General features: G+C 52.3%; 62 protein-coding genes and 5 tRNA genes (2 of these 67 running past the window's edge). 5 read left to right on the top strand and 62 right to left on the bottom strand.

The window, feature by feature from the left end; all coding sequences use genetic code 11:
- The 4 genes from BR04_RS07700 to BR04_RS07685 form a co-directional block, all read left to right on the top strand.
- Positions 1–2010 carry the 3' portion of a phytase gene (locus BR04_RS07700; protein ID WP_496355418.1) on the top strand. Its footprint begins 531 nt before the window's first position, so 2010 of the gene's 2541 nt are visible here — the last part of the coding sequence; its start codon lies beyond the left edge, outside the window; the stop codon is at positions 2008–2010.
- A 244-nt stretch (positions 2011–2254) separates the two neighbouring features.
- Complete coding sequence (locus tag BR04_RS07695) at positions 2255–3802, top strand: alkaline phosphatase (protein WP_496355417.1); 1548 nt, start codon at positions 2255–2257, stop codon at positions 3800–3802.
- A gap of 97 nt (positions 3803–3899) precedes the next feature.
- On the top strand, positions 3900–5117 hold the full coding sequence (locus BR04_RS07690) for a YibE/F family protein (protein ID WP_496355416.1): 1218 nt from the start codon (positions 3900–3902) through the stop codon (positions 5115–5117).
- Positions 5118–5441: 324 nt separating this feature from the next.
- Positions 5442–6581 carry a mechanosensitive ion channel family protein gene (locus BR04_RS07685; RefSeq protein WP_496355415.1) on the top strand — a complete coding sequence of 380 codons (1140 nt, stop codon included), beginning with the start codon at positions 5442–5444 and terminating at the stop codon, positions 6579–6581.
- A 303-nt stretch (positions 6582–6884) separates the two neighbouring features.
- Here the strand turns inward: BR04_RS07685 and BR04_RS07680 are convergent, their stop codons facing one another.
- The 62 genes from BR04_RS07680 to BR04_RS07375 form a co-directional block, all read right to left on the bottom strand.
- Entirely contained in the window at positions 6885–9086 is a 2202-nt protein-coding gene (locus BR04_RS07680) for a hypothetical protein (RefSeq protein WP_496355414.1), read from the bottom strand.
- A gap of 18 nt (positions 9087–9104) precedes the next feature.
- Entirely contained in the window at positions 9105–9617 is a 513-nt protein-coding gene (locus BR04_RS07675) for a hypothetical protein (RefSeq protein WP_496355413.1), read from the bottom strand.
- A gap of 7 nt (positions 9618–9624) precedes the next feature.
- Entirely contained in the window at positions 9625–10608 is a 984-nt protein-coding gene (locus BR04_RS07670) for a hypothetical protein (protein ID WP_496355412.1), read from the bottom strand.
- Positions 10605–13523: a hypothetical protein gene (locus tag BR04_RS07665; RefSeq protein WP_496355411.1), complete on the bottom strand. Its 2919-nt coding sequence runs from the start codon at positions 13521–13523 to the stop codon at positions 10605–10607. The genes BR04_RS07670 and BR04_RS07665 overlap by 4 nt, the downstream gene beginning before the upstream one ends.
- 14 nt (positions 13524–13537) lie before the next feature.
- On the bottom strand, positions 13538–16555 hold the full coding sequence (locus BR04_RS07660; RefSeq protein WP_496355410.1) for a hypothetical protein: 3018 nt from the start codon (positions 16553–16555) through the stop codon (positions 13538–13540).
- Positions 16556–16561: 6 nt separating this feature from the next.
- Positions 16562–17236, bottom strand: coding sequence for a hypothetical protein (locus tag BR04_RS07655; RefSeq protein WP_496355409.1), 675 nt, complete (start codon positions 17234–17236; stop codon positions 16562–16564).
- 333 nt (positions 17237–17569) lie between these two features.
- The gene (locus BR04_RS07650; RefSeq protein WP_496355408.1) at positions 17570–17782 is read right to left on the bottom strand and encodes a YgaP family membrane protein; all 213 of its coding nucleotides are present in this window, start codon (positions 17780–17782) and stop codon (positions 17570–17572) included.
- A gap of 21 nt (positions 17783–17803) precedes the next feature.
- Positions 17804–18775 carry a biotin synthase BioB gene (bioB, locus tag BR04_RS07645; RefSeq protein ID WP_496355407.1) on the bottom strand — a complete coding sequence of 324 codons (972 nt, stop codon included), beginning with the start codon at positions 18773–18775 and terminating at the stop codon, positions 17804–17806.
- Positions 18776–18805: 30 nt separating this feature from the next.
- On the bottom strand, positions 18806–19414 hold the full coding sequence (locus tag BR04_RS07640) for a hypothetical protein (RefSeq protein WP_496355406.1): 609 nt from the start codon (positions 19412–19414) through the stop codon (positions 18806–18808).
- Positions 19415–19542: 128 nt separating this feature from the next.
- Entirely contained in the window at positions 19543–21315 is a 1773-nt protein-coding gene (locus tag BR04_RS07635) for a sensor histidine kinase (protein WP_496355405.1), read from the bottom strand.
- 3 nt (positions 21316–21318) lie between these two features.
- Positions 21319–22017, bottom strand: coding sequence for a response regulator (locus BR04_RS07630; protein ID WP_496355404.1), 699 nt, complete (start codon positions 22015–22017; stop codon positions 21319–21321).
- A gap of 13 nt (positions 22018–22030) precedes the next feature.
- Positions 22031–22693 (bottom strand): phosphate signaling complex protein PhoU, encoded by a 663-nt coding sequence (phoU, locus tag BR04_RS07625; protein WP_496355403.1) that lies wholly within the window; start codon positions 22691–22693, stop codon positions 22031–22033.
- A gap of 19 nt (positions 22694–22712) precedes the next feature.
- Entirely contained in the window at positions 22713–23474 is a 762-nt protein-coding gene (pstB, locus tag BR04_RS07620) for a phosphate ABC transporter ATP-binding protein PstB (protein WP_496355402.1), read from the bottom strand.
- Between the two features lie 38 nt (positions 23475–23512).
- Positions 23513–24316 carry a phosphate ABC transporter permease PstA gene (pstA, locus tag BR04_RS07615; RefSeq protein ID WP_496355401.1) on the bottom strand — a complete coding sequence of 268 codons (804 nt, stop codon included), beginning with the start codon at positions 24314–24316 and terminating at the stop codon, positions 23513–23515.
- A 140-nt stretch (positions 24317–24456) separates the two neighbouring features.
- A complete protein-coding gene (gene pstC, locus BR04_RS07610; RefSeq protein ID WP_496355400.1) occupies positions 24457–25350 on the bottom strand; it encodes a phosphate ABC transporter permease subunit PstC in 894 nt (297 codons plus the stop codon).
- 91 nt (positions 25351–25441) lie between these two features.
- Positions 25442–26257 (bottom strand): phosphate ABC transporter substrate-binding protein, encoded by an 816-nt coding sequence (locus tag BR04_RS07605; RefSeq protein ID WP_496355399.1) that lies wholly within the window; start codon positions 26255–26257, stop codon positions 25442–25444.
- A 298-nt stretch (positions 26258–26555) separates the two neighbouring features.
- Complete coding sequence (rplQ, locus tag BR04_RS07600) at positions 26556–26936, bottom strand: 50S ribosomal protein L17 (protein ID WP_496355398.1); 381 nt, start codon at positions 26934–26936, stop codon at positions 26556–26558.
- An 11-nt stretch (positions 26937–26947) separates the two neighbouring features.
- Positions 26948–27976: a DNA-directed RNA polymerase subunit alpha gene (locus tag BR04_RS07595; protein ID WP_496355397.1), complete on the bottom strand. Its 1029-nt coding sequence runs from the start codon at positions 27974–27976 to the stop codon at positions 26948–26950.
- Between the two features lie 94 nt (positions 27977–28070).
- A complete protein-coding gene (gene rpsD, locus BR04_RS07590; RefSeq protein WP_496355396.1) occupies positions 28071–28697 on the bottom strand; it encodes a 30S ribosomal protein S4 in 627 nt (208 codons plus the stop codon).
- Positions 28698–28774: 77 nt separating this feature from the next.
- Entirely contained in the window at positions 28775–29167 is a 393-nt protein-coding gene (gene rpsK / locus BR04_RS07585) for a 30S ribosomal protein S11 (protein WP_496355395.1), read from the bottom strand.
- Between the two features lie 19 nt (positions 29168–29186).
- Positions 29187–29555 carry a 30S ribosomal protein S13 gene (gene rpsM, locus BR04_RS07580; RefSeq protein ID WP_496355394.1) on the bottom strand — a complete coding sequence of 123 codons (369 nt, stop codon included), beginning with the start codon at positions 29553–29555 and terminating at the stop codon, positions 29187–29189.
- Between the two features lie 11 nt (positions 29556–29566).
- Positions 29567–29680, bottom strand: a complete 114-nt coding sequence (gene rpmJ, locus BR04_RS07575; protein ID WP_496355393.1) for a 50S ribosomal protein L36 — start codon at positions 29678–29680, stop codon at positions 29567–29569.
- 28 nt (positions 29681–29708) lie between these two features.
- Positions 29709–29927 carry a translation initiation factor IF-1 gene (gene infA / locus BR04_RS07570; RefSeq protein WP_139448003.1) on the bottom strand — a complete coding sequence of 73 codons (219 nt, stop codon included), beginning with the start codon at positions 29925–29927 and terminating at the stop codon, positions 29709–29711.
- A gap of 124 nt (positions 29928–30051) precedes the next feature.
- Positions 30052–31371 carry a preprotein translocase subunit SecY gene (secY, locus tag BR04_RS07565; protein ID WP_496355392.1) on the bottom strand — a complete coding sequence of 440 codons (1320 nt, stop codon included), beginning with the start codon at positions 31369–31371 and terminating at the stop codon, positions 30052–30054.
- 8 nt (positions 31372–31379) lie between these two features.
- Positions 31380–31817 carry a 50S ribosomal protein L15 gene (rplO, locus tag BR04_RS07560; RefSeq protein WP_496355391.1) on the bottom strand — a complete coding sequence of 146 codons (438 nt, stop codon included), beginning with the start codon at positions 31815–31817 and terminating at the stop codon, positions 31380–31382.
- Positions 31818–31820: 3 nt separating this feature from the next.
- Positions 31821–32003 (bottom strand): 50S ribosomal protein L30, encoded by a 183-nt coding sequence (gene rpmD, locus BR04_RS07555; RefSeq protein ID WP_496355390.1) that lies wholly within the window; start codon positions 32001–32003, stop codon positions 31821–31823.
- A gap of 14 nt (positions 32004–32017) precedes the next feature.
- Complete coding sequence (gene rpsE, locus BR04_RS07550) at positions 32018–32515, bottom strand: 30S ribosomal protein S5 (protein WP_496355389.1); 498 nt, start codon at positions 32513–32515, stop codon at positions 32018–32020.
- 17 nt (positions 32516–32532) lie between these two features.
- The gene (gene rplR, locus BR04_RS07545; RefSeq protein WP_496355388.1) at positions 32533–32895 is read right to left on the bottom strand and encodes a 50S ribosomal protein L18; all 363 of its coding nucleotides are present in this window, start codon (positions 32893–32895) and stop codon (positions 32533–32535) included.
- Between the two features lie 67 nt (positions 32896–32962).
- On the bottom strand, positions 32963–33499 hold the full coding sequence (gene rplF / locus BR04_RS07540; RefSeq protein ID WP_496355387.1) for a 50S ribosomal protein L6: 537 nt from the start codon (positions 33497–33499) through the stop codon (positions 32963–32965).
- Positions 33500–33515: 16 nt separating this feature from the next.
- Positions 33516–33917: a 30S ribosomal protein S8 gene (gene rpsH / locus BR04_RS07535; RefSeq protein ID WP_496355386.1), complete on the bottom strand. Its 402-nt coding sequence runs from the start codon at positions 33915–33917 to the stop codon at positions 33516–33518.
- Positions 33918–33968: 51 nt separating this feature from the next.
- Positions 33969–34154, bottom strand: coding sequence for a type Z 30S ribosomal protein S14 (locus tag BR04_RS07530; RefSeq protein ID WP_496355385.1), 186 nt, complete (start codon positions 34152–34154; stop codon positions 33969–33971).
- A gap of 36 nt (positions 34155–34190) precedes the next feature.
- Complete coding sequence (rplE, locus tag BR04_RS07525; RefSeq protein WP_496355384.1) at positions 34191–34730, bottom strand: 50S ribosomal protein L5; 540 nt, start codon at positions 34728–34730, stop codon at positions 34191–34193.
- A gap of 38 nt (positions 34731–34768) precedes the next feature.
- Positions 34769–35095, bottom strand: a complete 327-nt coding sequence (gene rplX / locus BR04_RS07520) for a 50S ribosomal protein L24 (protein WP_496355383.1) — start codon at positions 35093–35095, stop codon at positions 34769–34771.
- Positions 35096–35126: 31 nt separating this feature from the next.
- Positions 35127–35495, bottom strand: coding sequence for a 50S ribosomal protein L14 (gene rplN, locus BR04_RS07515; RefSeq protein WP_496355382.1), 369 nt, complete (start codon positions 35493–35495; stop codon positions 35127–35129).
- A 17-nt stretch (positions 35496–35512) separates the two neighbouring features.
- Complete coding sequence (rpsQ, locus tag BR04_RS07510; RefSeq protein ID WP_496355381.1) at positions 35513–35770, bottom strand: 30S ribosomal protein S17; 258 nt, start codon at positions 35768–35770, stop codon at positions 35513–35515.
- The gene (rpmC, locus tag BR04_RS07505) at positions 35770–35973 is read right to left on the bottom strand and encodes a 50S ribosomal protein L29 (protein WP_496355380.1); all 204 of its coding nucleotides are present in this window, start codon (positions 35971–35973) and stop codon (positions 35770–35772) included. Before rpmC ends, rpsQ begins: the two co-directional genes overlap by 1 nt.
- Positions 35970–36386 (bottom strand): 50S ribosomal protein L16, encoded by a 417-nt coding sequence (gene rplP, locus BR04_RS07500; RefSeq protein ID WP_496355379.1) that lies wholly within the window; start codon positions 36384–36386, stop codon positions 35970–35972. Before rplP ends, rpmC begins: the two co-directional genes overlap by 4 nt.
- A 22-nt stretch (positions 36387–36408) precedes the next feature.
- Complete coding sequence (gene rpsC / locus BR04_RS07495) at positions 36409–37065, bottom strand: 30S ribosomal protein S3 (protein WP_496355378.1); 657 nt, start codon at positions 37063–37065, stop codon at positions 36409–36411.
- A gap of 14 nt (positions 37066–37079) precedes the next feature.
- Positions 37080–37415 carry a 50S ribosomal protein L22 gene (gene rplV, locus BR04_RS07490; RefSeq protein WP_496355377.1) on the bottom strand — a complete coding sequence of 112 codons (336 nt, stop codon included), beginning with the start codon at positions 37413–37415 and terminating at the stop codon, positions 37080–37082.
- 12 nt (positions 37416–37427) lie between these two features.
- Positions 37428–37709, bottom strand: a complete 282-nt coding sequence (rpsS, locus tag BR04_RS07485) for a 30S ribosomal protein S19 (RefSeq protein WP_496355376.1) — start codon at positions 37707–37709, stop codon at positions 37428–37430.
- Positions 37710–37755: 46 nt separating this feature from the next.
- A complete protein-coding gene (gene rplB, locus BR04_RS07480) occupies positions 37756–38580 on the bottom strand; it encodes a 50S ribosomal protein L2 (RefSeq protein ID WP_496355375.1) in 825 nt (274 codons plus the stop codon).
- 14 nt (positions 38581–38594) lie between these two features.
- Positions 38595–38882 (bottom strand): 50S ribosomal protein L23, encoded by a 288-nt coding sequence (rplW, locus tag BR04_RS07475; RefSeq protein WP_496355374.1) that lies wholly within the window; start codon positions 38880–38882, stop codon positions 38595–38597.
- Positions 38879–39502, bottom strand: a complete 624-nt coding sequence (rplD, locus tag BR04_RS07470; protein ID WP_496355373.1) for a 50S ribosomal protein L4 — start codon at positions 39500–39502, stop codon at positions 38879–38881. The genes rplW and rplD overlap by 4 nt, the downstream gene beginning before the upstream one ends.
- Positions 39503–39554: 52 nt before the next feature.
- Positions 39555–40187 (bottom strand): 50S ribosomal protein L3, encoded by a 633-nt coding sequence (gene rplC / locus BR04_RS07465; RefSeq protein ID WP_496355372.1) that lies wholly within the window; start codon positions 40185–40187, stop codon positions 39555–39557.
- Between the two features lie 15 nt (positions 40188–40202).
- On the bottom strand, positions 40203–40511 hold the full coding sequence (gene rpsJ, locus BR04_RS07460; protein WP_496355445.1) for a 30S ribosomal protein S10: 309 nt from the start codon (positions 40509–40511) through the stop codon (positions 40203–40205).
- Between the two features lie 196 nt (positions 40512–40707).
- The gene (gene rpsG / locus BR04_RS07455; protein ID WP_496355371.1) at positions 40708–41178 is read right to left on the bottom strand and encodes a 30S ribosomal protein S7; all 471 of its coding nucleotides are present in this window, start codon (positions 41176–41178) and stop codon (positions 40708–40710) included.
- Positions 41179–41199: 21 nt separating this feature from the next.
- On the bottom strand, positions 41200–41571 hold the full coding sequence (rpsL, locus tag BR04_RS07450; RefSeq protein ID WP_496355370.1) for a 30S ribosomal protein S12: 372 nt from the start codon (positions 41569–41571) through the stop codon (positions 41200–41202).
- Positions 41572–41657: 86 nt separating this feature from the next.
- On the bottom strand, positions 41658–46061 hold the full coding sequence (rpoC, locus tag BR04_RS07445; RefSeq protein WP_496355369.1) for a DNA-directed RNA polymerase subunit beta': 4404 nt from the start codon (positions 46059–46061) through the stop codon (positions 41658–41660).
- Positions 46062–46074: 13 nt separating this feature from the next.
- Complete coding sequence (rpoB, locus tag BR04_RS07440; RefSeq protein WP_496355368.1) at positions 46075–50175, bottom strand: DNA-directed RNA polymerase subunit beta; 4101 nt, start codon at positions 50173–50175, stop codon at positions 46075–46077.
- Between the two features lie 123 nt (positions 50176–50298).
- The gene (rplL, locus tag BR04_RS07435; RefSeq protein ID WP_496355367.1) at positions 50299–50679 is read right to left on the bottom strand and encodes a 50S ribosomal protein L7/L12; all 381 of its coding nucleotides are present in this window, start codon (positions 50677–50679) and stop codon (positions 50299–50301) included.
- 72 nt (positions 50680–50751) lie between these two features.
- Positions 50752–51273: a 50S ribosomal protein L10 gene (gene rplJ / locus BR04_RS07430; protein WP_496355366.1), complete on the bottom strand. Its 522-nt coding sequence runs from the start codon at positions 51271–51273 to the stop codon at positions 50752–50754.
- 213 nt (positions 51274–51486) lie between these two features.
- Positions 51487–52182: a 50S ribosomal protein L1 gene (gene rplA / locus BR04_RS07425; RefSeq protein WP_496355364.1), complete on the bottom strand. Its 696-nt coding sequence runs from the start codon at positions 52180–52182 to the stop codon at positions 51487–51489.
- A 20-nt stretch (positions 52183–52202) separates the two neighbouring features.
- Complete coding sequence (gene rplK / locus BR04_RS07420; RefSeq protein WP_496355363.1) at positions 52203–52625, bottom strand: 50S ribosomal protein L11; 423 nt, start codon at positions 52623–52625, stop codon at positions 52203–52205.
- Positions 52626–52647: 22 nt separating this feature from the next.
- Complete coding sequence (gene nusG, locus BR04_RS07415; RefSeq protein WP_496355362.1) at positions 52648–53178, bottom strand: transcription termination/antitermination protein NusG; 531 nt, start codon at positions 53176–53178, stop codon at positions 52648–52650.
- 16 nt (positions 53179–53194) lie between these two features.
- On the bottom strand, positions 53195–53584 hold the full coding sequence (gene secE, locus BR04_RS07410; RefSeq protein ID WP_496355361.1) for a preprotein translocase subunit SecE: 390 nt from the start codon (positions 53582–53584) through the stop codon (positions 53195–53197).
- Positions 53585–53643: 59 nt separating this feature from the next.
- A tRNA-Trp gene (locus BR04_RS07405) sits at positions 53644–53719 on the bottom strand.
- Positions 53720–53783: 64 nt separating this feature from the next.
- Positions 53784–53933, bottom strand: a complete 150-nt coding sequence (rpmG, locus tag BR04_RS07400) for a 50S ribosomal protein L33 (protein ID WP_320356390.1) — start codon at positions 53931–53933, stop codon at positions 53784–53786.
- Between the two features lie 14 nt (positions 53934–53947).
- Positions 53948–55141, bottom strand: coding sequence for an elongation factor Tu (gene tuf / locus BR04_RS07395; protein WP_496355360.1), 1194 nt, complete (start codon positions 55139–55141; stop codon positions 53948–53950).
- Positions 55142–55252: 111 nt separating this feature from the next.
- Positions 55253–55329, bottom strand: a tRNA-Thr gene (locus BR04_RS07390).
- 46 nt (positions 55330–55375) lie between these two features.
- Positions 55376–55451 (bottom strand) — tRNA-Gly (locus BR04_RS07385).
- Between the two features lie 108 nt (positions 55452–55559).
- Positions 55560–55644 (bottom strand) — tRNA-Tyr (locus BR04_RS07380).
- 7 nt (positions 55645–55651) lie between these two features.
- A tRNA-Thr gene (locus BR04_RS07375) sits at positions 55652–55728 on the bottom strand.
- 395 nt (positions 55729–56123) lie between these two features.
- Between BR04_RS07375 and BR04_RS07370 the strand changes: the two genes are divergently transcribed.
- Positions 56124–56844, top strand: partial view of a lytic transglycosylase domain-containing protein gene (locus BR04_RS07370; RefSeq protein ID WP_496355359.1) — the 5' portion only. 941 nt of this gene lie beyond the right edge of the window; only the first 721 of its 1662 coding nucleotides appear in the window; its start codon is at positions 56124–56126; its stop codon lies off the right edge, out of view.

Below are 56844 nucleotides of genomic sequence, written 5' to 3'. Positions count from 1 at the left end.
GTCTATTCTCCTGCGGTTCTGACCCAGAGTTCCTCCAACCCGGATTTCGCCACCCGCTTTCTGGGAAAAAACGGCATCAGTACAGCAGAAGCCTGGTGCAACGGGGATCTCATCGACATGGGGGATAACACGGAACGCCGCTATGATCCGGCCAAGGCTTCGGCCAATCTGCCGCCCAACGCCCGCGTTACTCCGGGCAGGGAAAACTTTGTGGAAGCGCCCTTTGTCCTCTTGAACGAGATGCTTGTCACGCCCCCTTCAGGAAGTGGTCTTCTGCCCTGGGTGGAACTGACGGGCAATCCCATGACCGCCGTTTCCGGTCTCCACCTGCTTGCCGTGTCCGGCAAGGCGGCGAATGCGGGAGAAATTCTTCAGGTGCTTTCCCTCGGTTCCTTTACCCTGGGCGGCAACGGACTGGCCCTCATCAAGGCCCAGGGTGCGGAAATGGCGGAGGTGCCGCCTGCCACCACAATGATCTCCCGCATGCCGGAAAGCGGTTTTTTCTCTACGGAAAGTTTTTCCGTACTCCTTGTGTACAGTCAGACCCCGCCCGCAACCGGCACGAAACTTGACATGGATGCCACAGGGTCCATCTCCGGCCTGCCCCAGGGAGCCAGCGTGCTGGATGCCGCAGGCTGGACGGGCAGCACAGGTGACCGGCTTTTCGGAGGTGCGGACATGGGTATCCAGGGTCGGGCTCCGGATGGGGCTTCCCGTTTCAGAAGCGCCCGTCAGTCCATGGACGGCAGTGTATGGGCCTGGGGTTTTCTTACGGGAGAGGGGGTTTACGACGCGAATCAGGCTTCGGCCAGCATGGTGGCCCGTGCGCGGATGACGGCGGGTGATATCAATTTTGCACCCAACACCGCCGTTCTTGTACGGCCCGTTCTGGAAACCGCGGTTCCGGAGTCCGGCGGCAGCGATGCCGATGACCCGGCCTTCTGGGTGCATCCCAAGGATCCGGAAAAAAGCCTTGTGATCTGTTCCCAGAAAAAGGCGGGCTACTCCATCTATACGGTGAAGGGCGAAACCCTTGCGAACGTGAACCCCGGCAATGTGCGCTACAACAATGTGGATGTGGCCTACGCCATCGGTGTCGGGCAGGAAACCCTGGATCTTGCCGTTTTCTCGGACAGAACCGGCGACAGACTGGCCATCTACGCCATCTCGGAATCCGCGCCCTATCTGAGAAACATCACGGATCCGGGGGCAGATGTTATTTTTGGGGGAGAGCCCTCCGAGGACACGCCCTACGGTCTGGCCCTGTACAAGAGTCGTGCAAGTGGAAAACTCTACGCCTTTGTCACCCAGGCGGCCACCTGGAAAGTCCGTCAGCTGGAGCTGATCCCCACGGCATCGGGCACCATCACCTGGAAGGCCGTTCGGGACATCGATCTCACCGGCGGCAAGGATGACGAGCAGGCCGAAGGTCTGACCGTGGATCAGGAGGCGGGTATTCTCTACATCTGCCAGGAAGAGGTGGGCGTATTCAAAACCGGTGCGGAACCCGACACCACCCTGCCCCTTACCCCTGTGGGGCTTGGCGGAAAGGACGGCCATCTCGTTCCGGACATCGAGGGGGTCGCCCTTTACTACGGTGCCAGCGGGGAAGGCTATCTGCTGGTTTCCAGCCAGGGTTCCAATTCCTTTGCCGTGTATGAGCGCAAGGAAAACAATGCCTTCATCGGCAGCTTTGTGGTGGTGGACAACGGAAGGGGGATTGACGGCAGTGAGGAGTGTGACGGCATGGAAGTGGTGAATGTTCCCATGGGGGAACGCTTTCCCAAGGGCCTTCTTGTGATTCAGGACGGCAGGAACACAAATCCGGACGGCAGTTTTTCCAACCCCAACTTCAAGTTCATTCCCTGGGAATCCATCGCTGAAGGCATGGGTCTTGTGGTGGATACAAAAAGCTACCTTCCCAATCCAGGGGCTGTAAAAAACGATGGAGGGAATGATGTGAAGCCGGATACTGAAAACGATTCCTGCTTTATCCGGACTCTTTTTTGATCCCTTTCTGATTCAGGAGGCTCCCGCCTGATCGTTCTTCGGAAAATCAGGCGGTTAATCTCACTTTTCCAAGGCCTTTTACTTTTTTTGCCCTGTTTTCCCATGGATTCACGGTGCCAGGGGCGAAATCTGGTAAAACTCTGGACTCACACAAAAATCATCGCGTTCAAATATTGTCGTAACATGGGCGTTGTCTGATGCCTCAGTTTTTTCATCCTGACATTCTTATATAGGGAGAACCATCATGTCTGTTTTTCGTTCCGGAAATGGAAGCGGCAAGGGATTTTTCTTGCTGTTTTCCGCCCTGATCTGCGGCCTCGTATCCCTCGGTCTGCCCGCATGGGCAGACACAGCCCTGCACAAGGGAAAACCCGCCAGATACGTTTTTGTGTTTGTGGGAGACGGCCTCGGCATTCCCCACCGTCAGGCACCGGAAGCCTTCCTTGCCGCCATGGAGGGAAAAGCCTATGGCGATGTAAAAATGACCATGAACACCTTTCCGGCCCAGGGCGTCACCACCACCTACGCCAACGACCGCTTCATCATCGGTTCCGCCGCCTCGGCCACAGCCCTTGCTTCGGGCTTCACCACCAACATCGGTTTCATCGGCATGGGGCCGGATCTCAGGCCCGTCCGCAGCATCGCGCAGATGGCAAAGGAAAAGGGCATGAAGGTGGGCATTGTGTCCAGCGTTTCCATTGATCACGCAACACCTGCGGCCTTTTACGCCAACCAGTCCCATCGCAGCATGTACCACGAAATCGCCCACGATCTTGCGGACAGCGGATTTGATTATTTCGGCGGTGGCGGACTGAAGGATCCCGAAGGAAAAAAATCCAAGGCACCCAAGGGCGATGCCCTGGAAAAGGCCCGCAGCAAGGGGTACACCATCGCCACGGATCGGAAGTCCTTTGAAAAGGTAAAACCGGGCCAGAAACTCATCGCCTGGAATGCGAAGCTGCCCGATGGCAAAGCCCTTCCCTACGCCATGGATGCCTCAGGAGAGGACATCTCCCTTGCGGAATTCACCCGCAAAGGAATTGAGCTTCTCAACAATTCCAAAGGCTTTTTCATGATGGTGGAAGGCGGCAAGATCGACTGGGCCAGTCATGCCAACGATGCCGCAGCCACCATCCACGACACCCTGGCCTTTGATGCGGCCATTGACGAAGCCCTTGCCTTTGCCAAAAAACATCCCAAAGACACCCTCATTGTGGTGACAGGCGACCATGAATGCGGCGGCATGAGCATCGGTTTTGCCGGAACCCAGTACGAATCTGCCCATGAAATCCTGAAAAATCAGAAAATTTCCTTCCAGCGTTTTGAGGACATGCTTGCGGACTACAGAAAAAGTCATCAGGGCAATGTCTCCTTTGAAGACATGATTCCCCTGGTGGAGGCCAATTTCGGCCTGATGTTTGACGGAACCGGCCCCATGGGGCTCAAGGATTACGAAATCCGCAGCCTCAAAGAAGCCTTTCTGCACAGCATGGCCGGACTCCGGGAAAAGGGGCAGGGCGAATCCTACCTTCTGTACGGCGATTATGATCCCTTCAGCATCAAGGTCACCCACATCCTGAATCAGAAGGCGGGCATTGCCTGGACCTCCTATTCCCATACGGGATCACCGGTCATCACCTCGGCCATGGGTGTTGGGGAAGAGGTCTTCAACGGCTACTACCACCAGTCCGATCTCGGGAAGAAACTGCTTTCCACCATGGGCTTCAGCCCCCGCTATGCCGATGCGGCCCCCGAAGCAGGGGAAATCCGTCAGGCTGCGGCCGGATTCTGATCCCCCAAAGTCCTTGTTGAGCAAAAAGAGATGGCAGGGGATGCGTCGTGCATTCCCTGCCTTTGCTGTCCTGAATACGCAGCACCGGAGACCGACCATGCAGAAACGCCAGACCCGCTCCGAAATCCTTCTTGTGGGCTTCTTTTTTTTTCTGACCCTCCTGCTCTTTTTTCTGCCGACGGGTTTTGAAGAACGCATTGATCCCAACTCCCTGCGCTGCCGGGGCGAGGTGGTGGAGGTGGACAACGCCTTTCTCCATCAGTACGGCATGGTGCGTACGGGCAGCCAGAATCTTGTCATACGCATGATGTCGGGAGATTTCAGGGGACAGCTTGCCCCTTCAGGCAACCATCTTCTTGGCAAACTGGATCTCGATCGCCTGTATCAGGCTGGCGACCGGGTGCTGGTGGTGCTGACTCTGGAGGGAGACCGTATCCGCCATGCCCAGGTGATGGACCATTACCGTCTGGACATGCAGGCCTGCCTTGCGGGGAGCTTTGCCCTGCTGCTGGTGGCCTTTGCCGGATGGACGGGAATGCGGGCCCTGCTTTCCTTTGTCTTTACGGGGCTGATGGTCTGGAAAGTTCTCATTCCCGGCTTTTTAAAGGGCTGGGATCCCATGGTCACGGCCTTTCTGGTGGTCATGCTGCTCAGTGCCGCCATCCTGTTTCTTGTGGCCGGATGGAACCGGAAGGGGGTTACGGCCTTTGCGGGCTGCCTTCTGGGCCTTGCCTGCACAGCCCTCCTTGCCCTGTTTGTGGCCCCTGCCTTCAAGCTCCACGGCGCCATCAAGCCCTTTTCCGAAACCCTGATGTACACGGGCTATGCCCATCTGGATCTCACCCGCATCTTCCTTGCCACCATCATCATGGCCGCTTCCGGTGCGGTGATGGATCTCGCCATGGACATTGCCGCCAGCATGGAGGAGGTGGTATCCCAGAATCCCCGGATCACCCGCAGCGAAGCCATGTTCTCCGGCTTCCGGGTGGGAAGGGCCGTCATGGGTACCATGAGCACCACCCTGCTTCTGGCCTACTCCAGCAGCTACATTTCCCTGCTCATGGTCTTTATGGCCCAGGGGATTCCCATGGCCAACATGCTCAACCTCAATTACGTGACAGCGGAGTTTCTCAACACCATGCTGGGAAGTTTCGGACTTCTGGCCGTGGCCCCCTTCACCGCCCTGGCCGGAGCTTTTTTTCTGGTTCCAGGAAAGCAGTCCGAAAGGGGGAAAGTGGCCATGCCCGAGGCTGAGGGGCCGGAAGAAAAAAAACTTCCCGACCCGTCTTTCCTGCCGGATACGGTTCAGGTCTGATGTCTTATCCGCATCGGCCTGTATCACCGCTGTCCGGGCTTAAAGACAAGGGATCCGGCCGGAATTCTTAAGCCACCTCTCTGCCCGATACTTCAGGGGAAAGGCCGCTGTTCTGAGTCGGACAGGGGAAAAAGGCCCGGCACGGTTCCGGCTCCAAAACCGATTTCAATCCATTTTCAGCTTTTCCCATATATGGTATAGCTTTTCCGGCTCCGGAACCGCTGCATTTCGGAAGGTGGATGGGGCCGGGCAAGCCGGAGCATACAGCGTTTTTTCCGGATCCTGTGCCCCTGACATCCCCCCTTTGAGAAGCAGGCCGTCACCATGGAAGAAAACCTTGAACACACCATCATCACCCCCTCCTGGCTGCCCGTCTGGCTGGAAGGGTTCTGGGATCTCCTCGCCACCTATCCCCTCCTTCTCGCCCTCGTCATCCTCGTGACCGGCTTCAGTCTTGCCTTTGTGATCCGTCATTTCATCCTGTTCTGGGGGCTGAAACTGACACGGCAGGCCAACGCCGACCTTTTCGGACAACTGGTGCGCATGGGGGCAGGGGTCGCAGGGCTTCTTGTGGGCTACATCAGCCTTGTCACGGCACTGCATACCCTCCCTCTGGGACAGTTTGCCACCACCCTTACGGTGCGCATTCTCATCAGCCTCCTGATTCTTCAGCTGATGCGCACGGCTTTAAAGGCCAGCCATGTTTTTCTGGAGATTCTCGGCAAGGTGCGGGATCGTTTTGCCATTGTGGAAGAACGCACCCTGCCGCTTTTTGATCTCATCATGACGGTCATCATCATCGCCATCGGCTCCTATGCCCTGCTTCAGGTCTGGAACATCGACGCCACGGCCTGGCTGGCCTCCGCAGGGGTGATCGGTATTGCCGTGGGTTTTGCGGCAAGGGATACCCTGGCCAACCTGTTTTCCGGATTTTTCATCATCGCCGATGCCCCTTACACGCTGGGGGATTATGTGGTGCTCGCTTCCGGAGAACGGGGGGAGATCACCAGGGTGGGCATCCGCTCCACCCGCATGCTGACCCGCGATGATGTGGAAATCATCGTTCCCAATGCGGTCATGGCCAACTCCAAGATCGTGAACGAATCCGGCGGGCGCTGGGTGAAATCACGTATCCGCATCAAGGTGGGGGTGGCCTATGGCTCGGATGCCCGGCAGGTGGTGAAGGTGCTGGATGGGGTGGCAAGGGAAAACGCCAGGGTATGCAAAGCCCCCGAACCCAGGGTGCGGCTGCGGGGATTCGGGGATTCCAGCCTCAATTTTGAACTGCTCTGCTGGATTGAAAAACCGGAACAGCGGGGCCTGGTCTGCCATGAACTGTACATGGCCCTCTATGAAACCCTGGGGGAAAAGGGCATTGAAATCCCCTTTCCCCAGCAGGATGTCTGGGTTCGGAAAGTCCCGGAATCCATGCCGCCTTCAGATCCTCCGGACAAAGCTTTCTGATGGAATGGGTCTCTTCTGACGGGATTCTGGTCATCGGGGACAATCCAGACAAATGGGCCAGACCGGCCTTCTCATGGGGTCTGGCGGAAAAAAACTTTGCTTATTTCCACCGTTGCTTCAGCTATCGTTCCCGGACTCCAGCATGAAAACGATGGGATCACTGCTGTACGGGTAAATGTACGCCTGTTCTCCCCCTCAGGATAATGGCATAGGCAAGGATAAGCCCCGGAACGGCAAGGCCTCCCCACCTGGACTCTCCCCAAACGGCATATCCGCCTCCATCCTTCTTTTTTGCACATCCTTCTACTGAATATCCTCAAAACCCCACCCCATGATAGCGGACAGGGGGAAGGAGGAGGCATACACCACCTCAATCCTGATCCTTCCATCCATGCGCCGGGGAATTCCCAGACGGATAACGCCCGCCGGGGTATGCCAGTCACTGATTCTCAGGAAACGTCCCGCCCTCAGTTCATCCGCCATACCCGGTTCAAAAACCCCTTTCTCCTGACTGATGGGAGCCCCGTATCTCCGGATCAGAACAGAACGCAGGCGTTCATAAAGGTGCTCAAAACTTTCCGGCTCACCGACAGCATCCAGATCAATGAGGATTCCGGCACGGGTCAGGCGGGAGCCTGTACGCTCCAGAACAAGACGCTGACGCTGGCTGATTTCCTCAAACCAGAGGGTCTCAAAGATGCGAAACCGTCCTTCCTGAACCCCTCCAAGGATCCCCCGACCTGCAAGGGCCTCCAGAACCCTGTCAAAATCACTTCCCGGAAAAAGCCCTTCCAGGCTGTTCCCATCCAGAAGCTGAACCTGTTCTGTTTTTTTCTCTGGTGCGGAAACCGGCAGCTCCTCGAACCTGCGGGAGATACCGGAGGCAGGACGATCCAGGGTAAAATTCCATACCAGCATAAAACGGGTGTCCCGGCTGCTGGGGCTGTTCTCCGGATGACGCTGGGAATTTTCCATTTCAAGCCGGAACTGATGCTGATGGTAAACATATTCATAGGCAGCGCTGAAAACATTGGAGGTATTGTCAACCAGTCCCGTATCCCGGTTCTGGGCCAGATGGCGATAACTGCAACGAAAACGGTGGGCCTCCCTGCTCAGGCTGGCGGCAAGGTTCACCCCACTATCCCGCGATCCCTGTCCCTGCTGGCGCAGGTTGACAAACTGATAGCCCAGAGAAAGGGAGGCCGCTATTTCAGCAAATGCAAGGGAGCGGCTCACATCCAGTCCGTACTGAAAAAGCTCCCGATCCCCAGCCCCCCCCTGCCTGACGTTCAGATCCTGAAAACCACCGTTGAGCCGGAGCGTCATGGCTGCGGGAAGGGGTGTGGAAAACGTGCTGCTCAGGGCATGGGTTTCACTTTCAGCGGCAGGTGCATCATAGGTCTGACGGAACATGTCCAGGGCCAGATTCATTCTTTTCCCCTGAAACCCTGAAAAAGAGGTACTGACATTGACACCGCTGACAAGGGTATCCGCCTCTTCAGGCTTTCCTGCGGCATCCTGAAAAAACTGCTGACGCAGGGCAATACTGGTGGCCTGTCCCGCCCTTAAAGTACCCCGAAGCTCATGGCTTCGTCTGCCCGATGCAATGGAAGCCCCCCGGGGAAGATAACTTTGCTCATAGTCTTCAAAACGATAGCTGTAGCTCAGAGGGCTTGCTGCACTCCGTCCCCGAAGATAGAAAAAATAGCCCATGCCTTCTGTGCGGTCTTTTTCCGTTTTTTCCAGACGATCTCCCTCAAAACGGTTGATTTCCACATCCATCTCCAGATTCTGTCCCCCAATCTGTCCTTTTCTGTGGAACGCAGCCCCATAGACATGCTGATGCATGGCAGGCCTTGAGGTGCCGAACCCTGATCCAGGTTCCTGACTGTTATGGGTATAATTCAAGGAAAGACGGCTTTCGGGCCATGCCATCAGGAAAGAGGCTCCCTGATACAGATCCTCATTGTACTGAATATTGGTATAATCCTGGGCCACCCCTCCGCTGAAGAAAAGCAGGGAGGTATCGGCGGATCTGAGCTTTCCCGGCTGAAGTTCCACCTGTGCGCCCTTTACCGGCCGCTGCATGGTACGGGCCGTGGTAAAGGCATGGTAGTCTCCGAGATCCAGTCGCCAGGGCAGGCCATACTCCCCATTTTCCTGATGCAGGTTCATACGCTCCACCAGCAGTCCGTTGCGGTCGGCACGGTAGGGAGAGTCATTGAACACCCCGCTCACGTATCCCCTGGATAGGTTGTAGGGATTATGATTGTTTTCAAAGGTAAAATTAAAATTGCTGTAATACTGATCATGCTGGTGACGGTAGGAACCCGCAGGCCCTTTGGAACGGTAATAAGCGGCATTGGCGCCCACCTGCATGGAAAGATCATAAGCCTCCCACCAGGAAGACCCTCCATCAATGGCTCCGGAAACGGCAGAAACATGACAAAGGAGGAAGACGCCGATCATCAGTGCCGCCCGCAGCGGCGAGAGTGTTTTTTTCACGGTGCGCCCCTTTTTCGCTTAATCCATCTTTTCAATGATATCCATCACCAGCTCATTGGTCCCGGGAGCAGAAATAAAGCCATGCCTGGGATCGTTGTATTCGGTAAGGCTCTCAACGATCACGGAAATCGTCGAGACCCGAAGCCTTCCGCCTTCAGCATCTTCCTTTACCACCTGCTGCAAAATTGCGGGATTACGGACGCCCACAATCTGAAGACGGGCATCCTTGGCTGTGGACGTGTTCATGTTGTCGCCAAGGCGAGCGGCTCCATAAAATTTTTCGGAAACAAACTTCATGAACTCCGGTGTGTTCCAGCTTTCAGAAAGGGCTTCCAGGGTTTGCGCCAGGGTACCTGCGGGCAAAGGCTGTGCCGGCTGGATCTCACGAACCCCCTCAGGCAGAGAAGACTGTGCGGTTCGGCTCCGGATGGGCGTGAAAGTCCGCATTTCCTGGGCTGTGGCGGGCAGAAAAAAGCAAAAAACAAGCACAAGGACACGACATGCCGAAAGACAGGATGATGCTTTGTTCATGGCAGCCTCACTCCGGTGTCAGGGAAACATCATAAACGGTGATGTTCAGGTAGGTCAGAGAATGCGGTACGGGAGTCATTCCCTGAACAAGGCCTCCGTGTGCGGTGGAAAAACGCAGGCGGTAATTTTTCCCGTCGATACGGAGCAGTGCCTCATGGTTGATCCCCATGGCCTCCACCGCATTGAGATCGCCACAGGGGCCGTTGTAGCGGCTCATGCCCGCTCCTGGAGAAAGAATACGGACATCAGAACCGGCAAGACTGTCGGAAAAAAAGAGGCGCCCTCCGGTGGCGCAGTTTGCCATGGGGTTCTGGATGTAGAGTTCCCGGATCGCCCCCGTGGCATTGCCAAGGTTACAGGAAACCGCCCCTGCCCCCTGCACGAGAATTCCAACGGGAACCTGAAAAAAGTCCGAAGCGGATGTGAGGGTATGGGGAGTACAGACGACGGGAGGAAGCGGATCAGGGCCGGGTTCCGGGGAAGGAGAGGGGCCGGGAGCCGGAGACGGGCCGGGCTTGGGAACAGGATTGATGGAAATACTGCCCTTGCTGATCTGTTCAAGCTGTGCCACAGCCTTTTTCGTTTCCGGGTTGTTCAGGTCAAGCCCCGCCGCCCCCTGACTGTCAATGGCAATGGCCACCTTGAGAATGAGTCCCGGATCTTCCACCACATGGTGATTGAAGCTGTAGTTCACACCGTTCAGGGTAAAATTATAGAGGGGTTCCTCGCTGTTTACCGGGTTATGCCCCCGGATAACCTTGCTGTCGAGGATTTCAACAGTCCAGGTACCGGGAGTAAGATGGCCCTCACGAATCCTTTCCGGCGTTGGCCGTTCACGGTTTTTCAACTGTTCTTTCCAGTCTTCGCTGAAAACCGGCTGTCTGCTTTCATCCAGAACCGAGGGGCTGACAGCCCTGACAGGACAGGGCAGCAGCATGGACAGGAGGACGAAAAAGAAGAGTCCGCTATGGATTGTCTGTGTAATCCTCATTGTTTCACCCATGTTTCCAGAGCGTTACGATCCATGACCGTGGAGGAGAACTGACTTGCTCCGCCACTGAACTGGCCGGGCATACTTTCCGGCTGCACATAGATCAGTTCAACCACAGCAAGCGCTTCAATATCGAAATCCCCCTCAAAACCCGCCAGCGTGGTCTGGCAGACCCCATCCTGCCCCACCCTCCGAATCAGGGTCTCCTTTTCACGCACATCAAGGGATCCCCCCTTTTCCACCCGCCACCGGCAAAGCATCCGTTCCGGATCGAAAAAACCGTTGATCACGGCGGAAAGTTCAGCGGTATCGTTGAAAACCACAAGCTGACGCCCCTGCCGGACCAGCTCCCGGACAATCTTCTGCTGATCCTTCTGCAAAGCCCTTTCTTCCCGGATTCTTTCCCTGTCCGCCTCCCTCTGGGGACGGCACACCGCATTCAGGGTATCATTGCCTGCTGTGGCATACACCCCGGGGTAATTGAGACGCAGCTGATCCCGGCACTCGCTTAAGCTCATCAGGCTGCCCATATCCACAGGGGTAACCGTATCCACAAGGGTGCCCGGAACACGGATCGGCAACATGCGGATGGAGGCCTGGGGCGGAATGAACCCACGCCTCCCTTCGTTTTCCACAGGAAGACGGGCCAGCACAAAGCCCTTGCGCAGAATCTCCACCCCCGTGACAGACTCCGATGTCTCAAGGGAACTGATCCAGTGCCCGTCTCCTCCCCGGACAAAAGGTTTTAACATCCTGCCGCCTCCGGTATGCCACACCGCCTGGCTCTCCCCCATGTCCGCTGAGCCGACGACCTGCAAGCGCCAGGGGACTTTTCTGCCCTCAGGGGCATTGCGGTAAAGCAAAAGCTGATTGACATTCACCTGAACCTTTCGGGAGCGCAGATCCTTCCTGGCAAGGGGCAGAACCATACCGGACTGAATTGCATCCTGCTCTGTGATCTCCGCCACAAGTCCGGCACTGCCGACCTGGCCTGTCACCTGCCCCGTCAGGCCATTCACCATTCTTAAAACCATGGGAGCATCACTGTGCAGACGGACAGGAACTTTTTTAAGGCCTTCCTGAACATCCGGAGGCAGGGAACGCCCCCCGGCATCACGAAATACGGGAAGTGCCCATACGCTCATGCCCTGCTCCAGATGGTTTGGAAAAAAAAGATCCACCCCCCTGTCCGTGGGCATCTGGCCCTTGGCCGCCAGCTCCAGCCCCAGATCGCCAATACCGGGAACCACCTGAAAACGGGCCTCCCATACCAGCTGGTTCAGCCCCCGCAAGTCACGTCCTGAAGGTCGGGGTTCCTGGCTTCTGCTGGCCTGCACACCCAGCGTCACGACCTTCCCCATAAGGTTGTCATCCTGAATCCGGATTTCATTTTCAGCGATCCAGAACTCTCCCTGACGCACAAAAGCCGTACTGGCTTTAAGCCATCCCTTTCCCTGCCATTGAATTCTGTAGGTCTCCAGATTGGCCGGCCCCGCCACCCGGATACGCACGGGATGTGTCCTGCCGAGGGCGACAAGGGATTTTTCCATGGCGCTGTCCAGCTCCATGGCATACAGGTTGGTGGTAATATCGCCGTTCAGAAACCATGTACCCTGCCCGAGACTAAGGCGGAAGGCCGTTTTTCCGGGAGTCCCCTGGGGTGCAATCCTGCCCTGCTGGGAGAGCAGCACAGAAGATCCTTCAATGTGCTCATATTTGAAAGGTACGGGAGAAAGTCCCAAAGCACCCCCGTCTGCCGGAACCTTCTGCTGCACAGAGCTTCCCACCCGATCTCCACCATGCTCAATGAGAAGAAGCGGAGGCAGAAGGGTGAGGGCATTGAAGGGCTGCCCTCTGGGAGAAAAAAGATCTGTTGAACCCATCATGCTTCCCGAACGGGTATATTCCTGCCCTTCAAAGAAAATCCCCTTAAACCGGAATACATCAAAAAAAACCTCTTTCTTCTGCATGCCTGTAGATTGAGGCGCAGAGAAACGCTTTCCATGAGATGTACTTCCGTTTCCACCATAGACAGCGCCAGCATCTCCTCCGTCTGCCCGAAGGTTCACCATCCGGTAACATTCCTGAATCTCTCCCCCTTCCTGACGGAAGCTCTCGCCGATTTCTCCGGAAAGAAATGCAAGACCGGAACCGCTGAACCGGATATCGCCTCCGGAAGGGGCTACGCTGAGTCCGGAGGTTTTCAGTCTGAAATTCACCACATCTTCTCCAGAAGCAAGCAGATTGATCTCAAGGGGGTGATAGTAAGGCGCACCGGACTTGGCAAACCCTGTACAGAGTCCCCGAAGCCACATGCCACTCGGTGTGTGATACGATCCGGTATAACTGGGATCATCGCTGTACGGTTTGAAAGCGGTACAGCATTTTTCAAGAGGCTGTTCGATAAGAAGGGTTCCAGACCATCCGGAAAGGGTAAAACGGGTATTCAGTCCCAGCAGTTCTCCGGAAAGGGCATCCTGGGCAACCCTGATGGCCCCGGCCTGTGTGCGGCTTCTTCCTCCGGAAAGGGGAAAAGGCGTATTAATGAAAGGTTCTCCCAGCTTGCCGGGCAGAGACCTTACCCCTTCCTCTTTTTTAAAAGGTTCCCTGGAAACTGGCTGACCTTCCGGGCCGGAGCGGTTGAAGATAAAACGAAGCTCTCTGGGTTTGGGGAGGGCTTCCTGAATGGCCTCCAGACTCACCGGATCAGGCCGTGACAACTCTTCCGCAGCACAGCAGCTCCGATAAGCATCCTGAAGGTCTTTCAGATGCTGCGCCATCTCCCGCTGCTTGCGTGCCACAAATTCCCCGGGACTTTCTTCTCCTGCCGGATTCTCCCCCGCCCAGACGAGGGAAAAAGAACAGAAAAACAGGATCAGAAGAACCGGTATGCCAGTATGCAGTCTATGTTGCATCTTCTCCTCCGTCCCTATTGGGCCAGTGCCTCGGCATACCCCAGCTCGATACATTTTTTCCAGGCATCCCTAAGCCAGTCCGCCACTTTTCCCGCAAGCACCTGCTGTTTCACAGACAGACAGAGACCCAGCTCGGAAGCCTTGCTGACTTCCACCGCCAGTTGCTGGGCGGCTGCCGCCAGAAGGGGGTTGATGACGGACTTGCCGCTGCTTTCTGCCAGGGTTTCTGCCGCCTGCCTCGTAGCCATGTCATCCAGCACCCTCAGGGCTTCCTCCATTTTACCATTGAACTGGGCCATCAATCCTTTTTGCTCCTGATAAAGCTGCTCCGCCTTCACCCATGCAGGATTCTTCGCCAGACTGGCAGATGTGGCCTGCTCCAGTGCCTCCCGGATCGCATCATCGGTCTGACCGGCAAGCTGCCCATAGGTACTGGCCCAGGGCTGATTCGGTGAAGAAATCCGAAGTCCGCTTCCCCAGGTCGTCGCATGTCCAAAGGCGCTGCTGTTAATTTTCTGTACCCCGGTGAAACGATCCAGATCTTCGAGAATCTCCATGGGAATTCCCTGTTTCCCGCCCTCCTGAAGAAAGGCATAGATCTTGTTGATCGGGGTATCCATCCCCGGAGCCTCATAGGCTTTGGAATAGGCGGTCTGAATTTTACGGGCCAGATCTCCGGCATCGGTTCCCGGAGGCAGATCTCCAAGCTTGTACACCCCTCCCGTATCCATAGGAACAACCCTGTAACGCCCAGCAGACGCATCAATGGCTTCAAAGGCAAAATTTTCCAATTTGTTGTCCGGCCAGATATAGCCCTTGTTGTTCAGATCCCGCATGAAAGCTTCGTAAGCCCTGAGATGCCCCTCGGTAAGCTGATTGTTGCGCGCAAGGGTGGCCGCATGGCTGGATGGGGGAATGTTTTCCATCACATCCGCCACACGGTAACGGCTGCCATCGGGAATATCCGCCAGACTGTCAAAACGCCGGGAACCGAAAACAGGATCCTCCACAATGTAAAAACGCTCCTTGATCTGGGGAAGACGGGCAATGGAGGAATCCTGGGTGGCCTCCTGAAGAAAACGGCGACCGGCGTCATCAAGATCGCGGGCGCTGCTCATTTCGGCAAGCTTCATGCGTCCGGCATCATCAAGGGTGTCAGCGGACATCTTGATCTGGCTCTTATGGCCAACCTTGATCCCCACATCGTCATTGAGACGGAGATAGGCATTCATTCCCCCCCTGTCCGTGGATTCTCCCACTCTTCTGAGAAGATCGTCCGCATCCGGAAGCATTTCCTTTGAATAGGGGATAGTTCTTGGAGGAGGATTGAGGGTCTCAGAGAAGGCTTTTTTCAAATCCTCCTGGGATGCGGCAAGCTTGCGTCCAAGATCGTCCACCATGGTCTGGGTGGGGATATCCTCCACCTTCCCGGCAAGGCGCAGCCGTGCGGCATCATCCAGCTTTGAAACCCTGCTTGTAGCCCGGGACATATCCGCCGCCGTCTGCGCCGCATCCTCAGCAACCCTTGCCGCCTTTGCCGAACTTAAAATGTAGCCTGTGGCAAGGTCGGCCAGAGCATTTCCAACAAATTTTTCAAGGGCCGTCACCGCTTCACGGGCCGATTCCGCCCGATCCGCATAAACTGTCCAGTTTTTGAAGTTTTCTGCACTGATGGTATCATCCGGCTCGCCGGACAGAACATTGACCATCCCCATGGCGGCACCGTGTGTCGTCTCATAGATGGCACTGAGCGTCATGCCTCCGATTTCGATAAGGGTCTCACCCGGCCCCGGGCGATCCGACCAGGGAGTGGAACCCACCACCCAGTGACTCAGCTCATCAAAATCCATGGTGAAAATGGTACCAATGCCCTGCACCAGATGGACAGGGGAAGCGAACCCTTCCACAACTCCGTGGAAAACATTGAAAGCTTCTCCAACGGCCTGATCGGCAACGCCCTCCAGTCCCACAAAACTTGCGAGATAGGCTCCCGCAGCCATCACACCTTCCCTTCCCGCCTTGGCCTTCAGCTTCTGCTGTTCAATTCCCAAAGCAAGATGGGCCTGCCCATTGCGTTTCAATCCCAGATCCAAGGGAAAATCCTCAGGGATCTCGGCCAGTGCAATGGGCGGAAGTTTTACGGGTTCGGGAAAACGGAAACCGGTTCCGGGAATTTCCCAGAAGGTATCCGGAGTCCCCGGAGAGTAGGGAAGCAGAGCTTCCAGTACGCCAACATCCTTTTTAATTTGATAGCGCCAGATTCCGGTTTTCCATCCCAGACAATGGGCATAATGGCCACTGTCGTAACGCTCCCCCAGAGTTTTAAGAACGGCCTCATAAGTCGGCCGGATTTCCTCCGTCATCTCCAGAGCCAGTGCATCAAGCAGTCTGTAGGTTTCCCTCACCTCCTCGGATGCAGACCAGTCCTCGAGGTATTTTCTGCGGGCCCTGCCCCAGTCTTCTTCCAGCAGAACCATTTCTCTTTCAAAATACTGAATGCCATCCTTTTGCGTGGCGCCTTCCCCAAGTCCGGGGATACGAGCTGCCTCCCCCTTTTCAAGAGGCTGATCCTCATAATAAAAGATAGCCTGCCCCACCCCCTCCGGATCTCCACCCGTTGCGGCTGCGGCTGCCATGGAAAGCCCCTCAGGGAGGTCACCAAAATCCGCTTTTCTTAAAAGCTGAAGGGATCTGGCCTGCTCCCGGAGTGCATCAAAACGCTTTCTGAACACCCCCGCATCAACCCCCTGAACCGGGTCAGAAGCCAGGACAAACGGGGCAACCAGATCCCTGTGCTTTTCCACAAGGGCCGCATAGCTGTGCAGACGCCGCCTTTCCTGCATATGATAGCGGCTGCCCTTTTCAATGAGATCCTGTATCTCTTCAAGGGCTGGATCACAGGAAACGGCCAGCATGGCCTGAATGCGCCGGATTTCACCAAGCCGATCCTGATTTTCACGGGCATGGGGCAAGCCTGCAAAGAAAAACAGAAAGGCAGGAAACAGAAACAAACAAAGCCGTTTCAGGGTCATGGTATCCTATTCTCCTGTTTTGGGGGCCGTACCAGCATGATGGCGGACAATGCGCCGGATGTCCTTTTCCCAGGCATCCCGTTCACGCAGGGCTTCTTCCCAGGCTGTTTTCATGGCCGTCTGCATTTTTTGCATCTCCTCCACAGTGAAACAGTCGAGAAGCTCCCATACCAGCCGTGCGCCTTCCTTCTGACGGGTAAAACGCATTCCCTCCCTGTGATGTCCGCCTCCCTCCGAAAGGGTATAACGTCTCGGATCGGGGCGGATATCCCAGATGTCCTCACCACGGGTAAACTGCTCCCCCCACTGCTGGTCAATCTGGTACAGGTCTCCCAGACACTCCTGAAAAGAACGTCCGTTTTTCAGCATGGCACCTTCCAGAAGGACATCCACCTGGGCAGAACTGAAACCGCTGAAGGTTTCCTGAACACGGGAAGCGGCCATCTGGGCATCATTATGGGCACGCACCACGGCCTCTCGACCTTCCCGGATAGCATGCGCTGCCGTTTTAAGACGATGGATCACGGAAGCCGCCACCGTCAGTGCATCTGTGCCGCACACCCAGCCCTCCGTCAGCCCTTCGCCACCGTTTTCCCAACTTTGAGCCTGGTACATGGCCTGGGTATGGGGCGCGGTGATATGCAGGGGCTTTCCCTGGGCAAAGAAGGGAAACAGTGACATGCAGCATAGCAATCCCGCTATCCGGATTCCTGGTACCCGTTTTTTTTCCTTCATGACAGAAACCTCCCGACCAAAACAAAACAGCGTTCCGCATCAAAATAAAGAGGCTGCACATTATGCTCTGCGGCACCTAGTAAGAAAGTCCGCAGCATCTGATTTAATAAAATTAATGTGTAGTTATAAAAGGGAGGGGAGGCGTGGTCAAGTAATTCCGAACAGAAAGTCCACTCTGGGGGAGAACTGGGATGCGGGGGCACCGTAAACCAGGAAGCCAGATAAAAAAAAGCCTGATCCACAACAATTCAGATCAGGCCTTGAGGGTATAAGCAGGTATCAGGATTTTTTCTCAAAGGCCGTTCCAGGCTTAAGTCCCAGAAAACGCAGAACAATGGCAAGGGGACAAAAACCCGTAAAGGCCGCCTGTACCAGATTGCCCCCTACAAAGGCAGTAAACCACAACCAGTAGGGACTGTGGCCCCAGGAAAGGAGAAGGGAAAGCAGGATCATGCTTCCGGCAAAGGCCATCACCACACGCTCAATGCTCATCAGAAACCTCCTTGCAAAAAGTTATTTTTGAAGAATCTGCCATTCCCCATCCTTCAGCATGGCAAGATCCCTCTCCATAGCCCGTCCCGGAGTCGTGAGAAAATCTCCGGTCATAAGTCCCGTAGCCCCTGCGGAAAAAACAAGGGCCTGAAGGGAAGCAAAATTCTGTTCCCTGCCGCCGCAGATGATAAGGGGCGTTCGGGGGAGAAGAAACCGGAAGGCTGCCACAATCTTCAGACAGCGGAGAGGCGACAGAAAAGAAGAGGCCTCCATGGCCGTACCCGCAATGGGCACAAGAAAATTTATGGGAATGGCATCCACATTCAGGTTTTCCAGGATTTTTGCAAACTCAAGAATCTGTGCATCGCTTTCACCCAGCCCAAAGATACCGCCGGAGCAGACCTCAAGCCCGGCACGCTTGGCTGCGGCAAGGGTCTGCAAACGCTCGGCATAACTGTGGGTGCTGCAAATGGAAGAAAAAAGGGAAGGAGCGGTCTCCAGGTTGTGGTGGTAGCGGCTCACTCCTGCCGCCTTCAAACGCCGCAGATCTTCCTCCTCCAGGATTCCCAGAGAGGCACAATAGGAAAGCTCACCCTGGGGAAACCCCGCATAGGCGGTAATGAGGGCTTCCAGATCCCGGCCTTCCAGCCCCCGGCCACTGGTCACAACGCTGTAACGATCCAGGGGATAAAAGGCTGCCATCCGAGCGCCTTCCGCCAGTTTTTCTTCGGACAGCAACGGATACACCGGGATATCGGTATGCACATGGGCGGATTGGGAGCAGAAACAACAGTCCTCGGAACAGCGTCCCGATTTTCCGTTGCAAATGGCACAAAGCCTTACCGTATCCCCGAAAAAAGCCCTGCGGATACGGTCTGTCGCCGCAAGAAGAAGGGCTGTCCGGGACGGTTCCGTTCCCAGCACATCAAGAAAAAAGGCATCGGAAATTCTCTCTCCGGAAAGAACCCGATCCGCCTCCAGAAGAGGATCCAAAAAAAACCTCCCTAGCCTGTTTACAGAGGGTCAGGCACGCAGATGCCTTCCGAGGTTGTCCAGAAGATGATCCGCTTCTTCAACACTGCGCACCCGAAGAACATCCCGTACACGGGAGACGGGCGGGCAACCTTCCTGGGGCTCAAAAAGAAAGGCCATTTTCTGCCCTTCCTCCATAACCCGGACAATGGGGTGAGAACGCACCAGGGCAAAGGCATAGGCTGTTTTACGAAAATAAAAAAGGGTTCTGGAGTCAATATCCGAAGAAATTTTCCGGACATCCAGCACCACGGCAAAACCAGGCGACAGATTTTCCATCACAGACAGAATGGCATTGGAAATCAATTTTGCCGAACGTTTTTCGAGCTTACCAAAAAGCTGGATATACAGACGGTTTTTCCTCTCGTCCGTCCATATTTTCCATGAAGCTTCATCCTTCTGTCCCTCCCGCTCACTGGGCGGACTGCGCCGCAACAGCCCCCCCATGTGCTCAATACGCCGATCGGCATCCACAAGGGCTTCCTCCAGGCGAATAACCTCCCTTACAAGAAAAGGAGTTGCCCTCAGCGCCAGATTGATATCCTTGATATCCGCAACGGATCTGTCCTTGAATTTTGCCTTGAGTGTTTCAAGATCCATGGGGTCTGGCCCTACCTGTTCTCATTGAAAAGTTCCGTCATTGATCCTCCGACAGACCGCATCACAGTCTCAGGGTATCATATCCAAATTTTCAGAGAACACAAGAACATCACCCGCAACAGCACGGCTTAAAACGGCAGATAGAGGGTAAAAACACTGCCCTCCCCCAGACGGCTGTGCACCAGCACCTTGCCACCATGGGCATTCATGATGTGCTTGACGATGGCAAGCCCCAGACCTGTCCCCCCGAGCTTGCGGCTTCTGGCCTTGTCCACCCGATAAAAACGTTCAAAGAGCCGGGGCAGATGCTCTTCGGCAATGCCCATACCGCTGTCGGCAAAAGAGATACGAACAAAGCTCCCCTCCTGGACAGCCGCTATATGGATACGGCTTTCTTCAGGAGAATACTTCAGAGCATTGTCCAAAAGATTCACCGCCGCATGTTCCATCAGAGTAGCATCCATAGCCACTTTAAGATCCTCTGCGCATTCCAGCAGCACAGTAACTTTTTTTTCCTCAATTTTAGGCTGACAAAGCTGAATGGCCGAAGAAAGAACCTCCCTCAAGGATTTTTCCTCAAGAAGCAGATCCCTGTTTTCTGATTCCTGCTCAATGGTGGACAGTTTCAGAAGATCATCCACAAGAACAATCAGGCGGTGCACATTCCGGTCAATGATGGCCAGAAAACGCTGGGCTTCCTGGGGATCGGTCTGCCCCTCTTCACGGAGATTCTCCACAAACCCCTTGATAGAGGTCAGAGGCGTTTTAATCTCATGGGAAACATTGGCCACAAAATCCCTGCGCATATGTTCCAGACGGCGTAACTGGGTCACATCCTGGATGACAAACAAGGTGCCGATACGCGCTTCACTCCCGTCCCTCAAGGGAGAACTGTGGGCATGTACCACCTTGCTGCCGTACTGGTGCAGATCCATATCCGCTTCCACGGCACTGTCTGCGGCAAGGGCCTTGTCCACAAAACGCAGCACGTCCAGATTTCGAACCACTTCCTGCACCCCTCTGTGGACATAGGTGGTGGCATTCACCTGAAACATCCGTGCAGCGGCACCATTCATGCGCAGAATGCGGGCCTCTCCATCCAGGGCGATCACCCCTTCTTCCATGCTGGACAATACGGCCTCCAGCTCATTGCGCTGCCTCACCACCATGCGGATACGATCATCCAGCTCCCCCGCCATCTGATTCATGGCATCGGCAAGGGCTGCCATTTCCTCAATTCGGGGCACAAAAAGACGGTGGGAAAGATCTCCCCGGGCAAAACGATGGGCACCCTCCCGCAGAAAAAAGAGAGGTCTGGCAATCTTGCGGGAAATAAACCAGGAAAGAAAGGCTGCCAGCACCAGCACCAGAAAGCCACAGGCAAAAATTCTCACATGCAGACCACGGATCGCTGTATCAATGGCCGTCAGGGGCACGGCTGCCCGCAGCACTCCGACAAGACTTCCCGAATGCTCCAAAGGAATGGCGACATACATCATGGAATGTTTCAGGGTTTCTGAGTACCGGGAAACCACCCCGACCCCACCGGAAATCGCCTGAACCATTTCCAGCCTTTCCCTGTGATTTTCCATAACTTCAGGGTTTTCCTGCGTATCCCCGATAACTTCACCCGATGGCAGCATCACAGTAAAACGGGTCTGTGCCGCTCCCCCTGCTTCCTTGCAGACCTTGTCCACCTCTGCATACTGCTCCGAAGCCAGCAGAAAAAACATCCTGGATCTCATGATGTACGCCTTGGCCAGAAGCTCTTCCTGGGTCTTTTCCATAAAAAAAGTCTTCATGGTACCAGCGGCATACAGACTCACCGCCACAAGGCCCACAAGAATCACCAGAAGATAGGAAGGATACAATTGCCACAAAAGTGGTCTGTTCTTTACCATGCCTTACTCCCTGAAACGGTACCCCACACCCCGAACCGTTTCGATGCGTTTTCCATGTTCGCCAAGTTTCTTCCGAAGGCCCACAATCTGCACATCCACACTCCGATCGGTCACAGGATAATTGTCCCCGTGGATCGCATCCACAATCTGGGTGCGGGTAAACACCCATCCAGGCCGCCGCGCCAGAAAATGAAGAATCTGAAATTCCGACCAGGTCAGGGGCAAAAGCAGGCCATCCATTCTCACCTCATGGCGTCCCGGATGAATGGACAACCCAGCCTTTTCAAGAACGCCTTCCCCATCCCCGGCAGACTCCGCAGCCAGAAGCTGCCGACGTCTCAATACGGAACGGATGCGGGCAATCAGAATACGGGGGCTGAAAGGCTTGGTAACATAATCGTCGGCTCCCAGTTCCAGACCCGACACCACATCGGCCTCTTCCCCCTTAGCCGTAAGCATGACAATGGGAATGCTTCCCCCCTTCGCCTGCCTGCGAATTCGACGCGTGACTTCCAGGCCATCGACTCCGGGCAGCATGAGATCCAGCACCATGAGATCCGGAGAGTCATTTTTCACAAGACGCAGTGCCTCCTCTCCCGTTGTGGCCAGAAGAACACCATACCCTTCCCGGCTCAAATTGTAGCGGATGAGTTCCAGAATATCTTCCTCATCATCCACCACAAGAATGCTCTCCTTCACCATGCACAGGCTCCCTTCACGGTCTGGCCACACTGTGCCGCACAATCTGGCCCTCAATCACATAAATCACTTCTTCCGCAATATTGGTGGCATGATCCGCAATGCGCTCCAGATGCCGTGAAATGAGAAACATATTGATCAGATAACTCACATCTTCCGGACGCTCCCGCAGGGCACGCTTTACCTTATCGTAGACCTCATTTTTCATCAGATCCACCTCATCATCCATGGCCCGTACCAGGTTGGCCAGAGACGCATCCATATTGACGAAGGCATCCAGACTTTTTTTCAGCATTTCACCGGCCTTGGCGGTCATGTTCCTGTAATCGTAAAAGGGTACACCGTTTCCGGCATCTGCCATGGTAACCACCCTGCGGCCAATATTTACCGCCAGATCCGCAATCCGCTCAAGATCATTGTTGATTTTGATTACACATACCAGAAAACGAAGATCCACGGCAACAGGCTGGTAGAGGGCGATAATCTTCAGACACTCCTCTTCCACTTCCACTTCCATGTCATCAATTTCATGGTCTGAACCCACCACCTTTCGGGCAAGATCCGCATCCATACCCATAATGGCAGCGCTGGCTCTGTGCACCCGGTCTTCCACCATGGTTCCAAGGGAAAGGAGCGTTTTCTTCAGGCGTTCCAGTTCATGATGAAGAAATAAACCCATTTTTTTATTCCTTTCTCCATCACCCGAAACGACCGGTGATGTAATCTTCCGTTTGTTTGTTCTTCGGATTTGTGAAAATCGCATCGGTCTCACCGGTTTCAATAATGCGCCCCATGTAAAAAAAGGCTGTCACATCAGAAACCCTTGCCGCCTGCTGCATGTTGTGGGTCACAATAATAATTGAGTAATCCTTTTTCAGCTCATGGATCAGTTCTTCAATCTTCTGGGTGGCCAGAGGATCCAGGGCAGAAGCAGGTTCATCCATGAGCAGCACCTCTGGCTCCACAGCCAGGGCACGGGCGATGCACAGACGCTGCTGCTGCCCTCCACTCATCCCCAGAGCCGACTCATGGAGACGGTCCTTCACCTCCTCCCAAAGAGCCGCATGCCGCAGACTTTTTTCTACCTGATCCGCAATGGCATTCCTGTCCCGGATACCGTTAACCCGCAGACCATAAGCCACATTCTCAAAAATAGTCTTGGGAAAGGGGTTGGGCTTCTGGAATACCATACCGATTCGACGCCGCAGACGCACCACATCCACGGAAGGGGCATAGATATTCTGATCGCCCAGCAGCACTTCCCCCTCCACCCTGCTGACGGGAATCAGATCGTTCATGCGATTTAAGCAGCGCAGGAAGGTACTCTTTCCACATCCGGAAGGCCCGATCAGGGCAGTTACCTCCCGTTCCCGGAAGGCGAGATCAATACCGTAAAGGGCCTGAAAGGATCCGTAATAAAAATCCAGTCCCCGGGCCTGCATCTTCCACTTGCTTTCCATGGCTCTTCCTTCATCCGATACCTTCATAAAAATTCCCCTCACCGCATCCTGCGCCGCAGACGCGACCGGTAGAAGATGGCCACAGAATTCATACCAAGCACCAGAGCAATGAGCACAAGGGCCGTACCATACTGGAGAGGCCGGGTCAGCTCGATATTCGTCCCTGCAGTCGCAAGGACATAGATGTGGTAGGGAAGGGCCATCACCTCATCCATGATGGAAGACGGTATCTTCGGCGTAAAAAATACTGCCGCCGTGAACATGATCGGAGCCGTTTCCCCCGCAGCCCGGCTAAGGCCCAGAATGGCTCCCGTAAGAATACCGGGCAGGGCCGATGGCAATACCACACGCCAGATGGTCTGCCACTGGGTTGCCCCAAGCCCCAGAGAGGCTTCCCTGTAGGTACTGGGTACAGCTTTTAAGGCCTCTTCCGTTGCACCGATGATTACGGGCAGGGTCATGACCCCCAGGGTCAGGGCGCCTGCCGCAAGACTGACCCCCATATCCAGAAGAATGCAGAAAAAAGCCAGCCCAAAAAGCCCAAAAACAACCGAGGGCACACCCGCAAGGTTGCTGATCCCCAAACGGATAATGCGCATGATTTTTCCCGTACTGGCATATTCATTCAAATAAATCGCCGAGGCGACACCGATGGGCAAAGCCACCAGAAGGGCACCCAATGCCAGCCCCATTGTTCCGATAATACAGGGAAAAATACCGCCAGCCGTCATGGCATCCCGTGGAGGCAGGGTCAAAAAATCCCATGTAATCGCCCGCCATCCCCTGGAAACCATGAAATACAGAATGGTACACAGGGCAAAACCGTTAACAAGAGCTGCCAACCGAAAGCACCCGAACCAGAAACTCTGTACCCGTCTGCGACGAATCAGGCCTGTACCGTTAACAAAAAGGCCTGGACTCAAGTCCGAACGGGAAAAAACCTCTCCTGAAATGTCTTCCAAAACCTTATTCCCAGCATTTTTCACAAAGACGCCTCCCCCTTCTGCTGATATCGGTTGGAAATGGCATCGGCCACAAGGTTGAACGCCAGGGTAAACAGAAAGAGCGTGATACCAATGGCAAAAAGTGCATGGTAATGCTCCCCCCTGAAGGGTGCCTCAGCCATTTCCGCAGCAATGCTGGCGGGCATGGGCCGCACAGGATCAAAAATCGATTCCGGCAGCATGGCAGCTCCACCAGCGACCATCAGCACCACCATCGTTTCTCCGATAGCCCGGCTCATGCCCAGAATAATTGCCGTACTGATACCGGAAATCCCTGCCGGAACGACAACCTTTGCAATGGTTTCAAGCGGGGTTGCTCCCAGAGCCAATGACGCCTCCCTCAGGGCTGTGGGAACAGAATACAGGGCATCCTCTGCAATGGAGCAAATGGTGGGGATGGACATAAAAGCCAGCATCAATCCTGCATTGAAAAGGTTCAGGCCTATGGGAATACCAAAAACCTGCTGCAAAAAAGGACCCACCAGCACCATACCGAAAAAACCGATCACCACGCTGGGCAGGGCAGCCAAAAGCTCGACAACAGGCTTGACCACTTCCGCCACACGCCGTGAAGCAATCTCGGAAAGATAAACCGCCGTCATCACGCCCAGAGGGATAGAAAGCAGTGCAGAAAAAACCGTTACGTATAATGAGGCCAGAATGAGGGGAAAAATACCAAAATCTGCGGGATCATCCGTGGGATACCAGTATTTACCAAAGACAAACTCCTGCACACTGACCGTTTTAAAAATGGGCAGCCCCTCCTGAAACAAAAAAAACATAATCAGGGCAAGAATACCGATGGAAACCATGGCTATGCCCAGAAAAAGGCCATATATCGCTTTTTCCGTCCTGTTGCGTGAAACCGCCATGCCCATTTCCTTATTCTGGGTTTCAAAAAAGCGGTGTGCGACAGTATCCGCGCACACCGCAGGGTATTCCCAAAAAACCCTTCCGCCAGAATCAGTAGACGGGAATGCTTCCCGCTTCCTTCACAAGTGCCTGCCCTTTTGGGGAAAAGGTAAAGTTGATGAAGTCCAGGGTGACGCCCTTGGGCCAGCCCCGGGTAAACATGAAAAGCGGACGGGAGATGGGATAGCGTCCGCTCAGCGTATTTTCTTCATTCCCCATGACACCACCAACGGAAACCACCTTGACATCCTTATTCACGTATCCCAGGGCAATATAACCAAGGGCACCCGGTGTCGTGCTGATGGCCTGCACGAGACCACCGTTGGAGGGTACGGTCAGGGCACTCGGTGTTACGCGCTCCTTGTTCATGACAAGATCCCCCCAGGATTCAAAGGTACCGGAAGAAGAATCCCTTGAAATAACAATCACCCGGAGATCCGGCCCGCCCACTTCTTTCCAGTTCCGGATTTTACCCGTGTACATATTGCGGATCTGCTCAATGCTAAGATCCTTCACGGGATTGGCAGGATTCACAACAGGGACAATACAGTCCAGGGCAATACGGAAAGGTACGGGATACGTGCCCTTTTCCACAGCCAGCTTAACCTCGCTATCCTTGATGAAGCGGGAAGAATTTCCAATATCCGTGGTTCCGTCAATGATCGCCTTAATACCATTGCCTGAACCGCCACCTGCCAGGGAAACCGTCACGTCTGGTCGCATTTTCATGTAGGCCTCAGAAAGCTTCTGCGCTACAGGAAGTACTGTTGTCGAACCATTAATTCCAAGCCTTTCCGAGGCAAAGGCAACGCCTGCCATACAGGACAGGGCCAGGACAGTAAAAACAAAAACGGTTTGTTTCAGCATTCTTCCATCTCCTTGCAAAAACATGTTGGGCATTCAGAAAAAAGCCATCCCCACATCGGGGAATATCAAAATTCATGCCGAACTTTAGGTGCCAAATATTCAGGAAAGATTAGGAGAATGTGAGATTTTCATATTGAGAACTTCAGGATACAGAACAGAAGGGAGGATGGAGGAAAAAGATAAAAAAAATGCGTCCTGAAGAAAGACGCATCATTGCACATCAACCATACAGGCCGCATTAAACTTCATCAGATAAAAACAAAAAAGGCCGGAAAAACCGGCCTTTTTTTAAACACCATCAAGCATCCGCAGAAACTGCCGGAACAGGATCAACGAATTCAATCAGGGCCATGGGGGCTGCATCTCCAGGCCGGAACCCGAGCTTGACAATACGGGTATATCCACCGGCACGGTGACCAAACCGTTCTTCGGCTACAGCAAAAAGCTGATGCACAACATCTTTTTCCCGGATAACAGAAAGAGCCTGACGCCGTGCGTGCAGATCTCCCCGTTTGGCAAGGGTTACCATCTTATCAACCCAGCGGCGCAATTCCTTGGCCTTGACATCCGTAGTGCGGATTCGACCGTGCTTAAACATGGAGGTGACCATGTTACGGAACATGGCATCCCGATGACTGGATGTGCGATTGAGTTTTACGCCTGCTTTTCTGTGTCGCATGCTCCGCTCTCCTACTCGTCGTCTTCCTCAGCCGCCTCATCATCGTCAAAGGGTATAAACCCATCCAGCTTCATGCCCAGGGATAACCCCATGTCTGTGAGGACTTCCTTGATTTCATTCAAAGATTTACGGCCGAAATTCTTGGTCTTGAGCATCTCATTTTCGCTCTTCTGCACAAGTTGCCAGATTTTGAGAATCTTGGCGTTCTTCAGGCAGTTCGCACTCCGGACAGAGAGCTCAAGCTCTTCCACATTCCGGTACAAATGCTCGTTAAATTCACGGTTGCCACCCTCTTCTTCCTCAACAAAAGCCTCCGGTGCCACCTCTTCATCAAAATTAATAAAGACAGACAGCTGTTCCTTCAGGATCTTTGCCGCATAGGCGACAGCATCCTCGGGACTCACGCTGCGGTCTGTCCAAACCTCCAAGGTCAGCTTGTCATAATCCGTACGCTGACCCACCCGGGCATTGCCCACGGTATAACGTACCCGCTGGATAGGAGAAAAAACAGAATCAATGGCAAGGGTTCCCACAGGTGCATCCGGATCTTTATTGGCAGCGGCCAAGGCATATCCCTTTCCCGTTGCCACCGTCATTTCCATCTGCAACCGCCCGCCGGGATTCAAGGTCGCAATATGCTGTTGGGGATTCAGGACAGTAACCCGCCCATTATCCGAAACAATATCGGCAGCCGTAATCGCCCTGCCTTCTACCACATCAATACGGAGGGTCTGTGGATCCAGATCGTCCGTTTTCAGGCGAACTTCCTTGAGGTTGAAAATGATCTCGCTGACATCCTCCAGCACATGGGGTACCGTGCTGAATTCGTGCATCACATCTTCGATCTTGACGGAAACGATTGCTGCACCATGGAGGGAAGAAAGAATAGTCCGCCGAAGGGCATTACCGATGGTCGTCCCGAAACCTCGCTCCAGGGGTTCGAATACAAATTTACCGTATTCTTCCGTAGTTTCCACCTGGATCTTGTCGGGCTTGATCATGTCCCTCCAGTTGACATACATAAGCTCGTTTGATGACATATGGCCTTATCTCCAATCGGTTCAGAGGATGCCCGATCCGGTTCGGGAAACGACAACCGTACCCGCCCGGTCATGAGACCGAGGATGACGGGGCCTACTTGGAGTACAATTCAACAATGAGCTGCTCCTGAATCGGTAAAACAATATCCTCACGTACCGGAACAGACTTCACAGTACCCTTGAATCCGCTCTTATCCAGCTCAAGCCACTGCGGAATCCCCCGACGAACCACAGCATCCATGGCATCACTTACAGCCTGAACCGTGCGGCTTTTCTCACGTACTTCAATCACATCCCCCGCCTTTACGACAAAAGAAGGGATATTGACACGAATACCATTCACCATAAAATGATTATGACGGACAAAGTGGCGGCCCTGAATTCTGGAATTCACAAAGCCCATACGATATACCACATTATCCAGACGGGATTCCAGGTGCATCAGAAGATTGATGCCGGTGATACCCTTTTTCTGTTCTGCCTTACCAAAGGTAAGACGGAACTGTTTTTCAGAAAGACCGTAAAGACGCTTGACCTTCTGCTTTTCACGAAGCTGTACACCATAGTCGGAAACTTTCCCCCGACGCTGACCATGCTGACCCGGTGCATAGGGTCTGCGGTCAAAGCTGCATTTGTCCGAAAAGCAGCGATCACCCTTAAGAAATAATTTCATGTTTTCACGTCTGCACATCCGGCAAACGGAACCGCGATATCTGGACAAGGTATCCTCCTTCAAAAACTCAGCACTTGCTACTATGGATTACCGATGCCCGCCTCTAGCCGGGCCGGACGTCTCGTTTATACCCGGCGACGCTTGGGGGGACGGCAGCCGTTATGAGGAACGGGCGTGACATCCTTGATCATGGTCACATTGAAACCCGTACCCTGAATGGCACGCAAAGCAGACTCCCGTCCGGCACCCGGCCCCTTGACATAGATTTCAACATTCCGCATACCATGTTCCTGGGCTTTTTTTGCAGCATCTTCAGCAGCCATCTGGGCAGCGAAAGGTGTACTTTTTCTGGAACCCTTGAAACCCATGGCACCGGAAGATGACCAGGAAACGACACCACCGACGGCATCGGAAATGGTAACAATGGTGTTGTTAAATGTGGATTGAATATGCACAACACCGGTGGATATATTCTTTTTGACCTTCTTCTGTTTTTTGGCAGAACGTGCTTTGGCCATAATCTATTTCATCTCCTGCTTATTTTTTCTTCTTGACGGCCGCTCTTCTCGGGCCTTTCCGCGTCCGGGCATTAGTCCGGGTACGCTGTCCGTTAACAGGCAGTCCCCTGCGATGACGAAGTCCCCTGTAACAGCCGAGATCCATAAGCCGCTTGACGTTCATGGAAACTTCAGACCGAAGTTCCCCCTCCACCTTGAATTCCCCGTCAATAACCTTCCGGATGTCATTGATTTCATCATCCGTCAACGCATCGACCTTGGTGGCGCCATCAAGTCCCAGGCCGCCGACAATTTTAGATGCACTGGTTCTGCCGATACCATAAATATAGGTCAAAGCGATATCCACACGCTTCTTTTTGGGAAGATCCACACCTGCAATTCGAGCCAAAGTATCCCCCTTTACCCCTGCCGCTGTTTATGCCGCTTGTTTTCACAGATCACACGCACAACACCCTTGCGTTTGACGACTTTGCATTTCGGGCAAATCTTTTTTACCGAAGCCCTGACTTTCATGGAATACTCCTCATTTCTGAACCGGTTTCTATTTCGACCGGTAGGTGATCCGTCCCCGTGTCAAATCATAGGGAGACAACTCAACCGTCACCTTATCTCCGGGTAAAATTTTGATAAAATGCATACGCATCTTTCCGGAGATGTGTGCCAAAATCTCATGCCCATTTTCGAGGCGCACACGAAACATCGCATTGGGCAAGGTCTCTACAACTTCGCCCTGCACCTTGATTGCATCTTCCTTGGCCATTCATCCTCCTGGACACCCCAAAGGCGCCCGCATCACGCAAAGACCCGATAATATAGCACCACGCACTTACCGAAGTCCATACTTATTTCCCGGCTCCCTCTTCATGGATGAGAACCGGGCATGATCATCCGCGGCGCCCTCGGATCCTTCCAGCCTTCTTGTTCAGGAACCCTTCATAGTTTCTCGTGATCATGTGGGACTCCATCTGGGCTACCGTGTCCATGGAAACCGCTACCACAATGAGCAGAGCCGTACCACCAAAATAAAAAGGCACGTTAAACTGGGTAATCAGGATGGAAGGCAGAACACAAATTGCTGAGACATAGGTCGCTCCGCTGAGGGTCAAACGCGTAAGCACCCTGTCAATATAATCTGAAGTGCGTTTTCCGGGACGAATACCCGGAATATAGCCTCCGTTTTTACGCATATTTTCTGCAACATCCTCGGGATTGAACACAATCGCCGTATAAAAAAAACAGAAGAAAAAAATAAACAAAACAAAAATAATTTCATACAGAACACCACCCGGATGAAGGGCATCCATCACCCCCCGCATCATGGGCAGATCAATAAAACTGGCAAGGGTTGCTGGGAACATGATTATGGAAGATGCAAAAATCGGAGGAATGACACCTGCTGTATTTACTTTCAAAGGCAGGTGGGAAGTCTGACCCCCATACATCTTATTTCCAACCACCCGCTTGGCATAATGCACAGGAATCCGTCTCTGCCCCTGCTCTACAAAAATGATGAAGCCCACAACGGCAACCATCATGACAAGAAGCAAAATCACGAGGAATATTCCCATTTCTCCCGTTTTCACCAAGCGGAAGGTGTTTCCTGCGGCAGCAGGCAACCCCGCCACGATCCCAGCACAGATCACAAGGGAGATACCGTTGCCGATACCTCTCTCCGTAATCTGTTCACCCAACCACATAATAAAGGCTGTTCCAGATGTCAAAGTAATCACCGTCATAAGACGGAAACCCCAACCCGGATCCAGGACAACGGCTCCGCCCCCCGGTGAGACCATATTCTCAAGACCAATACTGATTCCCATCCCCTGAATAATACTGAGGAGAATGGTACCATAACGGGTATACTGCGTAATCTTCCGCCGCCCCTGTTCCCCTTCCTTTTTCAAACGTTCAAGATAGGGAACCGCGACAGTCAAGAGCTGTAAAATGATGGAAGCACTGATATAAGGCATAATCCCGAGGGCAAAGACCGACAGTTGTTCCAGAGCCCCCCCGGAAAACATATCAAACATGGCAAAAAGCGTTCCCTGGGTTTTTGCAAAAAGCGCACCCAGAGCTTCCCGGTCAATGCCAGGGGTCGGGACATGCACCCCGATGCGGTATACCACAAGCATCATAAGGGTAAACAGAACCCGCCTTTTTAATTCAGGAACCCTGAAAATATTCTGAAAGCCATTACCCATCATAAGATCATCTATCCTTCGACTTTGCCACCCGCCGCCTCAATTTTGGCTTTGGCAGCCTGACTGATCCGGGATACCTGCACGGTCAAGGGTACGGAGACATCTCCTGTACCAAGAAGCTTGACACCATCTTTTACCTGTTTAACAAGACCCGCTCCAAGCAGTGTGGCTTCATCCACCAGAGCATTGGCCTCAAATCCCGCAAGATCCGAAAGGTTAATGATGGCAAACTCTGATTTAAAAATACTTGTAAAGCCTCGCTTCGGAAGGCGGCGATGCAAAGGCATCTGACCACCTTCGAAGCCAGGCCGGACACTGCCGCCGGAACGGGCTTTGAGACCCTTGTAGCCACGTCCTGCTGTTTTTCCATTTCCGGAAGCAACGCCACGCCCCTTACGTTTACGTTTTTGGGTCGAGCCTTCCGCCGGAGAAAGTTCATGAAGTTTCATTGGCTACACCTCCTCCACCTTCACCATGTGGGCGACCTTAGTGATCATCCCAAGCACAGCCGGGTTGGATTCAAGGGTCACCTTCTTATGCATTTTGGTAAGCCCCATGGCCCGCAGTACCTTGCGCTGCTTTTCCGGCTTCCCTACCATACTCCGTACCAACTCAATATTCAGCTTGGTTCCCATTGTGACATTCCCCTTTACAGATCTTCAATCCGCAGTCCCCGTCGCCTGGCGACATGGGCGGGACTTTCCAGTCTGCTGAGCCCCTCAATGGTGGCTTTCACCATGTTATGGGGGTTGTTGGAGCCAAGGCATTTGGTCAAGATGTCCTTCACACCCACGGCTTCAAGTACGGCGCGTACGGCACCACCTGCAATCAGTCCCGTACCCTGAGAAGCGGGCTTGAGCAATACCCTGCCTGCACCGAATCTCCCAACCACTTCAAAAGGAAGAGAACCTTCGGCCGTCAGATGAACTTTTACCATGTTCTTCTTGGCCTGTTCCACACCCTTACGAATGGCTTCGGGAACTTCTCCAGCCTTACCCAGCCCCCAGCCGACCTTGCCTTCACCATCACCGACTACCACAATGGCGCTAAAGCTGAACCGACGGCCGCCCTTGACCACCTTGGCAACGCGGTTGATATACACAACCTTGTCGATATACTGTTTTTCACCCGTGTCTTTTTTAAACAAGGCACAGCCTCCTTACCTTAAAATTCCAGGCCCGCTTCTCTGGCGCCATCGGCTACGGCTTTTACCCGGCCATGATAAATAAAGCCATTCCGGTCAAATACCACCTTGGTGATACCTCCGGCCATGGCACGCTCCGCGATCTTTTTCCCAATAACTTTGGCCTGATCCTGCTTGGCTCCGCCCTCTTCTGTGAGAAGATCCTTTTCCACGCTGGAGGCAGATACCAATGTGCGGCCCTCGCGATCGTCAATCACCTGAGCGTAAATATGCCGGGCGCTTCTGAACACGCACAATCTTGGACGATCGGCGGTTCCCTGAAGTCTTTTACGAATGCGGATTTTTCTTTTCAACCGCGTCGTTTTTTTGGAATTGCTGCTCATTCCTCAAATCCTCTTTGGTTTCGAAACGTCCCACTACGGCCCCGCTGGGCCTGGGCCCGATCCGTCTTTACTTGGCGGACTTACCAGCCTTGCGGATAATATGCTCATCCGCATACTTAATGCCCTTGCCTTTATAAGGTTCCGGTGGGCGGACACTGCGGATTTCCGCAGCCACCTGTCCAACCTTCTGCTTATCAATGCCGGATACCGTAATATCATTGTTCTTTTCTACGGAGAGAGCAATCCCTTCCGGAATTCCATACTCTACAGGATTGGAATACCCCACATGCAGGGCAAGAACGTTTCCTTTCAATTCAGCACGATAACCAATGCCGTTAATCTGCAGAACTTTTTTAAAACCTTCGCTTACACCTGTGACCATATTGGCCACCAGTGCACGGGTCATCCCCTGAAAGGCTGCACTCTGACGATCCTCCTGAAGGGCCTTCACATGAAGAACCTGATCCTGGATATCAAGATCCACTGCAGGGTGGATTTCACGCTGCAGTTTCCCTAAACCGCCTTCTACGGTCAGCACACGATTGACATAGCTGACCTTTGCCTTAGCCGGAAGCTGGATTGGCTTTTTTCCAATACGTGACATGATCTCTCCTCAATTCCTACCAAACGTTGCAGAGCACTTCGCCGCCCACATTCTCGGTTCTGGCCTGCTTGTCGGTGAGAACCCCCTTGGAGGTGGAAAGAATCGCTATACCAAGTCCATTCAAAACGGGCTTGATCTCACCGGCCTTGGCATAGGTCCGACAGCTGGGCTTGCTCACGCGGTCAATACCGTAAATTACATGCTTCTGACCATCCGTATACTTCAGATAAACCCGAAGGACGCCCTGTTTGCCATCGTCAACACTTTTAAAATTCTTAATATAACCCTGCTCCTTCAGAACCCTTGCAAGTTCTATCTTGATTGTAGAGCTGGGCATATCCACACTGGCGAATTTCGCCTTCCCGCCATTCCGAATGCGGGTCAGCATATCCGCGATGGGATCAATGATTGCTGCCATTTTTATTCTCCGTTATCGTCCCTTGATTCCGTTCCAACACCGGCCGTTCGTTTACCAGCTCGATTTGGTCACCCCGGGCAACAAACCTTCGGATGCCATCTTCCGGAAGCAGATACGGCAAAGGCCGAATTTCCGGAGAAAGGCTCTGGGGCGACCACAAACAGGACAGCGATTGTATGCACGCACCTGGAACTTGGGCTTACGATTTGCTTTTGCGATCAAAGATGTCTTTGCCACTTTTTCCTCCTAAATTACCCTCCGGAAAACCCGTCATCAGTTCCGGAAGGGCATCCCCATGAGCCGGAGAAGTTCCTTTGCCTCCGCATCGCTCCTGGCGGATGTCACAATGCACACATTCAACCCCTTGACCTTGTCAATCTTGTCATATTCAATCTCAGGAAAAATAATCTGCTCCCGGATACCCAGAGTATAATTACCATTCCCGTCAAAAGCCTTACCGGAAACCCCTTTGAAATCCCGTACACGAGGCAATGCCACATTGAGCAGCCTGGCCAGGAAATCATACATACGCTCTTTGCGGAGGGTCACAGTACAACCGATGGGCATTCCCTCCCGCAGTTTGAAGGCCGCAATGGACTTCTTGGCACGGGTAATCACCGGTTTCTGACCAGCAATCCTTCCCATCTCAACAGCCGCAGAATCCAGAATCTTGCTGTTCTGTATCGCTTCACCCAGTCCCATGTTCAGTACAACCTTTTCAATACGGGGTACCTGCATGGGATTTTTATACTGAAAAACATCTTTCAGCTGGGGAACAACCTCTTCCTCATATTTTTTCTTCAAATATGCCATTCCATCCTCCGGCACGATCCTGAATCATCCGCCCCGTATCAGGCATCAATGTTTTCGCTGCATTTTCCGCATACACGGACTTTTTTTCCATTTTCCAGTACTTGCATACGGATGCGGGAAGATTTCATGCAGTGATTGCACATCAGCATCACGTTGGACAAATGAATCGGAGCTTCCTTGTCGATGATCCCGCCCTGCCGGTTTTTCATGTCCGGTTTCACATGGCGTTTCACCTTATTGATGTTCTCTACAATCACCCGGCCATCCTTGCGGATCACCCTGAGGACCTTGCCGATTTTTCCTTCATCTTTACCGGCAATAACCTTGACCTTGTCATCTTTTTTTATATGCGTTTTTACATTCATCACGGACTCGCTTCTCCTTGTGGCCTGCCGGTTAGAGGACCTCGGGCGCCAGGGAGACAATCTTCATGAAACGCTTTGCACGCAATTCCCGCGCAACAGGTCCGAAGATACGGGTGCCAATGGGTTCTCTGTTGTTGTTGATCAAGACAGCGGAATTATCATCAAAGCGGATTTTAGAACCATCCGGCCGATGAATCTCCTTTGACGTCCGGACAATCACTGCTTTCTGAACATCCCCTTTTTTAACTTTGGAATTGGGGATCGCTTCCTTGACAGATACCACAATTACATCACCGACGCCGGCATAGCGTCGTTTGGATCCTCCGAGAACCTTAATACAGTAAACCTCTTTGGCCCCGGAATTGTCTGCCACCGTAAGTCTGCTTTCAGCCTGAATCATGGCGATCTTTCCTTATATCAAGCCGTTTTTTCAACAATTTTGCTGACACGCCAATGTTTTGTCTTGCTCAAGGGGCGGCTTTCAGAAATCAGCACCCTATCCCCCATCTTACAGGCGTTTTCCTCGTCATGGGCCTTATATTTCTTGTGTACCTTCACGTACTTTTTATACAGCTTGTGCTTGACAACCCGCTCTACCAGAACAACAACGGTTTTATCCATTTTGTCTGATACCACGGTTCCAAGCTGCTGCCGTTGCATTCCGCGTTCTTTCATTACGAATCCTGCCCCTTGGATTTCCGTTCCTGGATCACCGTCATGACACGGGCAACCCCCTTTTTAATCTGACGGAGGGAAGCCGTATTCTCAAGTTGGGCCGTTGCATGTCGGAAACGCAGGTTCAAATGCTCCTGCTTAAAATCCTTCAGTTTGGCCTCAAGCTCTCTCATGTCAAGCGATCTCAATTCACTTACTTTCATTGCCAATCGCCTCTTTCTACGAATCGGGTTTTGACCGGAAGTTTGTAAGAAGCCAGGCGCAAGGCCTCCATGGCCTTCTCCCGGGTTACCCCTTCCATTTCATAAAGAATGCGTCCGGGCTTGATAACGGCGACCCAGCTGTCATGGGGTCCCTTACCCTTACCCATACGGACTTCTGCGGGCTTTTTGGTGATAGGCTTGTCCGGAAAAATACGGATCCACATCTTACCACCACGACGAACGTGGCGGGTCATGGCAATACGTGCAGATTCAATCTGACGGGAGTTGATATAGCCACATTCAAGTGCCTGTAAACCAAACTCACCAAAGGTCAGGGTCGCCCCCCGCTGGGCGGTACCCTTCATTCTGCCGCGCTGCTGTTTCCGGAATTTGAATCTCTTGGGACTCAGCATGTCTCAAAACTCCTGAAGCGACCTACCGGGCGGCAGCCGCCTGAACTTTGTCCTTGCTCAGAACTTCGCCTTTGAAAATAAAGACCTTCACCCCTATCTTGCCATAGGTAGTGCTGGCTTCGGCGAAACCGTAATCAATGTCCGCCCGAAGGGTATGCAAAGGAATTCTTCCTTCTTTATACCATTCAGTTCGGGCCATTTCCGCCCCGCCCAGACGACCGGAACAGATAATCTTCACACCTTCTGCACCAAAACGCATGGCGGAAGAAACCCCTTTTTTCATGGCTCGCCGGAAAGCCACACGACGCTCAAGTTGCTGGGCCACACTTTCAGCCACAAGCTGGGCTTCAAGTTCGGGCTTACGCACTTCCTGAATGTCAATGAGCACTTCCTGAGAAACCACCTTGCCAAGATCTTTTTTCAGCTGGGCAATCTCCGCACCCTTTTTACCGATAACAATACCGGGGCGAGCCGTAAAAATACGCAGCCGAACGCGCTTGTTTGAACGTTCAATCTCAATTTTTGACACACCTGCATGTCCCAGGCGCTGTTTCAGGAATTTACGAATCTTGAAATCTTCATAAATGAAGTCCGCATAGTTTTTACCTGCATACCAGCGGGAGTCCCAAGTTCTTATGATTCCCAATCTCAGTCCAGTCGGATTTACTTTCTGACCCAACCTTCTCCTCCTTCCTAGGCCGTCTTATCGGCGACGATGACCGTAATATGACTGGTCCGCTTCAGAATCCGGGAACCTCTCCCACGGGCACGGGGCCGGAATCTCTTAAGGGACGGCCCCTGATCCACGTAGACATTCTTAATATAGAGGGAGTCAACGTCAATTTGCTGCTGGTCCGCATTGGCTACGGCAGACTTCAGCGTTTTCCCCAGAATCCCTGCGGCTTTCTGTGGCATAAAACGCAGCACATTCATTCCCGCATCCACCGGCTTCCCTTTTACGGCATCGACGATCATACGGACTTTCTGAGGAGAGATGCGTGCATACCGGGTAACTGCTTTAACCTCCATCTCCGCCATCCTTTACTTCTTCAGTTTGGATTTCTTATCCGCAGCATGACCATAGTAGGTACGCGTCGGCGAAAACTCGCCCAATTTATGTCCCACCATATTTTCCGATACAAAAACCGGAATAAATTTCTTGCCGTTATGGACAGCCATTGTCAGGCCAACCATTTCAGGAAGGATGGTGGAACGCCGCGACCAGGTCTTGATCACCTTATTACTTCTGGCTTCCTGCGCAGTAACAACTTTCTTAAAAAGACTCTGGTCCACAAACGGACCTTTTTTCAGCGACCGAGGCATGAAAAAATTCTCCCTGTGCACCGGTTTTTACCCCGGTGTTAGACGGTTACTTGGAACGCCGTCGTACAATGTACTTGTCGGTGGCCTTGTTCTTGCGAGTTCTGTACCCTTTGGTCGGCTTGCCCCAGGGCGTACAGGGATGACGTCCACCGGAAGAACGGCCTTCACCACCACCCATGGGATGATCCACAGGGTTCATGGCCACACCGCGAACACTGGGTCTTATCCCCAGCCAACGGGTACGACCCGCCTTGCCCAGAGCAATGTTGGAATGCTCCTTGTTGCCCAACTCACCAATGGTGGCTTTGCAACGAAGCAGTACCATACGAACCTCGCCAGAAGGCAGTTTCACCAAGGCATAGCCATCTTCCTTGGCCATGAGCTGGGCAGATGTACCTGCTGAACGTACAATCTGACCACCCTTACCTATCTTCAGCTCAATATTGTGGATCTGGGTACCCAAGGGAATATTGGCCAGCGGCAACGTGTTGCCAGGACGGATATCCGCAGCCTCCCCTGACTGTACCGTATCCCCCACCTTGAGGTTCAAGGGCGCAAGGATATAACGTTTTTCCCCATCTGCATAGTGCAGCAGTGCAATACGTGCGGAACGGTTCGGGTCATATTCGATGGCAGCTACCTTTGCCGGAATATTCTCCTTGTCCCGCTTGAAATCCACAATACGATAATGCCGTCTGTGTCCCCCCCCTTTATGCCGACAGGTTACCCGTCCATGGACGTTCCTGCCTCCGCTCTTCTTGAGGGTACACAGCAGACTTTTTTCAGGCGTGGTTTTGGTAATCTCGTCAAATGCAGAGTATTCCTGTTCTCTGCGACCCGCCGATGTAGGCTTTACTTTCTTAATTGCCATTGGATGCCCTCTGCTTATACGCCGTCAAAAAATTCGATTTTCTCCCCAGGCATTAACGTGGCAACCGCTTTTTTCCAGTTTTTCCGCTTGCCCACAATTCTGCCGCGCTGTTTGATCTTGCCCTTTACATTCAGGGTGTTCACGGACAGAACCTTTACGTTAAAAACCGTCTCGATAGCTTTTTGAATCTCGATGCGGTTTGCCTTAGGAGCCACCTCGAAGCTGACCTTACCGGCCTCTTCAAGAAGGATGTTGGATTTTTCCGTGTTCAGGGGACGAACAAGAATATCATGGGTATTCATGATGCAAACCTCCCTTCGATACTCCGCACTGAAGACGGAACAAGCAAAAGATCATCGTAACGGAGGATATCATAGACATTCAGTCCCTCGGTCTTGAGAACCTTTACACCAGGAATATTCCGGGCAGAAAGAACAAGATTCCGATTTTCCTCACTGATTACAATCAGTGCTTTCCGGGTCTCCAGAGCCTGCATCACAGCAACAAAATTCTTGGTTTTGATGCTGTCCAGCGTCATGTCATCCAGAACCCTCAGGCTGTTGCTCTTCAGCTTGCTGCTCAAGGCCATTTTCAACGCCAGTTGACGGACTTTCTTAGGAAGATCGTAGCCATAAGATCTGGGATGGGGGCCAAAAACAACTCCACCACCTCGCAGAAGCGGAGACTTAATATCCCCCCGGCGTGCACGCCCAGTTCCCTTCTGACGGAAAAGCTTACGGGTAGAACCCTTGACATCGGACCGGTTCTTGACACACGCAGTCCCCGCCCGCCTCTTTGCAAGCTGCATTTTAACCACATCATGCAGCACAGCGGACTTCACTTCCACATTGAAGACGTCATCAGAAAGTTCCATTTCCGAAACTTTCTCGCCTTTTATATTTTGAACATCAACGACAGCCATGGTGTTTCCTCATCATATCCAAACGCCGCAGTCCCGACGCGCCGGACGGAAGCTATTTTTGAAATTTCCGCTTCTTGATCTCGAGGATTCCGGCTTTATGACCGGGGACTGCGCCCTTGATCAGGAGGAGGTTTTCCTCGGGGCGGATATCAACTATCTGAAGGTTTTTGACGGTTTTATGATCCACCCCCATATGCCCGGGCATTTTTTTCCCCTTGATAATACGGGAAGGCCATGCAGAACATCCGACAGAGCCGGGTTCACGAACATTATGGGAACCATGACCAGCGGGGCCACGGGTGAATCGATGTCGCTTAATGGTACCGGCAAAGCCCTTGCCCTTGGAAGTACCGACGACATCAACAATATCGCCCACCTTGAACAGATCTACCGTAATTTCCTGGCCAAGACTGAACTGTGAAGGATCTTCAACGGCAAATTCCTTCAAAACAGAAAAGCAGGCTTCACCAGCCTTGGCAAAATGGCCCTTCATGGGCTTGTTGACACGCTGCTCTTTTTTCGGGCCAAAAGCGACCTGCAGCGCATTGTAACCATCGGTTTCCACCGTCTTTATCTGGGTAACCACACAGGGACCGGCCTGGACGACGGTAACGGGAATCAAATTCCCATCCGGGTTGAAAATCCTGGTCATCCCCAGCTTTTTTGCGATCAGTCCTTTGCACATGATCCAAGCTTCCTCTTACAGTTTAATCTCCACGTCCACGCCGGGAGACAGATCCAACTTCATCAAAGCATCGACCGTCTGCTGTGTCGGCTCCAGAATGTCAAGCATTCGCTTGTGCGTCCGGACTTCAAACTGCTCCCGGGATTTCTTGTTGACATGGGGAGACCGGAGAACACAGAACTTATTTATGCTTGTCGGAAGCGGAATCGGACCGACTATCTTGGCACCCGTTTTTTTGGCGGTGTCCACGATATCCAGCGCAGACTGATCCAACAGCTTGTGGTCGTAGGCCCGCAGCCTGATTCTGATTTTCGTGTTCATCATAGTATCAAATTTTCCATTGATGTTTCTGTTTGCCTGTAACGGCCTTTCCACACAGACTCCCCGGAACGCCTTCTCCTGAAACGTATACAAGGGATCCGTACCTGGCCGCTGCCCGCGGATTCTTCCTTATCTTTCTACCGGCCTGCTTTACCTTCCCGCTCAGGGGAAACCGGCTTTTCCGCTGAAAACCTCCCGGCTACCACCGGTAGTGGGCAAAGGCCTTATTCGCTTCGGCCATACGATGGGTATCTTCACGCTTTTTCACCGAAGCCCCACGCTTATTTGCCGCATCCAGAAACTCTGCCGCAAGACGCCCTGCCATGGATTTTTCACCCCTGGCACGGGAATAGGTAATCAACCAGCGGATTGCCAGAGCTGTACGACGCTTAGGACGGATATCCGTTGGCACCTGATAGGAAGCCCCCCCGACGCGCCGGGATTTAACCTCCAGCATGGGCTTGACATTTTCGAGAGCCTTTTCAAAAACTTCCAGAGGTGCTTCTCCAGTTTTTTCGGCCACGATGTCAAAGGCATCATACAGAATGGATTCGGCTGTACTTTTTTTACCATCCCGCATCAGCTTATTAATGAATTGACTCATGAGGACACTGCCATACTTTGCGTCCGGAATAACCTTGCGCTCCGGAACTTCTCTTCTTCTGGGCATTCCCTATACTCTCTCTTTTCGTCACTTGGGTTTCTTTGCACCGTACAGAGACCGGCTCTTCTTCCGATCCGCAACACCCAGGGTGTCCAGCGCACCACGAACGATGGAATAACGCACACCCGGAAGGTCTTTTACACGGCCGCCTGCCACAAGAACAACGGAGTGTTCCTGAAGATTGTGCCCCACACCCGGTATGTAGGCTGTAACTTCAACACCTGTAGTTAACCGAACCCTTGCAACCTTACGAAGGGCTGAGTTCGGTTTCTTCGGCGTTGTGGTATAGACACGGGTACAGACACCCCGCTTCTGCGGCCCGCCCTTCAATGCCGGCGTACTGACTTTGGCGACCGTACGCTGACGGCCTTTCCGGACGAGCTGGTTAATGGTTGGCATATTTTCTTTCTCTCCTTTCCAATGGACCAAACACCATTACGACAAAATGTTTATTTTTATACATATGCGGCAGACTTGTCAACTGCCTATTCTTCTTCTTCCACAGCGACAATATCTTCCACCATGGAAATATCCAGATTTCGATAGGCTTCTATACCTGTTCCTGCAGGAATCAGTCGTCCCATAATCACATTTTCCTTCAGGCCACGAAGATTATCCGTTTTTGCCCTGATGGCAGCTTCGGTAAGAACCTTGGTCGTCTCCTGGAAGGAAGCCGCTGAAATAAAACTCTCTGTGGAAAGCGAGGCCTTGGTAATCCCCAAAATAAGTGGTTCTCCCTGAGCAGGAACACCACCCTTGGCCACCGTATCCCGATTCACCCGCTCAAAAACCTGGCGGTCAATATTTTCTTCCAGGATAAAATCCGTATCTCCAACTTCCATGATCTTCACCATGCGCATCATCTGACGGACAATAACCTCAATATGCTTATCATGGATACGTACCCCCTGCAGGCGGTACACTTCCTGCACCTCATCCACAAGATATGCTGCAAGGGCAATTTCCCCCTTGATATTAAGGATATCCTGGGGATTTACAGAGCCACCGCAAAGCTGCTCTCCGGCGCGCACATAGTCTCCGTCATAAACATTAATATGCTTTCCACGGGGAATCAGATACTCTCGCTTTTCACCCACATCCACGGGCTTGATACTCACCTTCTGCTTGCCCTTGACACCTTTTGCAATGGTAACGTATCCATCAATTTCACTTAAAACCGCTGTTTCCTTAGGCTTCCTAACCTCGAAAAGCTCTGCGACACGTGGAAGGCCCCCGGTAATATCCTTGGTTTTAGTCGTCGCACGGGGCAACTTTGCAAGAATATCGCCTGCCTTGACCTCATCCCCTTCCTCAACCATGAGAACCGCCCCCACAGGCAGGAAGTACCGGGCCATACCGGATCCCGTCGGCAATACTGCGGTTTTACCACTTTCATCCCGGATAGAAATACGGGGCCGGATATCTGCCAGCTTGGATTCCATAATGGTTCGGCTGGCCTTGCCCGTTACCGGGTCTACCTGTTCCTGCATGGTCTTCCCGGAATAGATATCCGCATACTTCACCACACCGGCAACTTCCGTAATGATCGGCGTGGTAAAGGGATCCCAGGCTGCCAACAGATCACCGGGCTTTACCCTTTCACCATCTTCAACCTTCACCGTGGCACCATAAATAACCCGATGGCGCTCCAGCTCACGCCCCGTATCCCCCACAATGGCAAACTCACCACCACGACGGTTCATGACAACCCGGTTTCCATCGGCATTGGCCACCACCTGGATGCCATCAAAACGAACAATACCTTCCATACGGGCTTTTAAATCCGCCTGTTCCACCCGCCGGGATGCCGTACCACCGATGTGGAAAGTACGCATGGTCAACTGAGTTCCCGGTTCTCCAATACTCTGCGCCGCAATAATTCCCACAGCCTGACCAATTTCCACAGGGCGCCCATAGGCCAAATCCCGGCCGTAACATCTGGAACACACTCCCCGGTCTGCAAGACAGGTCAGTACAGATCGAATTTTGAGCGTGTTGATACCCGCATTTTCTATGGTTTCAAGAACCTTCTCATCAATTTCGACATTGGCAGGAACAATAATTTCATCTGTGAAAGGATCCAGAACATCTTCCAGGGTCACACGTCCAAGGACACGCTCGCCCAAACGCTGAATCACTTCCCCCCCTTCCGTGAGGGCCTGCACCTCAATACCATGCACGGAACCACAATCAATTTCCGTCACCGCACAGTCCTGGGCCACATCTGCAAGACGCCGGGTCAGATATCCGGAGTTGGCCGTTTTCAAAGCCGTATCCGCAAGACCTTTACGGGCACCATGGGTGGAAATAAAATACTGAAGTACCGTAAGACCTTCCCGAAAATTTGCCGTAATGGGGGTTTCAATAATCTCCCCTGAGGGCTTGGCCATCAGGCCACGCATCCCCGCAAGCTGGCGCATCTGATCTTTAGAACCTCGGGCACCGGAGTCCGCCATCATAAATATGGCGTTCATGCGTTCTATAACGCCCCTCTCACTGTCCTCCAGTCGACGGGGCCGCTTCATGCCTTCCATCATGGCATTGGCAATGTCATCGGTTCCCTTGGCCCAGATATCCACAATCTTGTTGTATTTTTCACCCTGGGTAATGAGGCCTTCTGTGTACTGACGGTTGATCTCCGCCACCTTGTCCTCAGCATCCTTCAACATGTCCCACTTGTTTTCCGGTATGATCATGTCATCAATACCGATAGAAAGGCCACCTTTAGTAGAATTGCTGTACCCGAGATCTTTCAAACGGTCTGCCAGAATGACCGTACCTTTAGGCCCCAGGTTACGGTAGGCATAGTCCACCAGCTTGCGAATGGTTCCCTTATCCATGACCTTGTTCACAACGGAAAAGGGAATTTCCATCTGCCGCTCGACCACTTCAAAAAAATGATACCTGCCCCCTTCTTCCATGGCCTCACTCTGGGTACCGGGTTCCATGGCAAAAAGATTCTGAACAGGCTCCCCTTTTATCCCGAAAATACGGATAAACTCCTTGGGATCCAGGAAACCGATATAGGCATTATGATAAAGATCCCCACTCTTGGAATATCGCTGGGCGACTTCCGTAAAACGTGTCCCTTCTGCAAGCGCCTGCGATACCGCATCCCGATCCGCCGCATTGGTCACCATAATGTGGTTAAAGCTCGATACCATGGCATCAGGAATAATTTCCCAGAGCAGTACCCTGCCTACCGTGGTATCCACCCGTGAGCCGTCCTGCAAACGCACAACGATACCCGCATGCATGGATACGGCACCCGCATCATAGGCTTGACGAACTTCGACAACATTGGCGAAAAGCGTCCCCTCCCCCTTGGCCCCGACAATCTTCTGGGTCATGTAATAAAGTCCCAGTACAATGTCCTGAGTAGGGATAATGATGGGCTCTCCATTGGCAGGACTCAGAATGTTGTTGCTGGCCAGCATCAGCACCCGAGCCTCTATGTGAGCTTCCACAGAAAGGGGAAGATGCACAGCCATCTGGTCACCGTCAAAGTCGGCGTTAAAAGCCGTACAGACCAGCGGGTGAAGACGAATGGCCTTCCCCTCAATCAAAACCGGCTCAAAGGCCTGTATCCCCAAGCGATGAAGGGTAGGCGCACGGTTGAGCATGACGGGATACTCGCGTACCACTTCATCCAGAGTATCCCAAACCTCCGGTGTTTCTCTTTCCACCATCTTCTTTGCACTTTTAACCGTGGAGACCAGACCTTTTTGTTCCAGATGATGATAAATAAAAGGTTTGAACAGCTCCAGAGCCATTTTTTTAGGCAGACCGCACTGATGCAGCCGTAGATTGGGGCCCACAACAATAACCGTACGGCCGGAATAATCCACGCGCTTGCCTAAAAGGTTCTGGCGGAAACGCCCCTGCTTGCCCTTCAAGGTATCGGAGAGAGATTTGAGGGGACGCTTGTTGGTACCCGTCACCACACGACCATGACGGCCATTGTCGAAAAGAACATCCACGGCTTCCTGCAGCATGCGCTTTTCGTTCCGGACAATAATATCCGGTGCCTTCAGATCCATCAGGCGCTTTAAACGGTTGTTGCGGTTAATCACCCTGCGGTACAGATCATTAAGATCCGAGGTGGCAAAACGTCCCCCTTCCAGGGGAACCAAAGGACGCAGATCCGGAGGCAGAACCGGAACAGTTTCCATAATCATCCAGACCGGGCTTACCCCGGAATTCCGGAATGCGTCCACGATACGCAGGCGTTTGGAAAGCTTCTGGCGTTTTGCGACGGATGTGGTCGCTGAAATTTCTTCTCGGAGCTGATGAAAAACCGCATCCAGATCCAGAGTTTCCAGAAGGCGCTGAATCGCCTCCGCACCGATGCCAGCTTCAAAGGCTGACTGACCGTACAGATCCTGAGCCTCGTAATATTTGTCATCGGAAAGCATCTGGAGCCGTGAAAGCCCTGTCTCTTTGGGATCAATCACCACATAAGAATCAAAATACAAAACCTTTTCAAGATTTTTAAGCGTAATATCCAGAAGGTTCCCTATTTTACTGGGAAGACTTTTCAAAAACCAGATATGGGCCACAGGACAGGCCAGTTCAATGTGTGCCATACGATCCCTGCGCACCTTGGACTGAATAACCTCGACACCACACTTTTCACACACCACACCCCGATGCTTCATGCGCTTGTATTTGCCACAATTGCATTCGTAGTCCTTCGTAGGACCAAAAATCTTGGCGCAGAAAAGACCGTCCCGCTCCGGTTTGAAGGTTCGGTAATTGATGGTTTCCGGCTTGGTAATTTCACCAAAAGACCAGTCCCGAATGGTCTGGGGAGAGGCGAGGGAAATCTGAACACCCGAATATTTTCTCGGATCTGTAGGCTTGGCAAAAAAATCGTACAGGGTTTCCAAGTGTCCCTCCTCCTTATTCGCCTTCAATCAGGTTGACATCGAGTCCCAGGGCCTGCAACTCTTTGTTAAGCACCCGGAAAGACTCCGGAAGTCCAGGTTCCAGGACATTCTGTCCTTTAACAATTTTTTCATACATGCGCGTACGGCCTGCCATATCATCGGACTTCACAGTAATAAATTCCTGCAGGGCATGGGCCGCCCCATAGGCTTCCATGGCCCAGACCTCCATCTCTCCAAGACGCTGACCACCAAACTGAGCCTTACCACCCAAGGGCTGCTGGGTCACCAGAGAATAAGGGCCAATAGAGCGGGCATGGAGCTTATCGTCCACCAGATGGTGCAGTTTCAGAATATACATGGTACCGACGGTAATAGGCCCGTCAAAGGCCTCACCTGTACGCCCATCATAGAGGGTTGCCTGCCCAGAAGTACTTACTCCCGCTTCTTCAAGCAGTTCCTTAATCTCAGACTCTTGGGCTCCATCAAAAACAGGGGTCGCCATATGCAGACCCCGCTTGTACCGAGAAGCCAAAGCAAGAACGGCCTCCGTATCGGAAGTGGCAAGCCCCCCTTCCATCTCAGGCTGTCCTTTAAAAATACGGGTCATTTTTTCCCGAAGAGCATCAACATCTTTTTTGTGTAAAAGCGCCTCTACCTGTTGTCCAAGACAACGGGCAGCCCTGCCAAGATGAATTTCCAGAATCTGCCCCACGTTCATACGGGAAGGTACCCCCAGAGGGTTCAGTACCATGTCCACGTAACTGCCATCCTCAAAATAGGGAAGATCCTCCACAGGCAGAATACGGGAAACAACCCCCTTGTTCCCATGACGACCAGCCATCTTATCCCCAACTGAAAGGATACGCTTCATGGCCACATAAATCTTGATCATCTTGATCACACCAGGAGGTAAATCATCTCCCTTTTCATAGCGACTGACCTGCTCTTCAAATATCTCCCTGGAGCTGTCAATTTCACTTCTCCAGCGATCAATCACGCCGTGCACACGTTCGGTAACAGCGGCGTCCGCAACCACAATCCCCTCCAGCTGACTGACCGAAAGTTCTTCAAGTTCCGCTTGATCCAAAACTGTACCTGCAGAAAGCAGCGTTTTTTTGGATTTACGAAGATCAGTCTGCACCGTCTGCCCGAGGAGAAGGGTACGAATCCGTTCCAGGGCAGCTTCCTCAATAATCGCTATACGATCTTCTCTGTCCTTTTCGTACTGGCGGATCTCTTCATCTTCAATGCTGCGAGTTCGCTCGTCCTTGTCCACTCCCCGACGTGAAAAGACCTTCGCATCAATGACAACCCCTTCAACACCAGGGGGAACCCGCAAAGACGTATCTTTTACATCCCCGGCCTTCTCACCAAAAATAGCCCGCAGCAGCTTCTCTTCCGGGGACAGCTGTGTTTCCCCCTTGGGCGTAATTTTACCCACAAGGATATCTCCAGGAACCACCTCGGCTCCCAAGCGGATAATGCCGGACTCATCCAGATCTTTTAAAGCTTCTTCGCCAACATTGGGAATGTCTCTTGTGATCTCTTCCTTGCCCAGCTTGGTATCCCGTGCCACCACCTCAAATTCTTCAATATGAATGGAAGTAAACACGCCATCCTGAACAAGCCGTTCACTAAGAAGAATGGAGTCCTCAAAGTTGTAGCCGCCCCAGGGCATAAAAGCTACTGTAACATTTTTACCAAGTGCCAGCTCACCCTGCTCCGTGGAAGGGCCATCTGCCAAAACCTCTCCCTTAACCACGGCCTGCCCCATCTTGACGATGGGCCTGTGATTGAAACAGGTATTCTGATTGGAACGGGTAAACTTTGAAAGATTATAAATGGTCACCTGTTTATCCAGGGATTCATGTTCTTCCAGTTTGTGTTTGATCACAATGCGGGAAGCATCCACATCCACAACCACACCATCACGGCGACAGACAATGGCAACCCCAGAATCCCGGGCCACAACCCCCTCAATACCGGTACCCACCAAAGGCGCCTCGGTACGGGTCAACGGTACAGCCTGACGCTGCATGTTGGATCCCATCAAAGCACGGTTGGCATCGTCATTTTCAAGGAAAGGAATAAGAGAGGCGGAAACACTTACAAGCTGATTCGGAGAAATATCCATCATCTCCACCTCCCCGGAGGGTACCATCTGGAATTCGCCTGCCACACGTGCGGTGACCAGAGGGTTCACATACCGACCATCCGTACCAATGGGTGCGTTGGCCTGGGCAATGGGATGTTCCTTTTCTTCAAATGCAGACAGCATGCGGACATCTGAAGAAACCACACCCTCATTCACCATCCGATAGGGGGTTTCAATAAAACCAAAATCATTGACCCGTGCATAGGTACAAAGAGAAACAATCAGACCGATGTTGGGGCCTTCCGGTGTTTCAATCGGACAGATACGCCCGTAGTGGGAAGGATGCACATCGCGAACCTCAAATCCGGCACGTTCACGGGTAAGACCTCCGGGTCCCAGGGCAGAAAGTCGGCGTTTGTGCGTCGTTTCCGACAGGGGATTGGTCTGATCCATAAACTGGGAAAGCTGGCTGGTACCGAAAAATTCCTTCACCACAGCAGACACGGGTTTGGGGTTAACCAGGTCATGGGGCATGAGGGTATCCACTTCCTGCATGCTCATGCGCTCCTTAATTGCCCGCTCCATGCGCACAAGACCAATACGATACTGATTTTCCAGAAGTTCGCCCACAGCACGAACCCGGCGGTTCCCCAGATGATCAATATCATCCACAACCCCCTGAGTATCCCGCAGCTCCACAAGGGTTTTTGCCGTAAGAAGGATATCCTCCTTGCGGAGAGTCCGAACATCAATATGCGTATTGATGCCCAGACGATGGTTCATTTTCAAACGACCGACACCGGAAAAATCGTAATATGCCGCTTTAAAGAATAGATGATCAATATATTCCAGGGCCACTTCCGGTGTTGCGGGGTTACCAGGCCGCAGGCGTCTGTAAATTTCCACAAGGGCTTCTTCCCGGCTTGTGGTCTTATCCGCCATCAGTGTCTTTCGGATACAATCCGCACTGTAGTTGGCATCCACAAAAAGAAGCTCAAACTCCCGGATACCCGCCTGGCGCAACTGCTCCATGAGTTCTTCATCTAAAAGAGATCCGGCCCTTACAATGACCTCTCCGGATTCAGGATCCAGAATATCCGCAGCAACACCGCGATCAAGAAGTTCTTCGGCATTGACTTTTAATTCCGAAAGGCCAAGCCCACGGAGCTGACGGATAGCCCTTTTCGTAAAAAATCGGCCTTTTTTAACAATGACTTCGCCGGTTTCAGGATCCAGAACATCCTCGCTGGCCCTCTGCCCCTTAAGGCTTTGCTCATTAAAAGCCTTAAAGTATTCTTCCCCTCGCAGTTCAATACGTTCTTTCAGATAAAAATAGGCCAGAAGATCCTCATTGGTATAACCAAAGGCCTTGAACAAAATGGTTACCGGAAATTTACGACGACGATCAATCCGGATATACACAATATCCTTGGGATCAATCTCCATGTCAATCCAGGAACCACGTACGGGAATTACCCGTGCCGTATAGATAATCTTACCACTGGAATGGGTCTTTCCCTTGTCATGGTCAAAGAAAACCCCACTGGATCTGTGAAGCTGACTGACCACCACCCGCTCGGTACCGTTGACAATAAAAGTACCCCGTGCGGTCATCAATGGGACAGTGCCAAAATAAATCTCCTGCTCCTTGATATCCCGTATGGTGACAGTACCCGCATCTTTATCCGTATCATAGACCACAAGACGAACCCGAATACGTACGGATATTTCATAGGTCATGCCCCGGTGAATACATTCACTCACAGAATGTTTAATTTCACCAAAATCATAGGAAACAAATTCTAGGGAAGCACTCCCCGTAAAATCCTTGATAGGGAAAACCGATTTAAAGACCGCCTGCAGACCGATGTCCCGACGTTGTTCCGACGGCACATCCATCTGAAGGAATCTCTCATAGGACTCCCGCTGCATCCCGATCAGATCCGGGATTTCAATGATGGTGTGCTTTCCGCCGAAACGCTTTCTCGCACGCTTGTTGGCCAGAGGGCTTCCGGACATGGCATCTCCCCGATTGCTTACGCAACAGCGGAACAAGTCCGCAGGCCAAGGCCCACGGACTGAGTTCCGCAACAGCGTTTATGTGAACGGATGGTGAAAACGACAGGACAAGACAGGAAACAACTACTTGAGTTCGACCTTGGCGCCAGCTTCTTCAAGCTGCTTTTTAAACTTCTCTGCTTCTTCCTTGGCAATACCTTCCTTGACAGGAGCAGGCGTACCTTCCACGAGATCTTTGGCCTCCTTGAGACCCAGACCGGTGATAGCGCGAACTTCTTTAATAACGTTGATTTTCTTGTCACCAGCTTCAACAAGAATCACGTCAAACTCCGTTTTCTCTTCAACGGGAGCTGCAGCAGCGCCAGCAGGCATTGCAGCCATAGCCACGGGGGCAGCTGCAGAAACTCCGAATTTTTCTTCCAGTTCCTTGACCAGCTCAGAAAGCTCCAGAACGGTCATGTTGGCAATAAAATCAACTACATCCTGTTTGGTAATTTCAGCCATGGATCAAGCCTCCAAAAAACAAGCGTTTTTATATAAGATTATAGTAGACGATCAGCCAGGACTGCAAAAGCCTCAAGCTGCTTCCTTCTGCTCTTTGATGGCCGTCAGGACATTCACCAGTCCTCTGGGAACACCACTGATGACACGGACAAATCCTGTAGGTACGGCAATCATGGCCGAAAGAACCTGAGCAAGCAATTCTTCACGGCTGGGCAGTTCAGAAAGCGCCTTAAGATCCGCTGTGCTCAAAGCTTTTCCTTCCAGCACACCTACCCGGATCTGAAATTTATCATTGGCTTCTGCAAATTTGGTGAGAACCTTTGCAGGAAGAACGGGATCCGTTGCACTGAAACAAACCGCACTCGGCCCCTTGAAATGCTCACGAATGGTATCGACAGAAGTACCTTCCGAAGCCCGCCTCAGAAGGGTATTTTTTACCACCTGAATTTCTGCACCTGCTTCACGGAGTTCCCGTCTCAAACGAGAAAAGGCTTCAACAGTCAACCCTTTATAATCCGCTACAATGGCGATCTGCGCTTTGGCAAGACCTTCGTGCAAAGATTGTACAATCGTCTCTTTTTCGGACAGCTTCATTCCCTAACACCCCCTTTCTTCATAATTTGCATGGAGGTGCCGGCCAAACCCAAACAAAATCTGTCTCGGTAGGTCGGCAATGCCGATTATACACTCCATGTGCACCTACTGTCTTGGACAGTGACCGGACAAAACAATCCGGTTTTATGTGAAAAAGCAGGGAGGATTAAACAATCCTCCCTTTTTCAGCATCACCTGAATACAGACAGTTTTTCACTTCATTATGGAAAGGGTATCAACTTTGACGCCCCTTCCCATGGTTGTGGAAATGGCCATACCCCGAATATAAGCACCCTTGGCAGCCGAAGGCTTGAGCTTTTGAATACTATCCATAAAGGCAAGAATATTTTCTTCCAGCTTCTCAGGCCCAAAGGACTTCTTACCCATGGGAGCATGGACGATACCGGCCTTCTCCACCCTGAAATCAATCTTGCCTGCTTTCAGCTCATTCACAGCACGGGCCACATCAAAGGTTACCGTTCCGGTTTTGGCGTTGGGCATAAGCCCTCTCGGGCCGAGAAGTTTACCGATTTTGCCCACAAGCCCCATGGTATCCGGAGTTGCCACAGCCTTGTCAAAATCAAGCCAGCCACCTTGAATTTTCTCAACAAGGTCGTCCAGGCCCACATAATCGGCTCCTGCCTCCTGGGCTTCCTTGGCTTTTTCACCTTTGGCAAAGACCAGAACACGCACCGTTTTTCCAAGGCCATTGGGAAGGATGCAGGTACCCCTTACCATCTGATCCGCATGTCTCGGATCAACTCCCAACCGGAGAGCCACATCCACAGTTTCGTCAAATTTGGCATAGGTGGCTCCCAGGGCAAGCTCAATGCCTTCCCGCAAGCCGAATTTAGAAGTGAAATCATGGCCTTTGCCAGCTTCCACATATTTTTTACCGCGCTTCGGCATCTTTCCAGACTCCTTTTTTACTAAACGATCTCGATGCCAATGCTTCTGGCCGTACCGGAGATGATTTTCACGGCAGTATCCAGGTCATAGGCATTCAGATCCGGCATCTTCAGCTTGGCGATTTCCTCAACCTGATCACGACTGATTTTGGCTACTTTTTTCAGCTTGGGATTGCTGGAACCCGATTCAAGTTTAGCGGCCTTTTTCAGGAGTACGGACGCAGGAGGCGTCTTAGTAATAAAGGTAAACGTACGATCCTGATATATCGTAATCACTACAGGAATAATCATGCCCGCATCATTCTGGGTGCGTGCGTTGAAAGCCTTGCAAAAGTCCATTATATTTACGCCATGCTGCCCCAGAGCCGGACCGATGGGGGGAGAGGGGTTCGCTTTCCCCGCAGAGACCTGGAGCTTGACTTGCGCCATCACTTTTTTTGCCATCTTGCTCAGTACTCCTTAACCCTTAAAGCTTGGTAACCTGTACGAACTCCAGCTCAACGGGGGTAGATCGGCCAAAAATACTTACAAAAACCTTGATCTTACCCTTTTCAGGATTAACTTCCTCAACGGTACCATTAAAATTTGTAAAAGGCCCGTCAATTACCCGAATTTCATCGCCGGGTTCAAAATGATATTTTGGTTGCGGTTTTTGTTTACCCGCTTCCATCCTGCGGAGAATTTGGTCAACCTCCGCGTCACTGATGGGCGAAGGCTTATCGCGCCCCCCTAAAAACCCTGTAACCTTGCCTGTATCCTTGACGAGGTGCCACGTCTGATCGGTCAGGGCCATCTGCACCAAAATATAACCGGGGTAAAACTTGCGGGAAGATTCTTTACGCTCCCCCTTTACCAACTCCACAACCGTTTCCGTAGGAACGATAATTTCACCAAAATACTCTTGCAGGGGGGAATTTGCAATTCGCTCTTCAAGGGATCGTTTCACCTTTGCCTCAAAGCCCGAATACACATGAACCACATACCATCGTTTTACCATACACCCCCCCATTCATTCAATTCAAAGCTAGCTGAACCACCCAGCGGAGGAGAGCATCTGCAATCCCGAGAAAAAAGGACAATATCATAACAATGACAATGACCACACCCGTTGAAGCAATAGTCTGGGGCTTGGAAGGCCATACCACCTTTTCAAGCTCCACACGGGCCTCCTGAAAAAATTCAAGCCCCTTGGCTACAGCCGTTTTTTTTACAGGCCTTGCAACCGAGCGGCTTGTGGAAGAATCCCTAGATACTTTCTCTGCCTGAGAGACAATGAGTGATCCGGTAGTCCGGGATACATTTTCGGCAGATGGGGTCTCAGTATTTTCGTCCTGGGTGGCCTTCATCTTCAGCTTTTTTTTCTGAAGCTGACTTTCCGTTTTTTTTTTAAGTAAGCGTCCCATAACACCTTGCCCCGTTTTTCAGCGAAGACATCACCAAGCATCGTTTATGTTCTTAAAATTGGCAGGCCAGGAGGGACTCGAACCCCCAGCCTACGGATTTGGAGTCCGCCGCTCTACCATTGGAGCTACTGGCCTGCAAAAGACCTGTCATTGAGATCAATGACAACGACAGGTCTTTACTTTTCAAGAAACAACAAAGCTACTTATTTTCTCTATGCTTGGTATGCCGTTTGCAAAATCTGCAATATTTGCTGAACTCCAGCTTGTCAGGAGTGGTCCGCTTGTTCTTGGTCGTAGTATAGTTGCGCTGTTTGCACTCTGTGCAGTTCAGCGTTACAATGACTCTCACCGGACTCTCCTTGATTAGGCAATAATTTCAGAAACAACGCCTGCACCAACGGTACGACCGCCTTCACGGATAGCAAAACGAAGTTCCTTTTCCATGGCGATGGGAGCAATAAGCTCCGCTATGATGGCGACGTTATCGCCAGGCATAATCATCTCAACGCCTTCGGGAAGATTCAAAATACCCGTAACGTCCGTTGTCCGGAAAAAGAACTGGGGACGATAACCAGAGAAGAAAGGCGTATGGCGCCCACCCTCTTCCTTGGAAAGGATATACACTTCTGCCTTGAATTTGGTATGGGGCGTAATCGTTCCGGGTTTTGCAACAACCTGACCACGCTCTACCTCATCTCGCTTGGTTCCACGAAGCAGAAGTCCAACGTTGTCACCCGCACGACCCTCATCCAGAAGCTTGCGGAACATTTCTACACCCGTGCATACGGTCTTGATGGTATCACGGATACCCACGATCTCAACGTTTTCACCGGGCTTGACAACACCACGCTCAATACGACCGGTAACAACCGTACCACGACCGGAAATAGAGAACACGTCTTCCACAGGCATAAGGAAGCTTTTGTCAACATCCCGTTCGGGTTCAGGAATATAGCTGTCAACAGCATCCAGAAGATTCCAGATACATTTGCAGTCTTCGGAATCCGCGTCATCGGACTCCAGCGCCTTGAGGGCGGAACCACGAATAATCGGAGTGTCGCTTCCGGGGAAATCATATTTATCCAGAAGCTCCTGAAGCTCCATTTCAACAAGTTCGATCAGTTCTTCATCATCCACCATGTCGCACTTGTTCAAAAACACTACAATACGGGGAACCCCTACCTGACGCGCCAGAAGAATATGCTCACGGGTCTGGGGCATGGGGCCGTCATTGGCGGAAACCACAAGAATGGCACCATCCATCTGCGCAGCACCGGTGATCATGTTTTTAATATAGTCCGCATGCCCCGGACAGTCCACATGAGCATAGTGACGGCTCTTGGACTCATACTCCACATGGGCCGTAGAGATGGTAATACCGCGCTCACGTTCTTCGGGAGCCTTATCGATATTATCAAAATCTACCTTTTCACCGAGACCTTTCATGGAACAGGTCTTGGTGATCGCTGCCGTCAGGGTGGTCTTGCCGTGGTCGATATGCCCGATGGTCCCGACGTTCACATGCGGCTTCGTGCGCTGAAATTTTGCCTTAGCCATTGATTCGCCTCCTAAAAAAACCTGCTTGATCGTTTTCTCCGAAGGATTGCGTCCGCCTCTACATACGACGTCGGACCCACTCGAAAACCTCAAATAAAAATAAGCAATAAATGGAGCCCATGACCAGAATCGAACTGGTGAACCTCATCCTTACCAAGGATGCGCTCTACCGGCTGAGCTACATGGGCACACGTTTATTGCCTTCAAAACACAATGCCACATGACATTGGTTTTTGGAGCGGGAGACGAGATTCGAACTCGCGACGTTCAGCTTGGAAGGCTGACGCTCTACCAACTGAGCTACTCCCGCAAAAGACCCCTAAAGAGACCTTCTTTTGTTTTTCAGGCAGCCATGTAGTACAATTGCGACCTCAATGCAAGAAAAATCTGCATGGGAAAGTCTTCTACAAGACCGAAATGGTGGTGGGGGGAGGATTTGAACCTCCGAAGGCTTGGCCGACAGATTTACAGTCTGTTCCCTTTGACCACTCGGGAACCCCACCGTTTTTTTGGAGCCAACGAAGGGATTCGAACCCCCGACCCGCTGATTACAAGTCAGCCGCTCTGGCCAGCTGAGCTACGTTGGCCAATCAAAAGAACTCCTTCTTATAAGCGATGAAAAATACTTTTTGCAAGCTTTTTTTATCGCAGGCCCCAAAATTTCCCCTCCGGGAAAACAGCAACTATCCTTAATATAGCACCGACCTATATTGCGACAAAACTTTTATCAAAAAGTCTTATTGACAATACCAAGAGCCTTCCTGTAGTTTTTTTTCGCATTGCCTCATCGAAAAACCATTAGGATATAGCACGCTGCCCAAACAAGGCATCCTGAGGCAAAATCGGTTTTTGTCTGAATACACGAACACCATCCCTTCCCCCCACAAAAGGCTGATTGGACATGAAACATTTTATCCTCTGTTTTTTCTTTTCTGGAATATTGCTCCAAACAGGCTGCTCTACCCTGCCCCGATCAACCGCAATGAACATCATCCCCACCGAAACGCCCCTGCACCAGAATGACAATCGCAATCCAGCCCCGCCAATGCAGAATACGGACACGGAAGCCCCCCTGCAAAATCTTCCTGCATCTGAAAAATCCACCACATCCTTTGACCAGGCTCTTGATTTTTATGAAGCTTCGGACGCCTTCTCCAAATCCGGTGAATTTGATGCGGCACTGGAAGCCCTGGATCAGGCTTATGATATTATTATGAGGACAGAAACCCTGAGTCCTTCGGATCTGCAACAAAGGGATGACATACGCCTCACCATTGCACGCCGCATCCTGGAAATCCACTCTTCCCGAACCATGGGGACAGAGGGCAAACAAAGTGCCATACAGATACCTGACAATATCTATGTGCAACAGGAAATCAAACGTTTCACCCAAAAAGAACGCACTTTTTTTGTAAGGGCTTACAGGCGCTCCGGTATCTACATGGAAATGATCCTGGAAAAACTCCGTTCTTCCGGGCTACCCGAAGAACTGGCCTGGCTCCCCCTTATTGAGTCTGGCTATGAGGTCAAAGCCCTTTCCAGTGCAAGGGCCTTGGGACTCTGGCAATTCATCCCCTCTACAGGTGTCCGTTTTGGACTTAGACGAGATCTTTTGATTGACGAGCGCATGGATCCTGAAAAGGCTACGGATGCTGCCATTGCCTACCTCACGGAACTCCACAACCTCTTTGGGGACTGGCCGA

The sequence above is a fragment of the Desulfobotulus sapovorans DSM 2055 genome (assembly GCF_059569355.1).
This window is presented reverse-complemented; position numbering and strand designations above follow the sequence as displayed.

What these genes read in the sequence shown, in the direction of transcription:
- BR04_RS07695 (WP_496355417.1), top strand. Translation starts at nt 2,255, where the DNA reads ATGTCTGTTTTTCGTTCCGGAAATGGAAGCGGCAAGGGATTTTTCTTG.
- BR04_RS07690 (WP_496355416.1), top strand. Translation starts at nt 3,900, where the DNA reads ATGCAGAAACGCCAGACCCGCTCCGAAATCCTTCTTGTGGGCTTCTTT.
- BR04_RS07685 (WP_496355415.1), top strand. Translation starts at nt 5,442, where the DNA reads ATGGAAGAAAACCTTGAACACACCATCATCACCCCCTCCTGGCTGCCC.
- BR04_RS07675 (WP_496355413.1), bottom strand. Translation starts at nt 9,617, where the DNA reads ATGAACAAAGCATCATCCTGTCTTTCGGCATGTCGTGTCCTTGTGCTT.
- BR04_RS07670 (WP_496355412.1), bottom strand. Translation starts at nt 10,608, where the DNA reads ATGAGGATTACACAGACAATCCATAGCGGACTCTTCTTTTTCGTCCTC.
- BR04_RS07665 (WP_496355411.1), bottom strand. Translation starts at nt 13,523, where the DNA reads ATGCAACATAGACTGCATACTGGCATACCGGTTCTTCTGATCCTGTTT.
- BR04_RS07660 (WP_496355410.1), bottom strand. Translation starts at nt 16,555, where the DNA reads ATGACCCTGAAACGGCTTTGTTTGTTTCTGTTTCCTGCCTTTCTGTTT.
- BR04_RS07655 (WP_496355409.1), bottom strand. Translation starts at nt 17,236, where the DNA reads ATGTCACTGTTTCCCTTCTTTGCCCAGGGAAAGCCCCTGCATATCACC.
- BR04_RS07650 (WP_496355408.1), bottom strand. Translation starts at nt 17,782, where the DNA reads ATGAGCATTGAGCGTGTGGTGATGGCCTTTGCCGGAAGCATGATCCTG.
- BR04_RS07640 (WP_496355406.1), bottom strand. Translation starts at nt 19,414, where the DNA reads ATGGATCTTGAAACACTCAAGGCAAAATTCAAGGACAGATCCGTTGCG.
- BR04_RS07635 (WP_496355405.1), bottom strand. Translation starts at nt 21,315, where the DNA reads ATGGTAAAGAACAGACCACTTTTGTGGCAATTGTATCCTTCCTATCTT.
- BR04_RS07630 (WP_496355404.1), bottom strand. Translation starts at nt 22,017, where the DNA reads ATGGTGAAGGAGAGCATTCTTGTGGTGGATGATGAGGAAGATATTCTG.
- phoU (WP_496355403.1), bottom strand. Translation starts at nt 22,693, where the DNA reads ATGGGTTTATTTCTTCATCATGAACTGGAACGCCTGAAGAAAACGCTC.
- pstB (WP_496355402.1), bottom strand. Translation starts at nt 23,474, where the DNA reads ATGGAAAGCAAGTGGAAGATGCAGGCCCGGGGACTGGATTTTTATTAC.
- pstC (WP_496355400.1), bottom strand. Translation starts at nt 25,350, where the DNA reads ATGGCGGTTTCACGCAACAGGACGGAAAAAGCGATATATGGCCTTTTT.
- BR04_RS07605 (WP_496355399.1), bottom strand. Translation starts at nt 26,257, where the DNA reads ATGCTGAAACAAACCGTTTTTGTTTTTACTGTCCTGGCCCTGTCCTGT.
- rplQ (WP_496355398.1), bottom strand. Translation starts at nt 26,936, where the DNA reads ATGCGACACAGAAAAGCAGGCGTAAAACTCAATCGCACATCCAGTCAT.
- BR04_RS07595 (WP_496355397.1), bottom strand. Translation starts at nt 27,976, where the DNA reads ATGTCATCAAACGAGCTTATGTATGTCAACTGGAGGGACATGATCAAG.
- rpsK (WP_496355395.1), bottom strand. Translation starts at nt 29,167, where the DNA reads ATGGCCAAAGCACGTTCTGCCAAAAAACAGAAGAAGGTCAAAAAGAAT.
- rpmJ (WP_496355393.1), bottom strand. Translation starts at nt 29,680, where the DNA reads ATGAAAGTCAGGGCTTCGGTAAAAAAGATTTGCCCGAAATGCAAAGTC.
- infA (WP_139448003.1), bottom strand. Translation starts at nt 29,927, where the DNA reads ATGGCCAAGGAAGATGCAATCAAGGTGCAGGGCGAAGTTGTAGAGACC.
- secY (WP_496355392.1), bottom strand. Translation starts at nt 31,371, where the DNA reads ATGATGGGTAATGGCTTTCAGAATATTTTCAGGGTTCCTGAATTAAAA.
- rplO (WP_496355391.1), bottom strand. Translation starts at nt 31,817, where the DNA reads ATGAAACTTCATGAACTTTCTCCGGCGGAAGGCTCGACCCAAAAACGT.
- rpmD (WP_496355390.1), bottom strand. Translation starts at nt 32,003, where the DNA reads ATGGGAACCAAGCTGAATATTGAGTTGGTACGGAGTATGGTAGGGAAG.
- rplR (WP_496355388.1), bottom strand. Translation starts at nt 32,895, where the DNA reads ATGAGCAGCAATTCCAAAAAAACGACGCGGTTGAAAAGAAAAATCCGC.
- rplF (WP_496355387.1), bottom strand. Translation starts at nt 33,499, where the DNA reads ATGTCACGTATTGGAAAAAAGCCAATCCAGCTTCCGGCTAAGGCAAAG.
- rpsH (WP_496355386.1), bottom strand. Translation starts at nt 33,917, where the DNA reads ATGGCAGCAATCATTGATCCCATCGCGGATATGCTGACCCGCATTCGG.
- rplE (WP_496355384.1), bottom strand. Translation starts at nt 34,730, where the DNA reads ATGGCATATTTGAAGAAAAAATATGAGGAAGAGGTTGTTCCCCAGCTG.
- rplX (WP_496355383.1), bottom strand. Translation starts at nt 35,095, where the DNA reads ATGAATGTAAAAACGCATATAAAAAAAGATGACAAGGTCAAGGTTATT.
- rplN (WP_496355382.1), bottom strand. Translation starts at nt 35,495, where the DNA reads ATGATTCAGGCTGAAAGCAGACTTACGGTGGCAGACAATTCCGGGGCC.
- rpsQ (WP_496355381.1), bottom strand. Translation starts at nt 35,770, where the DNA reads ATGAAAGAACGCGGAATGCAACGGCAGCAGCTTGGAACCGTGGTATCA.
- rpmC (WP_496355380.1), bottom strand. Translation starts at nt 35,973, where the DNA reads ATGAAAGTAAGTGAATTGAGATCGCTTGACATGAGAGAGCTTGAGGCC.
- rplP (WP_496355379.1), bottom strand. Translation starts at nt 36,386, where the DNA reads ATGCTGAGTCCCAAGAGATTCAAATTCCGGAAACAGCAGCGCGGCAGA.
- rplV (WP_496355377.1), bottom strand. Translation starts at nt 37,415, where the DNA reads ATGGAGGTTAAAGCAGTTACCCGGTATGCACGCATCTCTCCTCAGAAA.
- rpsS (WP_496355376.1), bottom strand. Translation starts at nt 37,709, where the DNA reads ATGCCTCGGTCGCTGAAAAAAGGTCCGTTTGTGGACCAGAGTCTTTTT.
- rplB (WP_496355375.1), bottom strand. Translation starts at nt 38,580, where the DNA reads ATGGCAATTAAGAAAGTAAAGCCTACATCGGCGGGTCGCAGAGAACAG.
- rplW (WP_496355374.1), bottom strand. Translation starts at nt 38,882, where the DNA reads ATGAATACCCATGATATTCTTGTTCGTCCCCTGAACACGGAAAAATCC.
- rplD (WP_496355373.1), bottom strand. Translation starts at nt 39,502, where the DNA reads ATGGCTGTCGTTGATGTTCAAAATATAAAAGGCGAGAAAGTTTCGGAA.
- rplC (WP_496355372.1), bottom strand. Translation starts at nt 40,187, where the DNA reads ATGTGCAAAGGACTGATCGCAAAAAAGCTGGGGATGACCAGGATTTTC.
- rpsJ (WP_496355445.1), bottom strand. Translation starts at nt 40,511, where the DNA reads ATGATGAACACGAAAATCAGAATCAGGCTGCGGGCCTACGACCACAAG.
- rpsG (WP_496355371.1), bottom strand. Translation starts at nt 41,178, where the DNA reads ATGCCCAGAAGAAGAGAAGTTCCGGAGCGCAAGGTTATTCCGGACGCA.
- rpsL (WP_496355370.1), bottom strand. Translation starts at nt 41,571, where the DNA reads ATGCCAACCATTAACCAGCTCGTCCGGAAAGGCCGTCAGCGTACGGTC.
- rpoB (WP_496355368.1), bottom strand. Translation starts at nt 50,175, where the DNA reads ATGTCCGGAAGCCCTCTGGCCAACAAGCGTGCGAGAAAGCGTTTCGGC.
- rplL (WP_496355367.1), bottom strand. Translation starts at nt 50,679, where the DNA reads ATGGCTGAAATTACCAAACAGGATGTAGTTGATTTTATTGCCAACATG.
- rplJ (WP_496355366.1), bottom strand. Translation starts at nt 51,273, where the DNA reads ATGAAGCTGTCCGAAAAAGAGACGATTGTACAATCTTTGCACGAAGGT.
- rplA (WP_496355364.1), bottom strand. Translation starts at nt 52,182, where the DNA reads ATGCCGAAGCGCGGTAAAAAATATGTGGAAGCTGGCAAAGGCCATGAT.
- rplK (WP_496355363.1), bottom strand. Translation starts at nt 52,625, where the DNA reads ATGGCAAAAAAAGTGATGGCGCAAGTCAAGCTCCAGGTCTCTGCGGGG.
- nusG (WP_496355362.1), bottom strand. Translation starts at nt 53,178, where the DNA reads ATGGTAAAACGATGGTATGTGGTTCATGTGTATTCGGGCTTTGAGGCA.
- secE (WP_496355361.1), bottom strand. Translation starts at nt 53,584, where the DNA reads ATGGGACGCTTACTTAAAAAAAAAACGGAAAGTCAGCTTCAGAAAAAA.
- tuf (WP_496355360.1), bottom strand. Translation starts at nt 55,141, where the DNA reads ATGGCTAAGGCAAAATTTCAGCGCACGAAGCCGCATGTGAACGTCGGG.